This window comes from Isoptericola sp. NPDC060185, from assembly GCF_042728595.1.
Classification (GTDB): Bacteria; Actinomycetota; Actinomycetes; order Actinomycetales; family Cellulomonadaceae; genus Isoptericola.
On record NZ_JBHWYY010000010.1, the window covers coordinates 55,614 to 106,934 of the forward strand.

Sequence of the window (51,321 nt, forward strand, 5' to 3'; positions counted from 1 at the left end):
CTTCTGCGTACCTCCTCCATGGTCGGGTGCGGCGGGACGTCGCGCACGGCTCCCGCGTGCTCGCGAGGAAGTTCACCCGCCGTCCCGGTCCGCGGACCGTGACGGGGCCGGACGGGACGTCATCCCTCGTCACGCCGCGTGGTGCGGCACACTGGGCGGACGACCGCGAGAGGGGTGCACCGGTGGCGAAGCGCGCGAACGAGAACGTCCCGGCGTGGCTGCGGACGTCGGCCGGCTGGTCGTGGCGGCTCATCGCCCTCACGGCGGCCGTGGCGCTCGTGTTCTGGGCGACGGTGCAGGTGCAGCTCGTCTTCATCGCGGTGTTCCTCGGCCTCGTGTTCGCGTCGGTGCTCAACCCTGTGGCGGACTTCTACGCCAAGGTCATGCCGCGGGCGCTGGCCACGGCGCTCGCCATCCTCAGCGCGTTCCTCGTGCTGGGCGGTCTCATCACCTACGTGGTGGCGTCGGTGGCGGGGCAGTGGGAGAACCTCGCCGGCCAGTTCGACACCGGCGTGCAGCAGATCCTCACGTACGTGGAGAGCGGCCCGTTCGGTCTGTCCGTGACCGGGGACCAGATCAACGAGTGGATCGACCAGGGGCGGCAGTGGGTCGCCGACAACGCCGACTCGCTGGTCAGCCAGGCCGCGCAGAGCGCGGGCTCGGTCTTCGAGGGCTTCGCGATCTTCGCGCTGTCCATCTTCTGCACGGTCTTCTTCGTCGCGGCGGGCGGCAAGATGTGGAGCTGGTTCCTGGACCAGATCCCCCAGGAGCACCGCACGAGATGGCAGGCCGCGGCCGGGGCGGGCTGGTACAGCTTCTCGGGCTACGCGCGGGGCACGGTGATCATCGCGTTCACCGACGGCGTCCTGGCCTTCATCCTGCTGAGCATCCTCGGGGTGCCGCTGGCCGCCCCGCTGGCCGTCCTCGTGTTCATCGGCGCCTTCATCCCCCTCATCGGCGCGCCGCTGGCCATGATCATCGCGGCCGTCGTCGCGCTCGCGGCCAACGGGTTCGTCACCGCGCTCATCGTGACGATCGGCATCGCGCTCATCGGGCAGCTCGAGGGGCACGTGCTGCAGCCGCTCATCATGGGCAAGCAGGTGGCGCTGCACCCCCTCGTCATCGGCCTCGGCGTCACGGCGGGCACGGTCCTCGCGGGCATCCTCGGCGCGATCATCGCGGTGCCGCTCATGGCCGTCGCGTGGACGGTCTTCTCCACCCTGCGCGGCGACCGGCCGCACCCCGAGCTGGACGAGGGCCCGGCGCTCGGCGCCTCGCCGCTCGCGGTGGCACCGGTCGTGCACCCGCCCGACGGGGCGCCGGGCGACCGCGACGGCGACGGGGCGGCCGAGGAGACTCCGGACAAATAGTGTGAGGCCGCCCGGGCCGCGTGGCAGCATGCGCGGATGGAACCGTTCGTCCTCGCCTCCGACCGTGTCCGCCTCTCCGTCCCGACGGCCGCGGACGTCGACCGCATCGCCGCGATCTGCGCGGACCCCGACATCGCCCGGTGGACCACGGTGCCGTCCCCGTACACGCGGTCGGACGCCGAGGGCTTCGTCCACCAGTTCGTCGCGGACGGGTGGGCGCAGGAGAAGGACTTCACCTGGGCGGTCCGCGAGCCCGGCGACGTCGACGGGCCGGTCCTGGCCATGGTCGGGATGTCGCGGGAGGGAGCGCCGGGCGTGCAGCCGGCCGGCGAGCTGGGCTTCTGGTGCGCGCCGGACGCGCGCGGCCGCGGGCTGATGACGGCGGCGTCCCGCCTCGTCGTCGACTGGGCGGTCGACCCCGAGGGCCTCGGCCTCGGCGTCGTGCGCTGGCGTGCCAACGTCGGCAACTGGGCCTCGCGCCGCGTGGCCTGGAAGCTCGGGTTCCGGTACGAGGGACTGCTGCGCCGTTTCGGCGCGCAGCGCGGCGTGCTCCAGGACTCGTGGGTCGCGTCGTACGTGCCGGGGGACCCGCGCGAGCCGAACGAGCCGTGGCCCGCCGAGGCGCCGGCGGCCGCCTGAGCGGCCGCCCTGGGCGCCACCGGCCCGGTCTCGTAGGGCCCGGGTGCCCCCCGGGGCCCCGGCGGCGATTGCGGGCCCCGCGCCGTGCGCCCGTACACTCCGTGCCGCGGTGTGACCGCGCGCACAGGGCGTGCCGGGAGCGAGGAGGCGGGCGATGGGGCTGGAACGACGGGTCGCGGTGATCGGGGCGGGGCCGTCGGGCCTGGCCGCCGCGCGGGCGCTGGACCGCGCCGGGCTCGCCTTCGACGGGTACGAGTCGCACGCCGACGTCGGCGGCCTGTGGGACATCGACAACCCGCGCTCCACCGTCTACGAGTCGGCGCACCTGATCTCCTCGCGCACCACCACGCAGTTCGACGAGCTGCCGATGGACTCGGGCGCCGACTACCCGAGCCACCGCGAGCTGCTGCGGTACTTCCGCCGCTACGCCGACGAGTTCGGTCTGCGGCGGCACTTCCGGTTCGGCACGCGGGTCGTCGCCGTCGAGCCCGTGGGAGGGGACGCGAGCGGACGCAGCGGCTGGACCGTGCGGTCGGCCGGGGCCGACGGCGACGCCGTCGAGCGCACCTACTCGCACGTGATCGTCGCCAACGGCACGCTCGCCGAGCCGAACGTGCCCGCCCTGCCCGGGACGTTCGACGGCGAGGTGCTGCACTCGAGCGCCTACAAGAGCGCGGACGTGTTCGCGGGCAAGCGGGTCCTCGTGGTCGGCGGCGGCAACTCCGGCTGCGACATCGCCGTCGACGCCGTGCACCGCGCCGCGTCGGTCGACCTGTCGGTGCGCCGCGGCTACTGGTTCGTGCCGCGCTACCTGCTGGGCCGCCCCACCGACACCCTCAACCAGGGCCGGCCGCTGCCCGCGCGGGTCAAGCAGGCCCTGGACTCGCGGCTGCTGCGGCTGCTGAACGGCGACCCGCAGCGCTTCGGCTTCCCGGCGCCGGACCACAAGATCTACGAGTCCCACCCGGTGGTGAACTCGCTGGTGCTCCAGCACGCCGGGCAGGGCGACCTGCGCGTGCGGCCCGACCTCGCGGCCTGCGAGGGCCGCACGGTGCGCTTCGCGAACGGCAGCAGCGCCGAGTACGACCTCGTGCTGCTCGCCACGGGCTACTCGCTCGACTACCCGTTCCTGGACCCGCGGCACCTGGCGTGGGACGGGCCCGGGTCGGGCACGGCGCCGCGGCTGTTCTGCAACATCGTGCCGCCGTCGGGCAACGGGCTGTTCGTCGTCGGGATGCTCGAGGCGTCCGGCATCGGCTGGCAGGGGCGCGCCGAGCAGGCCGCGCTGGTCGCCGGGTACCTCGCCGCCGAGGCCGCGGCGGACGACGGCGACGACTCGGCCCGGGAGCGGGCGGCGCGGTTCCGCCGCCGCCTCACCGAGCCGTGGCCCGACCTGACCGGCGGGTACCGCTACCTCGGGCTGGAGCGCATGAGCTACTACGTCAACAAGGACGCCTACCGCCGCACCGTGCGCCGCCTGGCGGACGAGCTGGCCCCCGCGGCCGCGCCGGCCGGGGCCGCCTCGTGAACATCGACGACGTCGCGGTCCGGTTCGCGCCCGGGTCGATGGTCGCGCTCGACCTCGTGCTCGGCCTCATCATGCTCGGCATCGCGCTCGACACGTCGCCGTCGGACTTCCGGGCCCTGCGCAGCGCGCCGCGGGCGGCCGTGCTCGCGCTGGTCGCGCAGCTCGTGGCCCTGCCGGCCGTCACCTTCGGGCTCACCCTTCTGCTCGACGTCCAGGCGTCGGTCGCGCTCGGCATGATCCTCGTCGCCTGCTGCCCGCCCGGGAACGTGTCCCAGGTGCTCACGCACCGCGCGGGCGGCAACGTCGCGCTGTCGGTGTCGCTCACCGCCGTCGGGAACGCCATCTACATCGTCGCGATGCCGCTCAACCTCGCCCTGTGGGGGTCGCTGCACCCGACGGCGCGCACCATCCTCGCCGACGTGCGTCTGGACGCCGGGCAGATGCTGCTCGAGATCCTCCTGGTCATCGGCGTGCCCTTCGCGGCCGGGATGCTCGTGCGCACGCGCTGGCCGGCGCTCGCCGCCCGGGTGCACCGCCCGGTGCGCTGGGCGAGCCTCGTGGCGCTGGTCGGGTTCATCGTCGCGGCGCTCGCGGGCAACTTCGCGGTCTTCGTCGCGTACATCGGCGTGGTCCTGCTGGCCGTCTTCCTGCACGACGCCGCGGCCCTGTGCCTGGGCTACCTCGCCGGCAGGGCAGGCCGCCTCGGGCCGCGCGAGGTCAAGGCGGTCACGTTCGAGGTCGGCATCCGCAACGCCGGCCTCGGGCTGGGGCTCGTCTTCACGTTCTTCGGCGGCCTGGGCGGCATGGCCGTCGTCGCGGGCTGGTGGGGCATCTGGGACATCGTCGCCGGGCTGGCCCTGGCGACCGTCTGGGCACGACGGAGCAAGGCCCGCGCGGACCGCGCGGCCCGGACGGAGGTGGCGGCATGAGGCGCGTCCTGGTCACGGGCGGCGCCGGGTTCCTCGGCTCGCACGCGGTGGTGGCCCTCGCGGCGCACGACGACGTGGCGCACGTCGTCGCCGGCGACCTCCGCGAGGCGACGGTGCCCGCAGGCGCCACCTGGGAGCGGCTCGACGTCACCGACCCCGCGTCCGTGCGCCGCGTGATCGACGCGCACGGCGTCGACACGGTGGTGCACCTCGCCGCGATCGTGAACCCCGGCACGCTCGACGCGGCGACGGAGCGGGCGGTCGACGTCGACGGCACCCGGAACGTGCTCGACGCGTGCGTCGCCGCGGGCGTGCGGCGCGTGGTGATCTCGTCCTCGGGCGCCGCGTACGGGTACCACGCGGACAACCCGGTGCCGCTGCGGGAGACGGACCCGGTGCGGGGCAACGAGGAGTTCACCTACTCGCGGCACAAGCGGGAGGTCGAGGAGATGCTCGCGCGGTACCGCGTCGAGCACCCGGGCCTCGGCCAGGTGGTGCTGCGCATCGGGACGATCCTCGGGCCCGGCGTGGACAACCAGATCACGGCCCTGTGGGAGGCGCGCCGCCTGCTGCGGGTGCGCGGCTCGGAGAGCCCGTTCGTCTTCGCGTGGGTCGACGACGTCACCGGCGCGGTCGTCGCCGGCGCGACGGGCGCGACCACCGGCACGTTCAACGTGTGCGGCGACGGCGTGGTGACGGTGGCCGACATCGCCGCGCGCCTCGGGCGGCGCACCCTGGACGTCCCGGCGTGGGCCCTGGCCGCCGCGCTGCGCGTCGGGCACGCCCTGCGCCTCACGGTGCACGGGCCGGAGCGCGTCGGGTTCCTGCGCTACCGCCCGGTGCTCGACAACGCCCGGCTCAAGGCCGAGCTGTACGTGCCGCGGCTGACGTCCCGCGAGGCGTTCGAGACGTGGCTGCGCGGGCGGGAGACGGCCACGCCGTGAGCCGGCCGGACGACGCCGCGCTCAGCGCAGCGACTCCAGTCATGGCAGCGCCTCCAGCTCAGCGCAGGGCCGCCAGCCAGGGGTGCCCGGGCAGGGTGCGCGCGAGGGCGTCGGCCAGCCACGCGCGGCGGCCGGCGTCGAGCGCCGGCAGCGTCGCGTCGAAGTCGCGGCGGTCCTTGGGCCGCAGGCCGCGCGCCTTGTACAGCAGCTGGATCTCCGGCTGCAGGTAGGTCACGCCGTCCGCGGCCCACAGGGCGTCCGCCATTGGCATCGTGATCGCCGGGTCGCGCTTGTACACCCAGGTCTGCGCCGTTCCAGGGCTCAGGAGGATGTCGAACTCCCAGGGCGACGTGGCGTCCCGCCGGGTCCACAGCTGTCCGCAGCCGGCCGGCAGGACGTCGTCGGCCGCGCCGTCGGGGTCGACGTCGGGGCGCACGGGGCGCAGCGTGCCGGACGACGCGGCCCAGGTGTGCAGCGTCGGGGCGAGGTGGCGGCGCAGCGCGGGCAGGTCGCGCAGCAGCACCCCGGGGTCGATGTCCTCGTGCCCCCGCTCGACGCCGGTGAAGGCCTGCAGGGCCCAGCCGCCCGCCACCCACCAGGTCCCCGGGTAGCCGGCGAAGAGGTCGGCGACGTCGCGTGGCGTACGCGGCGCCCACGGCCCGTACCAGCGGTGGAACTCGGCATCGCTCATCGGTTCGGGAGGCATCGCGCCAGCCTAGGGGTGGCTCCCGCAACGAGGTTGCGCCCCGCGCGACGGTGTGCGAGCCTCGACGCCGTCCCCGCGGCCGCCGCCGCGCGTGAGAGGGGACGGCTCCAGGACGAGAGGCACACACCGAGCGATGACGGGCACCCGGACCGCCTGACCGCGTCGACCCCGAGGCTCCCCGCCGGCCGCACGAACGGCCCGGGGGAGCGGCGTCGACGCACCCGCCGTCCGCCGTACCCCCGCACCCGCTGGAGCCCCTGAGTGCCCCTCACCACCCACCCCTCCGTCGTCCTGCACGACGTCACCTTCTCCTGGCCCGACGGGGCCACCCCGATCGCCGGCGTCTCCGGCGCGTTCTCCCGCGGCCGCACGGGCCTCGTCGGCCTGAACGGCGCAGGCAAGTCCACGCTGCTGCGGCTCGTCGCGGGCCGCCTGCGCCCGACGTCCGGCACGATCACCGTGTCCGGCGTCGCCGACTACCTGCCGCAGCGCCTCACCCTCGACACCCGCGCCACGGTCGCCGACCTGCTCGGGGTGCGCGACGTCGTCGACGCCGTGCGGACCATCACCGACGGCACCGCGCCCGAGGACGGGCTCGCCGCGCTCTTCGACGTCGTCGGCGACGGCTGGGACGTCGAGGAGCGCGCCCTGGCCGAGCTCGCCGCCGCCGGCCTGCCCTCGGGCGACGGCGTGCTCGACCGCCCGGTGGGTACCCTGTCCGGCGGCGAGGCGATGCTGGTGGCCGTCACCGGCGTGCGGCTGCGCGGCGCGGACGTCGCCCTGCTGGACGAGCCGACGAACAACCTCGACGGAGACGCCCGCGAGCGCCTGCACGAGATCGTCCGCACCTGGCGCGGCACCCTCGTGGTCGTGTCCCACGACCGCGAGCTCCTGGAGCTCGTGGACGAGACGGCCGAGCTGCGCACCGGCGCGCTGACGACCTTCGGCGGCACGTACTCGCAGTACGAGGAGCACCTCGCCGCCCAGCAGGAGGCGGCGCGCGCCGCCCTGCGCGACGCCGAGCAGACCCTGCGCCGCGAGAAGCGGGAGCGGATCAAGGCCGAGGAGCGCATCGCGCACTCCGAGCGCCGCGGCCGCACCGACGTCGTCGAGCGGCGCTACGTGAAGGCGGCGATCAACGACCGGCGCAACTCCGCCGAGAAGTCGCAGGGCGCCCGGCGCGGCCAGGCCGCCGACAAGGAGGCCGCGGCGCGCGCGGCGGTCGAGGCGGCCGAGCTCTCGGTGCGCGACGACGACCGCATCGTCGTCGACCTGCCCGATCCGGGCGTGCCCGCCGGCCGCCGGCTGGCGGTGCTGCGTGGCACGGACGGGCGCGAGGTCGTCCTCGCCGGCCCCGAGCGCGTGGCCCTGACGGGCCCCAACGGCGTCGGCAAGACGACGCTGCTGGAGCGCCTGGTCGGCGTCCGGAGCCCCGTCGACGGCGTCGGCACCGGCGCCGGGGCCGAGGCGCTCTCCGACCGGGTCGGCTACCTGCCGCAGCGCCTCGACGTCCTCGACGACGACCAGACGGTGCTCGACGCCGTGCGCGCCGGCGCACCGCACGTGGCCCCGGGGGAGCTGCGCAACCGGCTCGCGCGCTTCCTGGTCCGCGGCGACCAGACCGGCCGCCCGGTGGCGACCCTGTCCGGCGGCGAGCGGTTCCGGGTCGCCCTCGCGCGGCTCCTGCTGTCCGACCCCCCGGCCCAGCTGCTGGTCCTGGACGAGCCCACCAACAACCTCGACATCACCAGCACCGACCAGCTGGTCCAGGCGCTGTCGGCGTACCGGGGCGCGCTGGTCGTCGTGAGCCACGACCGGGCGTTCCTCGGCCGACTCGGGCTGGACACCGAGCTGGTGCTGGACGCCGACGGGACGCTGCGCGAGGAGCGCGGGCCGGGCCACGACGCGGGCTGACGGCGCGTCCTCCCGGGGTCGGCGGTGCGGTTGGATGGGGCGATGAGCCTCGACCCTGCGAACCCGTTCGCCGCACCGTCCCCCCTGCCGTACGAGCTGCCCGACTTCGCCGCGATCCGGGAGGAGCACCTCGAGCCCGCGATCCTGGCGGGCATGGCCAAGCAGCTCGCCGAGGTCGACGCGATCGTGAACGACCCGGCGCCGGCGACCGTGGCGAACACCCTGGAGGCGCTCGAGCGCTCGGGCCGGACCCTGCACCGCGCGCTGACCGTCTTCTACAACCAGGTGAGCGCGGACGCGACGCCGGGGCTCGAGGACCTGAACGAGCGGCTGTCGCCGGCGCTCGCGGCCCACCGCGACGCGATCGGCATGGACGTGCGGCTGCACGCGCGCGTGCAGGAGCTCGCCGACGCGGCCGAGGCGGGCGACGCCCGGCTCGAGGCGGACTCCGCCTGGCTGCTGCGCACGCTGCTGAAGGACTTCCGGCGCTCGGGCATCGACCTCGGAGCCGCCGAGCAGGACGAGCTGCGCCGCCTCAACGGGCGGCTCACCGAGCTCGAGGCGGTCTTCGGGCGCAAGCTGCTCGCGGGGGAGAAGGCCTCGGCGGTGCTCATCACCGACGTCGCGGACCTCGAGGGGCTGCCCGCCGACGCGATCGACGCCGCGGCGGCGTCCGCGGCGTCGCGGGGGCACGAGGGCGCCTGGCTCCTCGACCTCCAGCTGCCGACCCGGCAGGACGTCGTGGCGTCCCTCGCGCGACGGGACGTGCGGGAGCGGGTGCAGCGGGCCAGCGAGGACCGCGGCGCCCGCGGCGACGAGCACGACACGCGGGAGACGCTGCTCGAGATCGCCCGGCTGCGCGCCGAGCGCGCGCGGCTGCTCGGCTACGCGCACCACGCGGCCTACGTCGCGGAGGACGCCACCGCCCGCACCACCGAGGCGATCGGCGCGATGCTGGGGCGGCTCGCGCCGCCGGCCGTCGCGAACGCGCGCGCGGAGGAGGCGGAGCTGACCGCCCTGCTGCACCGGACCGACCCCGACGCCGCGCTGCGCGCCTCGGACTGGGCGCGACTGGCCGAGGGGGTGCGTCAGGAGCGGTACGCGCTCGACGACGCGATGCTGCGGCCCTACCTGGAGCTGGAGCGCGTCGTGCACGACGGCGTCTTCCGCGCTGCGGAGCTCTTGTTCGGCCTGACCTTCGTCGAGCGGAAGGACCTGGTCGGCTACCACCCGGACGTGCGCGTCTTCGAGGTCTTCGACTCGGGCGAGCACGGGGAACCCGGCGAGCCCGGCGCGGGGCTCGGCCTGTTCCTCGCCGACTGGTACACGCGCCCCTCGAAGCGCGGCGGTGCCTGGATGAACAACCTCGTCGACCAGAACCACCTGATCGGGCAGCGCCCCGTGGTGGTCAACAACCTCAACATCGTCAAGCCGCCGGCTGGCGAGCCGACGCTCCTGCTCTGGGACCAGGTGATCACCCTGTTCCACGAGTTCGGTCACGCGTTGCACGGGCTTCTGTCCGACGTGCGCTACCCGTCGCAGTCGGGAACCGAGGTGCCGCGGGACTTCGTGGAGTACCCGTCGCAGGTCAACGAGATGTGGGCGTGGGAGCCCGAGGTGCTGCGTTCCTACGCCGTCCACCACGCCACCGGCGAGCCGCTGCCGGCCGCCTGGGTCGAGACCATGCTCGCGTCGCGGCAGTGGGGAGAGGGCTTCGCCACGACCGAGTACCTCGCCGCCGCGCTCCTCGACCAGGCGTGGCACCTGCTGGCCCCGGAGGACGTCCCGACCTCCGTCGACGAGGTGGCGGGCTTCGAGGCGAAGGCGCTCGCGGACGCGGGCGTCGCCCTGGCCGCCGTCCCGCCGCGGTACCGCACCACCTACTTCAACCACGTGTTCGGGGGCGGGTACGCGGCCGGCTACTACTCGTACATCTGGTCGGAGGTGCTCGACGCCGACACCGTCGAGTGGTACCGCGAGAACGGCGGGCTGACCCGGGAGAACGGCGAGGCCTTCCGTCGCCGGCTCCTCGCGCGCGGCGGGTCCCAGGACCCGCTGACGTCGTTCCGTGAGCTGCGCGGCCGCGACCCGCGGACCGAGCCGCTGCTGGCGCGCCGGGGCCTGGACGGCTGACCCCGCGCGCCGGCCTTCCGGTGCTGCCCCTCCACTGCTGCCCGTCCCCGCCCGCGCCTCCCTGCCGGGGCGCGGGGCTGGGTACGGTGTGCCCGTGACCACCGACGCCCTGAGCCTCCAGCCCGTGCCCGCCGCCGAGGACGAGGTGGTGGGGATCTGCCAGGACCTGCTGCGCATCGACACCTCCAACTACGGCAACGGCGAGGGCCCGGGGGAGCGGCGTGCCGCCGAGCACGTCGCGGCACTGCTCACCGAGGTGGGCCTCGACGTCGACGTGTTCGAGGCCGCCCCGGGCCGCACGTCGGTCGTGACGCGGCTCGAGGGCGCCGACCCCGCGCGGCCGGCGCTGGTGCTGCACGGGCACACCGACGTCGTGCCCGCGGCGGCCGAGGACTGGACGGTCGACCCGTTCGGCGGCGAGGAGATCGACGGCCTGCTGTGGGGCCGCGGCGCCGTGGACATGAAGGACATGGACGCGATGATCCTGTCGGTCGTCCGCCAGATGGTCCGCGAGGGCCGCCGTCCGGCGCGTGACGTCGTCGTCGCCTTCTTCGCCGACGAGGAGGCGGGCGGCGTGCAGGGCGCGCAGTGGGCGGTACGGCACCGGCCCGAGCTGTTCGAGGGCGCCACCGAGGCGATCAGCGAGGTGGGCGGCTTCTCGGTGGAGGTCGGCGGGCGGCGGGCGTACCTGCTGCAGACGGCGGAGAAGGGGCTCGCGTGGCTGCGGCTCGTCGCCGACGGGCGCGCGGGCCACGGCTCCCAGGTGAACACCGAGAACGCGGTCACCGAGCTCGCGGCGGCCGTCGCGCGGATCGGGCAGCACCGCTGGCCGTACACGCTGACCCCCACGGTGGAGCGCCTGCTGCGCGGCGTCGCCGACCTCACGGGCCTGCGGTACGACGGCGAGGACCCGGCCGCGATCGACGCGCTGGTGGCTGCGCTGGGCCCGGCGGCCCGGTTCGTCGGCGCCACCGTGCGCCACACGTCCAACCCGACCCAGCTCGAGTCCGGCTACAAGGCGAACGTCATCCCGGGGCGGGCCGAGGCGACGGTGGACGTCCGCCTGCTGCCCGGTCACGAGGAGGAGGGCATGGCGACGCTGCGCGAGCTGGCCGGCCCCGGCGTCCGGGTGGAGCCGATCCACACCGACACCGCCCTCGAGGTGCCGTTCGCCGGCGACCTCGTGGAAGCGATGGTCGCGTCCCTGCTCGCCGAGGACCCGGGCGCCGCCGTGCTGCCCTACACACTCTCGGGCGGCACGGACAACAAGTCCCTCTCGCGCCTCGGCATCACCGGCTACGGGTTCGCGCCGCTGCGCCTGCCCGCCGACCTCGACTTCTCCGGCATGTTCCACGGGGTCGACGAGCGGGTGCCCACCGAGTCGCTGCGCTTCGGCACCCGCGTCCTGGACCGCCTGCTGCGGGACTGCTGAGCCGCCGTCGCGTCGAGGTCAGCCACCGAGCCGCGCCAGCAGCTGCCGCGTGCGCGCCACGTACCCGCCGCCGAAGAGCACGGCGTGCACGGCGAGCGGGTAGAGCTGGTGCAGGGCCACGCGGTCCTGCCAGCCGGGCGCGAGGGGGCTCGCCGCGTCGTACCCGGCGACGACCTCGCCCAGGTGCGGTGCCCCGAAGAGGGCGAGCATCGCCAGGTCGGCCTCGCGGTGCCCGCCGTGCGCCGCGGGGTCGACGAGCACGGCCTCGGCGGCGCCCGCCGGGCCGGGCGCCCACAGCACGTTCCCCGACCACAGGTCGCCGTGCAGCCGCGCCGGCTCCTCGCGCGCCGCCGGGCCGGCGAGGACGCCGAGGCGCCCGCACACCCGCTCGACGGCGGCGGCGTCGTCGGCGTCGAGCACGCCGCGCTCGCGGCCCTGCGCCACGACCGGCCGCAGGCGGGCGTGGGCGTAGAACGCCGGCCAGTCGCCCCACGCGCCGGCCGCCAGCGGGAGCGGGTCGTCGAGGGGCCCGAACCATCCCGTGTCGGCCCCCGGCGGCAGCACCCCGAACCCGTCCGCGCCGGCGCGGTGCAGCACCGCGAGGCGGCGCCCGAGGTCGCGCGCCGCGTCGGGGGTCGGGTCGGCGGCCCGGACCCGCTCCAGGTCGAGGTGCTCCGGGCCGACGCCGAGCACGCGCGCGACGCGCGGTCCGCCGGGTACGGCGAGCCAGCGCAGCCCGGCCGCCTCGGTGGCGAAGAACCCGGGCGGCGCGCCCGGGCGCGACTTGCGGAACGTGGCGACCATGCGGGCTCCCTCGGCGGGTGCGCGGCCTGCTGGGGTGGCCGGGTGGGGTGGCCGGGTCAGTACGTCGGCGTCACCTTGATGATCTTGCGGCGCAGCCACACGCGCCGCTCGCCGCCGATGTAGAGGCGGGTGCGCGCCAGCTCCCACCGGCCGTACTCGGCCTCGTCGGTGAGCATCTTGCGCGCGTCCGGGACGCTGGTGTCCCGGTCGATCGTCAGCACGCGGAACTCGTACTGTCCGTGCTTGCGCCAGGCGGACGTCGCGTCGCGGCGTCCGCCTGCCTGCGTGGTCGACGAGGTCGAAGCCATCCGTCGTCCTCCCGAAGTGCTCGCGGGTGGTTTTCGTCTGCCCATTGTGCCCCTCGGGGCGCTACCGTCAGAGCATGACCGCAGACCCGCGTGCCGCGCTGGACCGCTTCGTCGCCGCGCTGGAGGCGCACTACCACGCGGTGTCGACCCGCAGGGGTGACGACGACCCGGCGGTCGACGACGCCTACGAGGTGCTGGCCGACGCGTTCGAGGTCTACGAGGACGCGCTCGCGCAGGTGTACTCGGAGGTGACGCCGTTCTTCCTCGACGAGGGTGACGACGAGGACGGCGACGACGAGGACGATGACGACGACGAGGACGACCTGGACGCCGACCTCGACGCCGACCTCGAGGGGCCGGGGCTGACCGTGTCGACCGCCGGCGGTTCCGCCGGGACGGAGCCTCCCGGGCAGGCCTACCAGCGTTCGGGGTAGCCGATCTCGGGTGCGGAGACGTCGTCGAGAGCGGCGTGCACCTCGCCCGGCAGGTCGAGGTCGAGGGCCGACAGGGACGCCCGGAGCTGGGCGGGCGTGCGCGCCCCGACGATCGCGCTCGCGACGGTGTCGCGGGCGAGCAGCCACGCCAGGGCCACCTCGAGGGGCGCCCGGCCCAGGCCGTCGGCGGCGGTGGCCACGGCCTCTACGACGGACGACGCGGCCGCCTCGAGGTACGGGTCGACGAACGCCGCCAGGTGCGCGGACGCCGCGCGGGAGTCCGCCGGGATGGCGCGCCGGTACTTGCCGGTGAGCACGCCGCGCCCCAGCGGCGACCAGGCCAGCAGCCCCAGTCCGAGGGCGTCGGCGGCCGGCGCCACGTCCCGCTCCGCCCCGCGCTGCAGCAGCGAGTACTCGAGCTCCAGGGCGCTCAGGCCGGTGCCGTCCGCCTCCAGGAGGGTCGCGGCGCGGGCGGCCGCCCACCCGGGGTGGTTCGCGAGGCCGACGTAGCGGGCCCGCCCTGAGGACACCGCCAGCCGCAGCGCGGACACCGTCTCGGCGAGCGGGGTCGCCGGGTCGGGGCAGGCGACGAGGAACAGGTCGACGTGGTCGGTGCCGAGCCGCTCCAGGGACGCGTCCAGGTCCGCGAGGAGGCCCGCGCGGGAGGCGTCGACCCGGGCGCCCGACCGGCCGGCACGCACGCCGCCTTTGGTGCACAGCACCAGCTCGTCGCGCGCGACCTTGCCGTCGAGCAGCGAGCCGATGAGGCGCTCCGCGTCGCCGTCGCCGTACGTCGCGGCCGTGTCGACGAGGCTTCCCCCGGCGTCGACGAAGTCGCGGAGCTGTTCCGCCGCGTCCAGGTCGTCGGTGTCCCGGCCCCAGGTCATCGTCCCCAGGCCGAGCTCGGACACGCGCAGACCCGTACGGCCCACCTGACGACGCTCCATGGCGGGTCACGCTACCGGGAAACCCCGCTGGTCCGGGTAGTGTGACCGCCCGTGAATGCCTGGGAAGCGATCCTGCTCGGCCTGGTCCAGGGCCTGACCGAGTTCCTGCCGATCTCCTCGAGCGCGCACCTGCGCATCGTCGGCGAGCTGCTCGGCGGCGACGACCCGGGCGCGGCGTTCACCGCCATCACCCAGATCGGCACCGAGGCCGCGGTGCTGCTCTACTACCGCCGCACCATCCGGGACATCTGCGTGGCCTGGTGGACGTCCCTCGTGGGGCGGCACGGCAGCGACTGGCGCTCCCGGATGGGGGCCCACGACGACCAGGCGCGGATGGCCTGGTACATCGCGCTGGGCTCGATCCCGATCGGCGTGCTCGGCCTGCTCTTCCAGGACGTGATCGAGACCTCCCTGCGCAACCTCTGGATCACGGTCACGACGCTGGTCGTCTTCGGCGTGCTGCTCGGCTGGGCCGACAAGATCGGCCGCCGCACGCGCCGGCTCGACGAGCTGACCCCGAAGCGGGCGATCGGCTTCGGCTTCGCCCAGGCGCTCGCCCTCATCCCGGGCGTGTCGCGCTCGGGCGGCACGATCACCGCCGGGCTGCTGATGGGCTTCACCCGCAAGGCCGCCGCGGACTACTCGTTCCTGCTGGCCGTGCCCGCGGTGCTGCTGTCCGGCTTCTACCAGCTCGGCAAGTCGGTCGGGGAGACCCCCGCCCCTGGTGCGCCGGGGGCGGGCGCGACGCTCATCGCCACGCTGGTCGCGTTCGTCGTCGGGTACATCGTCATCATCGGCTTCCTCAAGCTCATCACCACGCACTCGTTCATGCCGTTCGTCTGGTACCGCATCGGGCTGGCCGCCGTGGTGGTCGTGCTGCTGCTGACCGGGGTGCTCACGCCCATGGGCAGCGGCGCGGTCATCTGACGGGTGCCCCGACGCACCGCGTGACCTGACCGGGTGCGACGCCCGGGTAGCCTGGGCGCGTGCGTTCCTGGCCCGCCCCCCAGATCCCTGAGCTCCCCGACCCGGCCGACGGCCGCCGCACCCCCGTCCGGGTGCACGACAGCACCACGGGCAGGCTCGTGGACCCGGCGCCGGGCGACACCGCCCGCTACTACGTGTGCGGCATCACGCCCTACGACGCGACGCACCTCGGGCACGCGAACACCTACCTGGCGTTCGACCTGCTGCACCGTGCGTGGCTCGACGCCGGGAAGTCGGTGACCTTTGTCTCGAACGTCACGGACGTCGACGACCCGCTGCTGGAGCGCGCCACCGCCACCGGCGTGTACTGGCGGGACCTGGCCGCCGACCAGGTGGCGCTCTTCCGCGAGGACATGACGGCGCTCGGCATGGTGCCGCCCGCGACGTGGACCGGCGCGGTCGAGTCGGTGCCCGCGGTGGTCGAGGCGGTGGAGCGGCTGCTGGCCGACGGCGCGGCCTACCGCGTGCCGAACGAGCCGGGAGCCGGTGGCGACGACCCGGGCCTCGGCGACGTGTACGCGGACCTGTCCGCCGACCCGGACTTCGGCGCGGTCGCCCGCCTCGACCCGGACGCGATGACGGCCCTGTTCTCCGAGCGCGGCGGCGACCCGCGTCGCGAGGGCAAGAAGGACCCGCTCGACCCGCTGCTGTGGCGGCGCGAGCGCCCGGGCGAGCCCGCCTGGGACGGCGCGTCCCTGGGCACCGGGCGGCCCGGCTGGCACATCGAGTGCGCGGTCATCGCCCGCGACGGCCTCGGCCTGCCGTTCGACCTGCAGGGCGGGGGAGCGGACCTGCTCTTCCCGCACCACGAGATGTCGACGTCCCACGACCGCCTGCTGGGCGCCGGCGGGGCCCGCGTGCACGTGCACGCCGGCCTCGTCGCGTACGAGGGCGAGAAGATGAGCAAGTCGCGCGGCAACCTCGTGTTCGTCTCCGCGCTGCGCCGTGCCGGCGTCGACCCGATGGCGATCCGGCTGGCCCTGCTCGGCCACCACTACCGGACCGAGTGGGAGTGGACGGACGCGGACCTCGCCGCCGGCGTCGCCCGCCTCGAGCGCTGGCGCGCGGCGGTGTCCGGCAACGGGGCCCCCGACGCGACGGCGACCCTCGCCGCGCTGCGGGCCGCGCTCGCCGAGGACCTCGACGGGCCGGCGGCGCTCGCCGCCGTCGACGCGTGGGCCGACCTCGCGCTCGCCCCCGGGCGGGACACGTCCGCCGACCTCGAGGGCGCGCCGGGCGTGCTGGCCCGCGCGGTCAACGCGCTGCTCGGCGTCCGACTCTGAGGCGGCCCGGACGAGGTAGCGAGCTCGGGCCCACGGGAAGGCGTCAGCCCTTGTCGCCGCCGCGGTCGCCCCGGTCGCCCTTGTCGCCGCCGACGTCGCGGCGGCGCAGGTAGCGCTCGAACTCGCGGGCGATGGCCTCGCCGGTCGCCTCCGGCAGGTCGGCGGTGTCCTTCGCCTCCTCGAGCTGCTGCACGTACTCGGCGATCTCGGCGTCGTCCGACGCGAGCTCGTCGACGCCGTGCTGCCACGCCTCGGCGTCCTCGGGCAGGTCGCCCAGGGGGACGGTCGCGGCGATGAGCTCCTCCACCCGCGTGAGGATGGCCAGCGTGGCCTTGGGCGACGGCGGGTTCGCGACGTAGTGCGGCACGGCGGCCCACAGGGACACGGCCTGGAAGCCGCGCCGGTCGGCCTCGTGCTGCAGGACGCCCACGATGCCCGTCGGGCCCTCGTACGTGCTCGGCTCGACGTCGAGCACCGCCTGCAGGCCGTCGCTCTCCGTGGTCGCCGTCATCGGGATGGGGCGCGTGTGCGGGACGTCGGCCAGCAGGGCGCCCAGCGTCACGACCGTGCGCACGCCCAGCTCCGCGGCGAGGTCCAGCAGCTCCGCGCAGTACGACCGCCACCGGAACGAGGGCTCGATGCCGTGCACCAGCACCACGGTGCGGTCGGGCAGCTCAGCGACCGAGACGGTGGTGGTGGGCCAGGTGATGGTCCGCTCGCCGTCCGGCCCGGTCTCCATGACCGGCCGGTTCACCTGGAAGTCGTGGTAGTCCTCCGGGTCGAGCTCGCGCACCTGGCGCGCGTCCCAGACCTCGGCCAGGTGCCCGAGCGCCGCCGTGGCGGCGTTCCCGGCGTCGTTCCACCCCTCGAACGCGGCGATCATCACGGTCTGCCGTGCGGCGTGGCGCCCGGTGGGCTCCGGCTCGGTCGTCATTCGTCCAGCGTATACAGCACGCCCACGGCGCGGGGCCGCGTCGGCGGCCGGGTCGCGTGGCCGGTCTCACCGGGCACGCGCGCCCGGCCCGCCGCCCGCGGTCCGTACGATGGACGGGTGCCCGAGACCCTCGCCCCCGCCCCCCAGACCCCCGAGCTGACTCTCCCCGCGGCCGTCCTGTGGGACATGGACGGGACCCTGGTGGATACCGAGCCGTACTGGATCGAGGCCGAGCACGAGCTCGTGGCCGAGCACGGCGGCACCTGGAGCCACGAGCAGGCGATGCAGATGGTCGGGAACGCGTTGACGGTCTCCGCGCAGATCCTGCGCGACCAGGGCGGCGTCGACCTTCCCGTCGATGCCATCGTCCGCCGGCTCCTGGGGCGGGTCGTCGAGCAGGTGCGCGTGCGGGTGCCGTGGCAGCCGGGCGCCCTCGAGCTGCTCTCGGGCCTCGCCGAGGCCGGCGTGCCCTGCGCGCTCGTGACGATGAGCTACGCGGAGCTGGCCGAGGAGGTCGTCTCCCGCGGGCCCGCGGGCGCGTTCGTCACCCTCGTCACGGGCGACCAGGTGGAGCGCGGCAAGCCGGACCCCGAGCCCTACCTGGTCGCCGCCGAGCGGCTGGGCGTCGACCCGGCCGCGTGCGTCGCCATCGAGGACTCGCCGACGGGGATCGCCTCGGCGCGCGCAGCCGGCGTCGCGACCCTCGGCGTCGAGGCCGTGGTGCCCGTGCCGCACCTGGACGGGCTCAGCCGGGCGTCGTCCCTGGAGGCCGTCGACGTCGCGACCCTCGCGCGCATCGGCGCCGGCGAGGTCGTCGACCTCAGCCGCTGACGGGCTCGACCTCGGGCTCGACCCCGAGGCGGGCGCGCAGCGCGCCCGCCGGAATGACCGGCGGGGTGCCGCCGAACTCGGGGCACACCTCCTGGTGCGCGCACCAGCCGCACAGCCGGCTGCGGCGGGGCCGCCAGTCGCCCGTGCGCGCGGCGTCCTGGATCGCCGACCACAGGGCGCGCACCTTGGTCTCCGTGGCCTCGAGGTCCGGCTCGTCGGGCTGCGCGCGCAGCACCTGCCCGTCGCCGAGGTAGAGCAGCTGCAGCATGCGCGGCAGCACGCCGCGCTCGCGCCAGAGCACCAGCCCGTAGAACCGCATCTGGAACAGCGCGGAGGCCTCGAAGCCGGGCCCGGGCGCGCGGCCCGTCTTGTAGTCGACCACCCGCAGCGCCCCGCCGGGGGCGACGTCGAGGCGGTCCACGATCCCGCGCAGCAGCGGCCCGTCGTCGAGCGCGGTCTCGACGCGCAGCTCGCGCGCCTCGGGCTCCAGCCGGTTCGGGTCCTCGAGGGTGAAGTAGGTGCCCACCAGCCGGCGGGCCCGGGCGATCCACTGCTCGGGCGTGGTCCCGGCGGCGTCCCCGTCGGCGTCGAACAGGGTGGCGTACCGCGGCTCCGCCTCGACGAGCCGCTCCCACTCCGCGGGCAGCAGCGCCTCGGCCGCCTCGGGCGTGCGCTCGCCGAGCGGCGCGTCGTACAGGCGCTCGAGCACCGCGTGCACGAGCGTTCCGCGGGCGGCCGCCGACGACGGCGGCTCGGGCAGCCGGTCGACCACGCGCAGCCGGAACAGCAGCGGGCAGCGCATGAAGTCGCCCGCGCGCGACGGCGACAGCGACGGTGTCGGGGTCGACGTCGGCGACGGTGCCTCGGCCGCCGTCGACGCGTCGGGCACGTCGGGAGCGGCGGTCGTCGTCATGCGCGCCACCCTACGGTCGGCCGGTGACAGGGAGGTGCCGACGACCGGGCGGCGGCCGACGCCGGATAACCTGACCGGGTGACCTCTCGCTCCCGGGGATGGGTGGTCGGCCGCATCGCGGGCGCGCCGGTCCTCGTCACCCCCTCGTGGTTCCTCGGCGCCGTCGTCCTCACCCTGGTGTTCGCGCCCTCGGTCCGGACGTGGTTCGCGCCGCACATGCCGACGACGGGCGTCCTCGTCGTCGCGTTCTCGTTCGTGCTGCTGCTGTTCGGGTCCGTCTTCCTGCACGAGGTGGCGCACGCGCTGGTCGCCCGCCGGCGCGGGCACCAGGTCACGGAGCTCGCCCTGACCCTCTGGGGCGGGCACACGGCCTACACCGGGTCAGGGGCCCGCCCGCTCGACGGTGCGCTGGTGGCGGTCGTCGGCCCGCTGACGAACCTCGTCCTGGCGGGGGCGTTCTGGGTCGCGTTCCAGCTGCAGCCCACCGCCGGGACGGTGCCGGCCGCGCTGCTGCTCGCCGGGGCGTTCTCGAACGCGTTCGTCGGGTTCTTCAACCTGCTGCCCGGCCTGCCGCTGGACGGCGGCCAGATCCTCGAGTCGATCGTGTGGGGCGCGACCGGGTCCCGGTCGCGGGGCACGCTCGCGGCGGGCTGGGTCGGCCGCGCGGTCGCCGTCGGCGTGCTCGTCTGGGCGCTCCTGTGGCCCCTGCTCGAGGGCCGGCAGCCGTCATGGGTGCTGGTCGTGTGGGCGGCGCTCATCGGGGCGTTCCTGTGGTCGGGCGCGGGCGAGGCGATCAAGGGCGCGCAGGCGCGCGCCCGGGTCGCGACGCTGTCCGCGCGCGGGCTCGCGGTGCCCGCCGTCGCGGTGCCCGTCGCCACCACGGTGGCGGGCGTCTCCGCGGCCGCGGCGCGGCACCCCGGCGCCGTCGTCGCGGTCGTCGGCCCCGCCGGCGAGCCGGTCGGCTGGGTGGACCCGGCCGCCGTCGCGAACGTCCCCGCGGCCCGCGCGGACGCTACCCCGGTGGAGGCCGTCGTCGTGCCGTTCCCGCCCGGCTCCGCGGTCACGCCGGACCTCGAGGGCGACGCCCTGCTCGACCGCCTGGCGCACGGCTCCTCGGGGGCGCGCGTCGTGCCCGTCGTCGAGGCCGGCCGCGTCACCGGCGTGCTCGACGTCGCACGCGTCGCCGCCGCGCTGCGCCGGTAGACTCGCCCGTCGTGACCTCCGCCGACGCCGCGCCCGAGAACAACCCCACCGCCGCCCCGGCGCCCACGCCGGGTGCCACCGGCGCCGAGCTGCGCCGCGGCCCGCTGCGCGAGGGGGACCGGGTCCAGCTGACCGATCCCAAGGGGCGCCTGCACACCATCACGCTCCAGCCCGGCGGCACGTTCCACACGCACAAGGGCTTCTTCCGCCACGAGGACCTCATCGGCCGGCCCGAGGGGTGGGTCGTGACGAACACGGCCGGCATCGAGTACCTGGCGCTGCGGCCGCTGCTGAGCGACTACGTCCTGTCGATGCCGCGCGGCGCCGCCGTCGTCTACCCGAAGGACGCCGGCCAGATCGTGCAGATGGCCGACATCTTCCCTGGCGCGCGCATCGTCGAGGCGGGCGTCGGCTCGGGCGCGCTGACGATGTCCCTGCTGCGCGCCGTCGGCGACGCCGGCGAGCTGCACTCCATCGAGCGGCGCGAGGACTTCGCCGCCATCGCGCGCGGCAACGTCGAGTCGTTCTTCGGCGGCGAGCACCCGGCGTGGCGCCTGTCGGTCGGCGACCTCGCCGACGTCCTGCCCACCGTCGCCGAGCCCGGCAGCGTCGACCGCGTCGTGCTCGACATGCTCGCGCCGTGGGAGAACGTCGACCCGGTCGCCCGCGCCCTCGTGCCCGGCGGCGTGCTGATCTGCTACGTCGCGACCGCCACTCAGCTCTCGCGGACCGCCGAGGACCTGCGCGCCGACGGCCGGTTCGCCGAGCCGCAGGCGTGGGAGTCGATGGTGCGCGGCTGGCACCTGGAAGGCCTCGCGGTACGCCCGCAGCACCGGATGATCGGCCACACCGGCTTCCTGATCACGGCCCGGCGGCTCGCGGACGGCGTCGCCCCGCCGGAGCGCACCCGTCGCCCGGCCAAGGGCTCCTACCCGGCGCCCGACGCCGAGTGGTCCGAGGAGGAGCTGGGCGAGCGCGCCGTCTCGGACAAGAAGATCCGCCGCGTGCGCCGCGACCTCGGGGTCGCCCCCGACGCGGAGGTCTGACCGGGCCGGACCTCGTGGCGGGGTCCGTTGGCGGGGTCACGGCCCGGTCACCGTCCGGTCTCGGTCGGGCGACGTCGCGACCGCTCCGTGAAATGAACCCCCGGACGTCCGCGTTGATGTCTAGGGTGCTGTACTCCGGGGGCGCCTCCCGCCCGGGCAGGTGACCACCCGGGACGCACGAGAGGGGATGCGATGACCGACAACCCTGTCCGCCCGGACTCGTCGGGGCTGCCGACCGGACCGAGCCACGACGCCCAGCTCGCCCTCCTCGCCGCGAAGAACGAGCGGCTCGCCGAGGCGCTCCGCGCCGCGCGCGACCAGATCGTCGAGCTCAAGGGCCAGATCGACGAGCTCGCGAAGCCGCCGGGGACGTACGCCACCTTCCTCGCAGCGCACGACGACGGCTCGGTGGACATCTCGTCCGCGGGCCGCAAGATGCACGTCCAGGCGAGCCCGGGGCTCGACGTCGAGGCGCTGCGCCCCGGCCAGGAGGTCAAGCTCAACGAGGCCATGACGGTGGTCGAGGCCGGCGGCTACGAGCGCACCGGCGAGCTGGTCACCGTCAAGGAGGTCCTCGACGCCGAGCGGGTGCTGGTGGTGGGCCGTGCCGACGAGGAGCGCGTCGTGCGCCTCGCCGGGTCGGTCGCCGACGCCACGCTGCGCGTCGGCGACGCCCTGACCGTCGACGTGCGCAGCGGGTTCGTCTACGAGGTGGTGCCCAAGTCCGAGGTCGAGGAGCTTGTCCTCGAGGAGGTCCCGGACATCGCCTACGAGGACATCGGCGGCCTCGGCCCGCAGATCGAGCAGATCCGCGACGCCGTCGAGCTGCCGTTCAGCCACCCCGACCTGTTCCGCGAGCACGGGCTGCGCCCGCCCAAGGGCGTGCTGCTGTACGGCCCGCCCGGGTGCGGCAAGACGCTCATCGCCAAGGCGGTGGCGAGCTCGCTCGCGGGCATGGTCGCGTCCGCGCGCGGCGGGGACCCGGAGGCGAAGAGCTACTTCCTCAACGTCAAGGGCCCGGAGCTGCTCAACAAGTACGTCGGCGAGACCGAGCGGCACATCCGCCTCATCTTCGCCCGGGCCCGCGAGAAGGCGACCCAGGGCGCCCCGGTCGTCGTGTTCTTCGACGAGATGGAGTCCCTGTTCCGCACCCGCGGCACCGGCCTCTCCTCGGACGTCGAGACGACGATCGTGCCGCAGCTGCTCGCCGAGATCGACGGCGTCGAGCGCCTCGACAACGTCATCGTCATCGGCGCGTCCAACCGCGAGGACATGATCGACCCCGCGATCCTGCGGCCCGGCCGCCTGGACGTGAAGATCAAGATCGAGCGGCCCGACGCCGAGGGCGCCACCGAGATCTTCGGCAAGTACCTCACCCCGGCGCTGCCCATCCACCCCGACGACCTCGCCGAGCACGGCGGCAGCCAGACCGAGGCCATCGCCGCCATGATCCGCAGCGTCGTCGAGCGCATGTACTCCGAGGACGAGGAGAACCAGTTCCTCGAGGTGACGTACGCGTCCGGGGACAAGGAGACCCTGTACTTCAAGGACTTCAACTCGGGCGCGATGATCCAGAACGTCGTGGACCGGGCCAAGAAGTCCGCGATCAAGGACTTCCTGTCGACCGGCCAGCGGGGCATCCGGGTGGAGCACCTGCTGTCGGCGTGCGTCGACGAGTTCAAGGAGAACGAGGACCTGCCGAACACCACCAACCCCGACGACTGGGCGCGGATCAGCGGCAAGAAGGGCGAGCGCATCGTCTTCATCCGCACGATCGTCCAGAAGAAGGGCGGCGACGGCGCCCCGCGCACCATCGACACGGTGACCAGCACGGGGCAGTACCTGTAGCCCGCGCCCACCCGAGATCGAGGCACCCGCCCCGGGGCCGACCCGCCGTGGTCGACGTCGAGACGGGTGCCTCGATCTCGTCCGGGACACCTAGGGTGGTGGCGTGAGCGTTCGTCGCGTGATGGGGATCGAGACCGAGTACGGCGTGCTGGCACCGGGGCGGCCGATGGCCAACCCGATGCTGATGAGCTCGCAGGTGGTCATGACGTACCGCGCCCTCGTGGCCAGCGCGGGAGCGCGGCCCCCGGCGCGCTGGGACTACGACGACGAGGACCCCCTGCAGGACGCGCGCGGGTTCCACCTGCAGCGCGCGTCCGCGCACCCGTCGCTCCTCACCGACGACCCGTCCCGGCCCGCGCCGTCCGGCCCGGTGGGCGGCGGGGGCGCCCCGGCGTCCGCCCAGGTGGCGTCCGCGGCGGGCACCCCCGGGGCGTCGGCGCGGGGGCGCGCGCGGCAGCAGCCCGAGGAGGTCGAGCGGCCGACCGTCGAGGACTACGACGACCCGAGCGCCGCGAACTGCATCCTCACCAACGGCGCGCGGCTCTACGTGGACCACGCGCACCCGGAGTACTCCTCCCCGGAGGTCACCGGGCCGCGCGACGGCGTGCTGTGGGACGTGGCGGGGGAGCGGGTCATGCTCGCGTCGGTGCGCTCGCTCACCCAGGTGCCGGGCGGCGAGGTCGTGCTCTACAAGAACAACGTGGACGGCAAGGGCGCCAGCTACGGCACGCACGAGAACTTCCTGGTGGACCGGGCGCTGCCGTTCGGCACGCTCGTCGAGCTGCTCACGCCGTTCCTCGTGACGCGTCAGGTGTTCGCCGGATCCGGGCGGGTGGGGCTCGGCCCGACCGGCGCGGAGGCGGGGTTCCAGCTCTCGCAGCGGGCGGACTACATCGAGGCCGAGGTGGGGCTGGAGACCACCCTGCGCCGGCCGATCGTGAACACCCGCGACGAGCCCCACGCCGACCGCACCCGCTGGCGCCGCCTGCACCTCATCATCGGCGACGCCAACCTGTTCGAGGTGGCGACGTTCCTCAAGCTCGGCACCACGTCCCTCGTGCTGTGGGTGCTGGAGCACCTCGACGAGCTCGCGGCGGCGGGCGTGCCGGCGCGGGCGCAGCTCGCCGCCCTGCGCCTCGCCGACCCGGTGGCGGACGTGCAGCGGGTCTCGCGCGACCTGAGCCTGGCGCACACGCTCGAGCTCGCCGACGGCCGGCGGCTCACGGCGCTGCAGGTCCAGGAGGCGTACGCCGACGTCGTGGCGCGATCGGTCGCGGCCCTCGGGGCCGGTGCCGGCGTCGCCGGGGGAGGGGCCGACGCCGAGACGGCGGACGTGCTGGACCGCTGGCGGTCGGTGCTCACGAGGCTCGCGACCGACCCGGCCACGTGCGCCCGCGAGGTGGAGTGGGTGGCCAAGCGCCGGCTCCTGGAGCGGATGCGCTCGCGCGACGGCATCGGCTGGGACCACCCGCGGCTGCACGCCCTCGACCTGCAGTGGACCGACGTCCGTCCCGAGCGCGGCATCTACCACCGGCTCGTCGCGTCGGGCGCCGTCGAGCGCCTGGTCGACGAGGAGCGGGTGGCCGACGCCGTGCACCACGCGCCGGCCGACACGCGCGCGTGGTTCCGCGGCGAGGTGATGGCGCGCTACGCCGACCAGGTGTCGGCCGCGAGCTGGGACTCCGTGATCTTCGACGTCCCCGGCGCGGCCGCGCTGCAGCGGGTGCCGATGCTCGACCCGGCGCGCGGCACGCGGGCGCACATCGGCGCACTGCTCGATGCCAGCCCCGACGCGGCCGCCCTGCTGAAGGGCCTGCGCGGCGAGGGCTGAGCGCGGGCCGTCCGCCCGCTCGGCTCCGGCGGGTCGCCGGGTGACCGCGGGCTGACCGGCGACGATGCTCCTGGTGGAACCCGTGGAGGTCCCGTGGGCCGCCGCGCGGGCGAACTCGTTCCGCCCTGGGCGCAACCCGCGTGGACGTCGCCGCGCAGTGTCGCTCGCAGCGCATAGGCTGGCGTCGCGAGACTCTCCCGGAGCTCCTTGTCGGGAGCTCCGCAGCAGCGAAGGAGGCGGACCATGGCCGGTCAGGAACGGATCAACCCGCAGCACGAGGACCGCACGCCCGACGACGACGCGGACGTCCCCGCGCCGGTGGCCCCCGCGGCGACCGAGCGGGACGCCGAGGTGGACGCCCTCCTCGAGGAGATCGACGAGGTCCTGGAGACGAACGCCGAGTCGTTCGTCCGCGGCTTCGTCCAGAAGGGCGGTCAGTGATCGCCCATGACCACCGCTGACACCTCGGGACGGCTGCCGGACGCGTTCCTGCGGCCCGGCTCGTCCTCGTTCGTGGACTTCCTCGCCGGGCACGCGCCCGACCTGCTGCCCGGGCGGCGTCCCGGCGCCGGCGGCGGGCCTGCCGACGGCCTCGCGCCGCACGCGACGACGATCGTCGCGCTCACCTTCGGCACCGACGACGGCGGCCGCGGCGTGATCATGGCGGGCGACCGGCGCGCCACGGCGGGCAACCTCATCGCCAGCCGGGAGATGGAGAAGGTCTTCGCGGCCGACGCCTACTCGGTGGTCGGCATCGCCGGCTCCGCGGGCGTGGCGATCGAGCTCGTGCGGCTCTTCCAGCTCGAGCTGGAGCACTACGAGAAGATCGAGGGCTCGCTGCTGTCCCTCGACGGCAAGGCCAACCGCCTGTCGACGATGATCCGCGGCAACCTGCCCCTGGCCCTGCAGGGCCTCGCGGTGGTGCCGCTGTTCGCGGGCTACGACCTCGACCGCGGGTACGGGCGGCTGTTCAGCTACGACGTCACCGGCGGCCGGTACGAGGAGCACGACCACCACACGGTGGGGTCGGGCTCGGTCTTCGCGCGCGGCGCGCTGAAGAAGCTGTGGCGCCCCGGGCTCGACGCCGACGCGGCGGTCGGGGTCGCGGTGGAGGCGCTCTACGACGCGGCCGACGACGACAGCGCGACCGGCGGCCCGGACCCGGTGCGGCAGATCTGGCCGGTCGTGACGGTGGTGACCGCCGACGGCGTGCGCCGGGTCGGCGACGACGAGCTGGCGGCGACGGTGGAGCGGATCGTCGGCGAGCGGGGGGCGGCGCACCGCGCGGCCCACGGCGACCGTCCCGCGGGCGGCGGCGGCCGGCCCGGGGCGCACGGAGGTGCACGCGCATGAACATGCCGTTCTACGTCTCGCCCGAGCAGCTGATGAAGGACCGGGCCGACTTCGCCCGCAAGGGGATCGCCCGAGGCCGGTCCGTCGTCGTGCTCGCGTACTCCGGCGGCATCGCGTTCGCCACGGAGAACCCGTCGCGCGCGCTGCACAAGATCTCCGAGATCTACGACCGCATCGCGTTCGCCGCGGTCGGCAAGTACAACGAGTTCGAGAACCTGCGCGTCGCGGGCGTGCGCTACGCGGACCTGCGCGGGTACTCCTACGACCGCACCGACGTCACCGCGCGCGGCCTCGCGAACGCGTACGCGCAGACGCTCGGCACGGTGTTCACCACGGAGTCCAAGCCGCTCGAGGTCGAGCTGGTCGTCGCCGAGGTGGGTGCCACTCCCGCCGCCGACCAGATCTACCGGCTCTCCTACGACGGATCCGTCGCGGACGAGCACGGGCACGTCGTCATGGGCGGGCAGGCCGAGCAGCTCAACGCCCGCGTGGGCGAGGCCTGGCACGACGGGATGGCGCTGCCCGAGGTCCTCGCTCTCGCCGTGCGGACCCTCGGCGCGGTCGGGACGGACGGCTCCGTCTCCGCGCCGGGCGAGGAGCGGGAGATCGCGCCCGCCGGCCTCGAGGTGGCGGTGCTGGAGCGCGAGGGCCGGCGGCGGGCGTTCCGGCGGCTGCAGGGCACGGCGCTGGCCGGGCTGCTCGAGCAGCAGGGTGACTGAGACCCGCTCCTGAGACGGGCGAGCGGGTCGGACAGCAGGGTCGAGCGAGGGGAGACGTCGTGGACCGCAGGATCTTCGGTCTGGAGACCGAGTACGGGGTGACGTGCGCGGCGGACGACGGGCGCGGCCTGTCCGCGGACGAGGTGGCGCGCTACCTGTTCCGCAAGGTCGTGGCGTGGGGGAGGTCGTCGAACGTCTTCCTGCGCAACGGCTCCCGCCTCTACCTCGACGTCGGGTCGCACCCCGAGTACGCGACGGCCGAGTGCGACGACGTGCACCAGCTCGTCGCCTACGACCGGGGTGGTGAGCGCATCCTCGAGGGCCTCGTCGCCGACGCGCAGGAGCGGCTGGAGCACGAGGGCCTGTCCGGCAAGGTGCACCTGTTCAAGAACAACACCGACTCGGCCGGGAACTCCTACGGCTGCCACGAGAACTACCTCGTGCGCCGCCAGGGCGACTTCTCCCGCCTGTCCGAGGTGCTGGTGCCGTTCCTCATCACCCGGCAGGTGCTCACCGGCGCCGGGAAGGTGCTGGCCACGCCGCGCGGCGCCGTCTACTGCCTCTCCCAGCGTGCCGACCACATCTGGGAGGCGGTCTCCAGCGCCACCACGCGCTCTCGCCCGATCATCAACACGCGCGACGAGCCGCACGCCGACGCGGAGATGTACCGGCGCCTGCACGTCATCGTCGGCGACTCCTCGATGGCCGAGCCCACGACCATGCTCAAGGTCGGCGCGACCGACCTCGTGCTGCGCCTCGTCGAGGCCGGCGTCCCCATGCGGGACCTGTCCCTCGAGAACCCGATCCGCGCCATCCGCGAGATCAGCCACGACCGCACCGGCCTGCACCCCGTGCAGCTCGCCAACGGCCGCACCGCCACCGCCGTCGACATCCAGTGGGAGTACTTCCACCGCGTGCGCGAGCACGTCGACAGCCACGCCGGCGCCACGCCTGTCGTCAAGCAGGTTCTCGACCTGTGGGAGCGCGGGCTGCGCGCCCTCGAGTCCGGCGACCTGTCCCTCGTCGACCGCGAGCTCGACTGGGTGATCAAGCTCAAGCTGATCGAGCGCTACCAGGCCAAGCACGACCTGGCGCTGGACGACCCGCGCATCGCGCGCCTCGACCTGGCGTACCACGACATCTCCCGCACCGAAGGGCTCTACAACCTGCTCGCCGCCCGCGGCATGGTGGAGCGCGTGGTCACCGACCTCGAGGTCTTCGAGTCGACCGCCGTGCCGCCGCCCACCACGCGGGCCAAGCTGCGGGGCGACTTCGTCCGCGCCGCGCAGGAGGCGCGCCGGGACTACACCGTGGACTGGGTGCACCTGAAGCTGAACGACCAGGCGCAGCGCACCGTGCTGTGCAAGGACCCGTTCCGCTCCGTCGACGAGAGGGTCGACCGGCTCATCGAGTCGATGTAACCGTCGTCCTGCCGGGCGTCGGCCGGGTCCGTCGTGGCGCGCGGTCGGTAGGTCGGACGAGGGCGGAGGAGGGCGGCGAGGGCCGTGGACCGTCGCTCCGGGGGACTGTCGGTCGTGGCAGACTGTCGCGGTGCTCCGCCGACTGACGCTCCTGCTGGCTCTGCTGCTCGGCGGCACCCTCGTCCTCGGCGGGTGCAGCTCGTCGCTGCTGGACGGGCTGGGCGACGTGCCGTCGTCGGGGCCGTCGGCGTCGCCCGTGCAGGTGTCGGGCGCGGTGGGCGAGCCGCCCGCGCTGGAGTACGGGCAGCCCTACGACGTGGTGCGCCCCGGCGCGCGGACGGTGTGGCCGGGGTCGGGCGACGCGGTGGTCGACGGCGAGCCGGTGCTCCTGAACATGTACGCCGAGGACGGTCGCGACGGCACCGTCATCTCCAGCACGTACATCGACGCCCCGGCCTGGTACACGATGTCGCCGGAGTCGCTCGGCTCCAACCTCTACGACACGTTGCGGGGCCAGAAGGTCGGTGCGCGCATGCTGCTCGTCGAGGAGGACGACGGCGTCCCGGTGATCCTCGTGGTCGACGTGCTGCCGACCCGTGCGTCCGGCGCCGAGGTTCCCGTCGGCGACGGGCTGCCGACCGTCGCGCGCGGTGCGGGCGGCGCGCCGGAGGTCTCCGTGCCGAAGAAGGCGAAGCCGCCGGAGGATCTGCAGGTGCAGCCGCTGCTGCGCGGCACGGGCCCGCAGGTCCAGGTCGGCCAGGTGGTCACGATGCGGTTCACCGCCGTGCGGTGGAGCGACGGGAAGCAGTTCGACACGACGTGGACGCCCGGCACCCGGCCGCAGTCCGCGACGGTCGGCATCGGGCAGCTGGTCGACGGCCTCGACCAGGGGCTCGTGGAGCAGACGGTGGGGTCCCAGGTGCTGCTCGTGGTGCCCCCGGACCTCGGCTACGGTGGCACCAGCAGCGACCTCGCCGGCGAGACCCTGGTCTACGTCGTGGACATCCTGGACGCGCACTTCCAGGTGACCGAGGACGAGTCCACCGGCAAGGGGCAGGGCGACGACGGCGGCGAGCCCGGGTCGGACCCCGGCACGAAGTCCGGCGACCAGCCCGCCGGCAACGACAGCAAGGAAGGGTGAGTCCCGCATGTCCGTGGCCGTCCGCGTGATCCCGTGCCTCGACGTCGACGACGGACGGGTCGTCAAGGGCGTGAACTTCACCAACCTGCGCGACGCGGGCGACCCCGTGGAGCTCGCGGCGCGCTACGACCGCGAGGGCGCGGACGAGGTGACGTTCCTCGACGTGTCCGCGTCGTCGGGCGACCGCGCGACGATGGTCGACGTGGTGCGCCGCACCGCCGACCAGGTCTTCGTCCCCCTCACGGTGGGCGGCGGCGTGCGGCAGGTCGAGGACGTCGACCGCCTGCTGCGTGCCGGCGCGGACAAGGTGGGCGTGAACACCGCTGCCATCGCCCGCCCCGAGCTGGTCGCGGAGATCGCCGCGCGCTTCGGGCGCCAGGTCCTGACGCTGTCCGTGGACGCGCGCCGGGTCACCGGCGAGACGGTCACGCCGTCGGGTTTCGAGGTCACGACGCACGGCGGGCGCCGCGGCACCGGCATCGACGCCGTCGAGTGGGCGGCGCGGGTCGCGCACCTGGGCGCCGGCGAGATCCTGCTGAACTCCATGGACGCGGACGGCACCACCGCGGGGTTCGACCTCGAGATGCTCGCCGCCGTGCGCGAGCGGGTGGATGTGCCCCTGGTGGCGTCGGGCGGCGCGGGGGAGCCGGAGCACTTCGTCGCCGCGGCCCGCGCGGGCGCGGATGCCGTGCTCGCCGCGAGCGTCTTCCACTTCGGTGCGCTGACGGTCGGCCAGGTCAAGGACGCGATGGCCGCCGCGGGCATCGAGGTCCGTCGATGAGCGCCCGCGCGACGGCTCGACCGTGAGCGGCAGTCCCACCCCGGAGGGCGGGGCCACCGGCGCGGGTCGCGCCGCGGGGCTCACGCTCTCCGGGTCCCGGCTGCGCCGCTCGGCGACCCTCGTCTGGCGGGGGATGCGCTCCGAGCCGCGCCTGTACGTGCTCGCCGTGGGCGCGTCCGCCCTCTTCGGCGCGGCGACGGTGGCGGTCAGCCGCGCGGTCGGCTGGGCCACCGACGCCGTCGTCGTGCCCGCCATCGCGGGGGACGAGGCCGCGCAGGGCCGCATCTGGATGGCCGGGCTCGTGCTCGCCGCCGTCGCGCTGACCCTCGCCCTCGGCGTGGCCGGCCGGCGCATCTGGGCGGGCTACGGGTTCGCGGCGATCCAGGCGCACCACCGGCGCGGGCTGTCCGGCCAGTACCTGCGGCTGCCCGTGTCCTGGCACCGGTCGCACCCCGCGGGCCGGCTGCTGTCCGCGGCGAGCGCGGACGTCGAGGCCGCCACCGGCGTGTTCAACCCCCTGCCGTTCGCCCTCGGCGTCGTCGTCATGATCGCCGTCGCCACGGGGATGCTCCTGGCGGTCGACGTGTGGCTCGCCGTCGCGGCCCTCCTGGTGGTCCCGGCCGCGATCGCGGCGAACGTCGTGTTCCAGCGGCACATGACGCCGGCCGTGACGCGCGCGCAGCAGCTGCGCGCCGAGGTGGCCGACGTCGCGCACGAGTCGTTCGAGGGCGCGCTCCTGGTCAAGTCGCTCGGCACCGCCGACCGCGAGGAGGCCCGCTTCGCGGAGCGCACGGACGCGCTGCGGGCCGCCAACGTGCGGGTGGGCACGGTGCGCGCGGTGTTCGACCCGGTCATCGAGCTCCTGCCGTCCCTCGGCACGCTCGTGGTGCTCGGGGTCGGCACGTGGCGGGCGTCCGTCGGGGCCGTCGACGCGGGAGACGTCGTCACCGCCGCCTACCTGCTGACTGTCATGGCCGTGCCGGTGCGCGCGTTCGGGTGGGTGCTGGGCGAGCTGCCCCGGGCCCTCGTCGGCTACGACCGGATCGCCGGCGTGCTCGACGCCCCGGTCACCCTCGTCGCGGGCGACCGGGTTCTGCCCCGGCCGGCCGGCGGCCTCGCGGTCCGGCTCGACGGCGTGGGCGTGGACGTCTCCGCCGCCGGGACCACCGCCACGCTCCTCGACGGCGTGGACCTCGACATCGCGCCCGGCGCCACCGTCGCGGTGGTGGGCAGCACCGGCGCGGGCAAGACGACGCTGGTCTCGCTGCTGGCCCGCCTCAGCGACCCCACGCGCGGCCGGGTCCTGCTCGACGGCGCCGACGTGCGCGACCTCGCCGCGGGCGAGATCCCCGCGCAGGTGGCCCTCGTGACGCAGCAGACGTTCGTCTTCGAGGACACCGTGCGCGCGAACGTCACCCTCGCCGACCCCGGGGACGCCGGGGCGCCCGATGACGCCGAGGTGTGGGACGCGCTGCGCACCGCCCGCGTGGACGACGTCGTGCGCGCCCTGCCCGGCGGCCTCGACGCGCCCCTCGGGGAGCGCGGCGCCAACCTGTCCGGCGGTCAGCGGCAGCGGCTCGCCATCGCTCGGGCCCTCGTGCGCCGGCCGCGGCTGCTCGTGCTGGACGACGCCACGTCGGCCGTCGACCCGCGCGTCGAGTCCGAGATCCTCGGCTCGCTGTCGGCCGCGCGCGCCGGCGACGGGGCGCGCGCCACGACCGTCGTCATGGTTGCCTACCGGATGTCGTCGGTCGCGCTGGCGGACGTCGTGGTGCACCTGGAGGGCGGGCGCGTCGTCGACGTCGGCCCGCACGCCGCGCTGCTCGCCCGCGACCCCGGCTACCGCGCCCTGGCCACCGCCTACGAGCGGGAGACCGCGCGCCGGGCCCGGGAGGTCGCCGACGAGCGGGCCGCCGGCGAGGACGTGGACGGCACCGACCCGACCGAGGAGGGGGTCGCGTGAGCGAGTCGCGCATCGCCACCGCCAGCGAGCTCGGGGTGTTCGCCACCCTGCGCCGCGGCGTGCAGATCTCGCCGCAGATCGTCGACGGGCTGTGGGTCACGCTGGCGCTCGCGGTGCTCGCCGCCGCGGGGCGCGTCGTCGTGCCGGTCGCGGTCCAGCGCACCATCGACGACGGCATCCTCGCCGCGGGCGGCCCGGACGCCGGGCGCGTCGCGCTGCTCACGGGCCTGGCCGCGGGCGCTGTCGTGATCGCCGGTCTGTGCACCGCGGTGGTGAACGTGCGGCTGTTCCGCCGCACGGAGGCGGGTCTGGCCGCGCTGCGCGTGCAGGCGTTCCGGCACGTGCATGACCTGTCCGCGCTGGCGCAGGGGACCGAGCGGCGCGGGGCGCTCGTGTCGCGCGTGACGTCCGACGTCGACACGATCTCCCTGTTCGTCCAGTGGGGCGGCATCCAGCTCCTCGTCTCCACGCTGCAGGTGCTGGTCGCCACGGCACTCATGGCCGTGTACTCCTGGCAGCTCACCCTCGTGGTGTGGGCGTGCTTCGTGCCGTTGTTCCTCGTGCTGCGGCGCGCGCAGGGGTCCGTCAACCGGGCGTACGCGGCGGTGCGCCAGGCCGTCGGGGCGATGCTCGGCGCGATCTCGGAGGCCGTCGTCGGGGCCGAGACGGTGCGCGCCTACGGCGTCGCCCGGCGCACGGGCCGGCGCGTGGACGCGGCCATCGAGGAGACCCGTGCGACGCAGGCGCGCGCGCAGCTCCTGGTGTCGTCGGTGTTCTCGAGCGGCGTGCTGGTCGCCAACCTGGTGCTCGCCGTGGTGGTCGTGGTCGGCACCCTCCTCGGGGTGGGCGGCGGACTCACGGCGGGCCAGGTGGTGGCGTTCCTGTTCCTGGTGCAGCTGTTCACCGGGCCCGTGCAGCAGGCCACCGAGATCCTCAACGAGCTGCAGAACGCGGTGGCCGGGTGGCGGCGCGTGCTCGCCGTGCTGGAGACGCCGGTCGACGTGGCCGAGGCCGACGACGCCGTGGCCAGCCCGCGCGGGCCCGCCGCCGTGACGCTGCGGGGCGTGCGCTTCGCCTACCCGGACGGGCCGGACGTGCTGCACGGGGTGGACCTCGAGCTCCCCGCGCGCCGCAAGGTGGCCGTGGTCGGCAAGACCGGGTCGGGGAAGACGACGGTCGCCAAGCTCGTCACCCGGCTCATGGACCCCACCGAGGGCCAGGTGCTGCTCGACGGCGTGGACCTGCGCCGCCTCACCCTCGGATCCCTGCGCGAGCGCGTCGTCCTGGTGCCGCAGGAGGGCTTCCTCTTCGACGGGACCGTCGCCGAGAACGTGGCCTACGGGCTGCGGGACGACGACGGCGCGATCCCCGGCGGGACGGGTGCGCCCGACGACGCCGTGGCCGCCCGGGTCGCCGAGGCGGTCGACGCCCTCGGTCTCACGGACTGGGTGGCCGGGCTGCCCCAGGGCCTGGCGACCCCGGTCGGGCAGCGGGGCGAGTCGCTCAGTGCGGGGGAGCGACAGCTCGTCGCCATCGCGCGGGCCTACCTCGCCGCGCCCGACCTGCTGGTGCTGGACGAGGCCACCTCCGCGGTCGACCCGGCCGCCGAGGTGCGCATCGCCCGGGCCCTGGACTCGCTCACCTCGGGCCGCTCCACGCTGACGATCGCGCACCGACTCTCGACCGCCGAGGCGAGCGACCTCGTCGTCGTGGTCGACGACGGCCGCGTGGTCGAGGTGGGCGGGCACACCGAGCTCGCCGCGGCCGGCGGTGTCTATGCCCGGATGCACGCGAGCTGGGTGGCGCAGACGCGCTGACGGCAGGACGGACGGCCTCGTCCGTGTTGTCAGAACGACGGGTCGGTCGTCGTCTGCGTCGTCGTCCGGCCAGTCGGTGCTGTCGTGTCGGCGGCCTTCGTCCGCCCGGTCGACGCCTCGGGCACGGTCTGGAGGGCGAGGTGCGCGGCCTCGGTGGCCCAGGCGTCGAGGTGGTCGAGGGTATGGATCGGCGGATCCGGGCTCGGTGAGGTAGGTGCGGCCGCGGGGTGAGGTCCAGGCCAGGACGCCGGTGCCGGGCCGGCCGCCCGGCCGGTCGTGGAGGTGTTCGACGGTCCAGCGGGACTCGTGCTTGAGCGTGTGGTGGCGGCGGCACAGTGCGGTGAGGTTGGTGGCGTCGGTGGTGCCGCCGTGCTCCCAGGCGGTGGTGTGGTCGAGGTCGCAGCGTCGTGTGGGGATGCGGCAGCCGGGGAACCGGCAGGTGAGGTCGCGTTGGGTGAGGAAGGCGCGTAGGTCGGCGGGCACGACGTAGGAGCGTCGGTCCACGGTGAGCATCGCGCCGGTGACGGGGTCGGTCAGGACACGTCGCAGCGTCGGGGCGCGCGCGACGAGGTGGCGGGCGGTCTCCGCGTCGACCGGTGTCATGCCGTCCAGCAGGCCCGGACTCTCGCCGGTGCCGGTGAGGGTGGTGATCGGGACGGTCACGTGCACCACGGGCCGGACGTTCCGGGCGAGGGTGGCGAGCGGGTCCGGCAGGTCGGGTGGCGCGGTCCCGGGCACGGTTCCCGGCGTGGCGTCCGATGCTGTGCCCGATGTCGTTCCCGGCGGCGTGCCCGGTGGACTTGTTGGGCGGGTCGCCAGGCCCGGCGGCCCCGTGACGTCCGTGGCCTGGTTGTCCGCGCCGTGCTCGTTCGTCGCGTGGCCGTCGGTCACGTGGTGGTCGTCGAGGAGGAGAGCGGCCAGGGTCGCGGCGCGCAGCTGCCCGACACCCCTGGGGTCACCGTCCGCCTTGGCGCGGGCGGCGGTGCGGTGCAGGCGGTCGTAGACGGCGCGCGCGACGGGCGTCGGCAGGTGCGCGGTGAGCCAGGACATGCCGTCCTTGCCGTCGTCGACCCATACGTCCGCCGTCAGGGCGGCGGCGTGGCGGACCTCGGCGGGCACCGGGTGCAGCCGGTCCCGCGCGGCGCGGACGAGCGCGCCGAACCGTGCCGCCGTCATCCCGGGTGCCCGGTCCAGGACCGCGCGCTCGATCCGCACGGCGACGCTCGGGGGAAGGTCCGCGACCGCGTCGGCGAGCTTGGCCGCATGCTGGTAGGTGATCGTCCCCGCACACAACGCCTCCAGGGTGGCGGTCGCCTTCGAGGCCAGGACGTCCGCGTCCGCGAGCCAGCCGGCCGCGACGTGCTCGCTGACCCCGAGCGCGCACGCGACCTCCGCGACCAGCGCACGGTGCGCGACCGAGCCGCGACGCTCCGGAGAAGCCGACGACACCCGCTCCACGCCCAGGTCCAGCATCGCCGACTCGTGCGTCGTGGCGAGGACCTCGGCCAGCGCGACCGTGCGCCGACCCGCCGCCGCGTTCACCGCCGCCTGCTCGTCCGCCGCCCGGTCCAGCGCAGCATCAAGCCGCGAAGCGGCGGTACTGGGCGGTGTGGCCATACGAGTACCCAACCACCCGCCACCGACACTTCTTCGAACAGGCGTTCGATAATCAGCTCGACGACGAGCGTCGGCCGCTCGGGCGTGAAGGGGCGGGCGCGACGGTGGGACGTCGCCCCTCGGGGCGGCCGGGGCGTGGGAGGATGCACGGGTGGCCGACGTGACCGACACCCCCGCGCCCGACGCAGCTCTCGACCCCGCGATCGCGGCGCGTCTCAAGCGTGACGAGCACGGGCTCGTCGCGGCGATCGTGCAGCAGCACGACTCGGGCGAGGTGCTGATGCTCGGCTGGATGGACGACGAGGCCGTCCGCCGCACCCTCACCGAGGGTCGCGTCACGTTCTGGAGCCGGTCGCGGCAGGAGTACTGGCGCAAGGGCGACACGTCCGGGCACGCCCAGCTCGTGCGCTCCGTGGCGCTGGACTGCGACGGCGACGCCCTGCTCGTCCGCGTGCACCAGATCGGCGCCGCATGCCACACCGGCGCCCGCACCTGCTTCGAGGCGGGCGGCGACCTGGGGGCCGTCGTCGGCCCCGACGCGCCGGCCGCCTGACCCCGGCCCCGCCGAGCACCGACCAGCACCACCAGCCCCGACGATCCCCAGGAGAGAACCGGTGACCACTCCCGCCGTCGTGCCGCCCCCCGCCGTCCCGCGTCCCGCCCCCGTGGCCGGGCCCTCGGCGCAGGACCTGGCGTGGGGCACGACGTGGCCGGGTCTCGACACGTTCCGCGACCTGGCCGCCGACCGCCGCGTCATCCCCGTGGTGCGCCGCGTGCTGGCGGACGACGTCACCCCGGTCGGCGTGTACCGCACCCTCGCGCAGGACCGGCCGGGCACGTTCGTGCTCGAGTCCGCGGAGTCCGCGGGCGGCTGGTCGCAGTGGTCGTTCGTCGGCGTGGACTCGCGCGCCACGCTCACGTCCGACGGCGGGCGCGCCGTGTGGCACGGGGACGTGCCCGCCGGTATCCCGACCGAGGGCGACGTCGTCGACGTGCTCGGCGCCGCGCTCGAGGCCCTGCGCACGCCCCCGGTCGAGGGGCTGCCGCCGCTGACGGGCGGGCTGACCGGCGCGCTCGGCTGGGACGTCGTGCGGCACTGGGAGCCGACCCTGCCGGCGACCGCCCCGGACGAGCTCGGCGTGCCGGAGGTCGCGCTGAGCCTCGCGACCGACCTCGTCGCGATCGACCACCACTCCGGCACGGCCTGGCTCATCGCCAACGCGATCAACGGGGACGGCACCGACGAGCGTGTCGACGAGGCGCACGCCGACGCCGTCGCCCGTCTCGACGCGATGCAGGCGCGCCTCGCCGCGCCGGCCCCCGCCGTCCCCACCGTGCTGCGGGGGCCGGACGAAGTGACCGAGCCGGCGCTGGAGTTCCGCTCCACCCGCGACGAGTTCGAGGCCGCCGTGCGCGCCGGCCAGGAGGCGATCCGCGACGGGGAGGTGTTCCAGGTGGTGCTGTCCCAGCGGCTCGGCCTCGACTGCCCGGCCGCGCCGCTGGACGTGTACCGGGCCCTGCGCACCATCAACCCGAGCCCGTACATGTACTACTTCCGCCTCACCGGCCCCGACGGGCGGGAGTTCTCCGTCGTCGGCTCCAGCCCGGAGACGCTGGTGAAGGTGACCGACGGCCACGTCACGACGTACCCGATCGCGGGCTCGCGCCCGCGCGGGGCCACCGTCGAGGAGGACGTCGCCCTGGGCGAGGAGCTGCTCGCCGACCCCAAGGAGCGCGCCGAGCACCTCATGCTGGTCGACCTCTCGCGCAACGACCTCGTCAAGGTGTGCGAGCCGACGTCGGTCGAGGTGGTCGAGTTCATGGCCACCCGCCGCTTCAGCCACATCATGCACCTGTGCTCCACCGTGGTCGGCCGGCTGCGGGCGGGTGCGACCGCTCTCGACACGCTGCGCGCCACCTTCCCGGCCGGCACCCTCTCGGGGGCGCCGAAGCCGCGGGCGATCGCCCTCATCGACGAGCTCGAGCCGGCGTCGCGCGGGATCTACGGCGGCACGGTCGGCTACTTCGACTTCGGCGGCAACATGGACATGGCGATCGCGATCCGCACGGCCTGCATCCGCGACGGACGTGCGTGGGTGCAGGCCGGCGGCGGCATCGTCGCCGACTCCGTGCCCGCGCTCGAGTACGAGGAGTCGCGCAACAAGGCGGCCGCGGCGGTGCGCGCGGTGCAGCTGGCCGCGCGGTTCCGGGCGCTCTGAGCGTGGGGACGGACGGGGCGCCGGGCGCGAACGGCGCCCAGGGCGTCGACAGGCAGGACGGACGGGCAGGACGGATGGACGAGGCAGCAGGAGCCACGCAGGACGGCGACGCCGGGCGGACGCCGGACCAGGTGCCGGAGCAGGGGCACAACCAGGGTCCGGGCCGGGGGCCGCTGCGCGCGCGTTCGCGCGCGGTGTGGTCGGTGGTCGCGGTCGGCGGGCTCACGCTCGCGACGGCGTCGCCCACGTGGGTGAGCACGACGGTGTCGACGGCGCTCGCGCCGACGGTGGACGTCGCGGTCCAGGGCACGACGGCCGCGCCCGCGGTCGCCGCCGCGGCGCTCGTCGTGGTCGCCGGCGGCGTCGCGCTGGCCATCGCGGGGCGGGTGGCGCGCTGGGTCGCGCTGGTGGTGGTGGCCCTCGCCGGCGCGCTGGCGACGGCGTCGGCGCTGGCCGTGCTGCTCGACCCGGTGCCGGCGGCGACCTCCGGGGCCTCGGAGACCGCCGGGGTGACCGACCTCACCTCACCGGTCGCGGTGGCGGTGTGGCCATGGCTCACGGTGGCGCTGGGCGCCCTCGCCGTGGTCGTCGCGGTGCTCGCCGCGGTGGGCTCGCCGGCCTGGGGCGCGACCTCCGGGCGCCACGAGCGTGCCTCCGCCGACCCGTCGTCGGACGGCGCGGACGCCGGGGCCCGGCCGGACGTCGCCGACCGAGCGCCGGGGGGCGGCGCCGACGACGCCGCACAGCATGACCCGCACGACGCCTGGGACGCGCTCACCCGGGGTACGGACCCGTCCGCGGACCGCTAGGCTGGACCGCGCACCACGTCACGAAAGGGCATCACATTCCAATGACCGACAACCGCAACGCCGAGGTCGCCTACCTGCCCCCGGCCGTCCCGCCCACGAACCACGGCCACACGACCGCCGCGTGGACGGCGATGATCGGCATCATGCTGGGCGTGGCCGTAGGAGCCGTCGGGATGCTTCCCGACGTCCCGGACGCGGTGGTCTGGGTGGGTGCCGTGATCGTCGCCGGCTCGCTCGTGCTCGGCGCCGTGCTGCGCGGCATGGGCTTCGGCCAGCCGAAGCCGGGCGTGACGCCCCGCAACGCGACGTCCGGCCACTGAGCCCCGCGACCTGACACCACGACGGCGCGTCCCTCCCCGCGGGAGGGGCGCGCCGTCGTCGTCTCCGGGCCGCCGCGGGCGTCTCACGCTCGGAGACGTGTCAGGGGTGTCCCGCGGACGGGCCTACGATGGCTGGCAGGGCGTCGGTGCGGCGTCACGGGCACGGGGGAGGCAGACCATGACGGTCCTGGAGGACATCGTCGCGGGGGTCCGCGAGGACCTCGCGGTGCGCCAGGCGCGCACGTCGCTCGACGAGCTCAAGGAGCGTGCGGCACGCGTGCCCGGCGCGCTCGAGTGCTGCGGGCGCCTGCTCTCGGAGGATCGCGTCGCCGTGATCGCCGAGGTGAAGCGCTCCAGCCCCAGCAAGGGCGACCTGGCACCGATCTCCGACCCGGCGGCCCTGGCCGAGGAGTACGCCCGCGGCGGCGCGAGCGCGATTTCCGTGCTCACCGAGCAGCGGCGGTTCGGCGGCAGCCTCGCGGACCTGGACGCCGTGCGCGCCCGGGTGGACGTGCCGGTGCTGCGCAAGGACTTCGTCGTCACGCCGTACCAGGTCTGGGAGGCGCGCGCGCACGGTGCGGACCTGGTGCTGCTCATCGTCGCAGCCCTCGAGCAGACCGTCCTCACGTCGCTCATCGAGCGGGTGCACTCGCTCGGCATGACGGCCCTGGTCGAGGCCCACACGGCCGACGAGGTGCGCCGCGCGCTGGACGCCGGCGCCCGCATCGTCGGCGTGAACGCCCGCAACCTGAAGACGCTCGAGGTGGACCGCACGACCTTCGCGCGGCTCGCCCCCCTCATCCCGGACGACGTCGTGCGCGTCGCCGAGTCCGGCGTGCGCGGCCCGCACGACGTGCTCGACTACGCCCGGTCCGGCGCGCACGCGGTGCTCGTCGGGGAGGCGCTCGTGACCGACGGCGCTCCGCGCCGCTCCGTCGCCGACCTGGTCGCGGCCGGGCAGCATCCGGCCCTGTGGTCGGTCCGCCCGGCGGCCCAGCCGTAACGTCCGACCGGACGGCCCCGCGGCGGGCCGGGCCGGTGGCAGCAGGACGCCGCACCGCCGAGGGCCGGACGACCGGTACCCTCGGACGACCCTTCATGCAGACCCGCAGGCCGGACCCGCCGAGCGGCGACGACGAGAGACGGAGGACCCGTGCCCGACCAGCCCGTACGGGACGCGCTGACCGAGAGCCTGGCGCACCAGGTGCTCGGGCGGCTGGCGGACGTCGAGGGCCCGTACTTCGGGCAGTTCGGCGGCCGCTTCGTGCCCGAGGCCCTGATCGCCGCGCTCGACGAGCTCGAGACGGAGTACCGCAAGGCGCTGGGCGACCCGGCGTTCACCGACGAGCTGGCGCGGCTGCACCGCGAGTACACCGGCCGCCCGTCGCCGCTGACGGAGGTGCCGCGCTTCGCCGCGCACGCCGGCGGACAGCGGGTCTTCCTCAAGCGCGAGGACCTCAACCACACCGGCTCGCACAAGATCAACAACGTGCTCGGCCAGGCCCTGCTGGTGAAGCGGATGGGCAAGACCCGCGTCATCGCGGAGACCGGCGCCGGCCAGCACGGCGTCGCGACCGCCACGGCCGCCGCCCTGCTCGACCTCGAGTGCGTCGTCTACATGGGCGAGGAGGACACGCGGCGCCAGGCGCTGAACGTGGCCCGGATGCGCCTGCTCGGGGCCGAGGTCATCCCGGTCACGATCGGGTCGCGCACGCTCAAGGACGCCATCAACGAGGCGCTGCGCGACTGGGTCGCCAACGTCGAGTCCACGCACTACCTGCTCGGCACGGTGACTGGGCCGCACCCGTTCCCGGAGATGGTGCGCGAGTTCCACCGCATCATCGGCGAGGAGGCGCGCGCGCAGATCCTCGAGCGCACGGGGCGCCTGCCCGACGTCGTCGCGGCCTGCGTGGGCGGGGGCTCCAACGCCCTGGGCATCTTCAACGCGTTCCTCGACGACGAGGGCGTCGCCCTCTACGGCTTCGAGGCCGGCGGCGAGGGCGTCGAGTCCGGCCGGCACGCGGCGCGGTTCTCCGGCGGCGCGCCGGGCGTGCTGCACGGCGCGCGCTCCTACCTGTTGCAGGACGACGACGGCCAGACGCTGCCGAGCCACTCGGTCTCGGCCGGCCTGGACTACCCGAGCGTCGGCCCGGCGCACTCCTGGCTGCACGACCTGGGCCGCGCCACCTACGAGCCCGTGACCGACGACGAGGCGATGGAGGCCTTCCGCCTCCTGTGCCGCACCGAGGGGATCATCCCCGCGATCGAGTCCGCGCACGCCCTCGCCGGCGCCCTGCGCGTCGGGAAGGCGGCCGCCGAGGCCGGTCGCACGGACGAGATCGTGCTGGTGAACCTGTCGGGCCGCGGCGACAAGGACGTGGCCACCGCGGCGCGCTGGTTCGGGCTGCTCGACGAGCAGGCCGACGCCGACGCCCCGCAGCCGCCGGAGGGGGACCAGTGAGCACCAGCACCGACGCCTCGCCGACCACCGTGTCGCCCGCGGGCTCGCCCACGGCCGCCCTCCTGGGCAGCCTGCGCGCCGAGGGGCGTTCGGCACTGGTGGGCTACCTGCCCGTCGGGTTCCCGGACGTGGACCGCTCGATCGAGGCCGTCCTCGCGATGGTCGAGGCCGGGGTCGACGTCGTGGAGATCGGTGTCCCGTACACCGACCCCGTGATGGACGGCCCCGTGATCCAGCGGGCCGCGGAGGCGGCGCTGGCGGGCGGCGCCCGCGTGCGCGACGTCCTCCGCGTCGTGCAGGCCGTCGCGGAGAGCGCGGGCGGGCGCGTGCCCGCCCTCGTGATGACCTACTGGAACCCGGTGCTGCGCTACGGGGTGGACGCGTTCGCGCGTGACCTCGCGGGCGCCGGCGGCGCCGGGCTCATCACGCCCGACCTGATCCCCGACGAGGGCGCGGCCTGGCTCGAGGCCTCGGAGGCCCACGGCCTCGACCGGGTCTTCCTCGTCGCCCCGAGCTCGACCCCCGAGCGGCTGGCGCTCACGGCCCGCGCCTCGCGCGGTTTCGTGTACGCGGCGTCGACGATGGGCGTGACTGGCGCCCGGGCCCAGGTGGGCCCGCGCGCGGAGCAGCTCGTCGCGGACACCCGCGCGGCCGGCGCCGAGAACGTCTGCGTCGGCCTCGGCGTCTCGACGGGGGACCAGGCCGCTGAGGTCGGCCGCTACGCCGACGGCGTCATCGTCGGCTCCGCCCTCGTCCGCCCCCTGCTCGCCGACCGGCCCTGGGCCCAGCGCCTCGACGACCTGCGCGCCGTCGTCACCGAGCTCGCCGACGGCGTGCGCCGCTCGCGCCGGGAACCCGGGCCCACGACCGCCGAGGAGCGTCCGTGACCCCCACGATCCTCGCGTCGGCCTCGATGGTGGCCGTGCAGGCCGCCATCCCGAGCCCGTCGCAGCACACCTGGTACCTGGGCCCGCTGCCGATCCGCGCGTACGCGATCGCGATCCTCGCGGGCATCGCCGTCGCGATCTGGATCACGACGAAGCGCTGGGTCGCCCGCGGCGGCGTCGCGGACGACGTGCTCGACATCGCCTTCTGGGCGGTGCCGTTCGGCATCGTCGGCGGCCGGCTGTACCACGTCATCAGCACGCCCGACCCCTACTGGGGCCCGGGCGGCGACCCCGTCCGTGCCCTGTACGTCTGGGAGGGCGGCCTGGGGATCTGGGGCGCCGTCGCGCTCGGCGGCGTCGGCGCGTACATCGGCTGCCGCCGCAAGGGCGTGCGGCTGAGCAGTTACGCCGACGCCCTGGCGCCGGGCCTGCTCGTCGCGCAGGCGATCGGACGCCTCGGCAACTGGTTCAACCAGGAGCTCTTCGGCGCGCCGACCACGCTCCCGTGGGGCCTGCGCATCGACCCGCAGTACCTCCCGATCGACCCGGCCACGGGGGCGGCGTACGCCGAGGGCACGCTCTTCCACCCGACGTTCCTGTACGAGATGGTCTGGAACCTCGCCGCGGCGGCGTTCCTGGTCTGGCTCGACCGTCGGTACAGGCTCGGTCATGGGCGGGTATTCTGGGCCTACGTCGCGCTCTATACTCTCGGCAGGGTGTGGATCGAGATGCTCCGCATCGACACCGCCGAGCACGTGCTCGGGCTGCGTCTGAACGTGTGGACGTCGATCATCGTGGGCCTCGGTGCCCTGGTCGCGTTCTACCTCATCGGCAGGCGCTACCCGGAGCGTGAGGACGGCGTCGAGCTGCCGGGCCGCACGCGTCGCGTGCGGGCGGGGGAGCAGGACACCAAGGACGCCGCGGCCGAGGCCGGGGCGGACGGCCAGCAGGACACCGAGCTTGACACCACGAGCACCGCGCACGCCGGTGCCGCCGCAGGCGGCCCCGGCCGGGACGACGGCCGAGACAACGGCACCGGACCGCACCGTGCGGACGCGGACGCCACCGGGCCCGACCAGGGGCCGGCAGACCGCGCCTGAGGCGTCTCCCACCCCGGGGCACCACCCGGGGAGGGGCGCCTGATGTTTCCGACGGGCCGACGATGTCCCGACCACCTTTGAGCATGACGCGCCCGCGTGCGGGCGTGCAGGAGGACGGTGTTGATGACCACGCCGCAGCATCGGGTCGCGCGGCCCTCGGCCCAGGGCCTCTACGATCCGTCGGCCGAGCACGACGCGTGCGGTGTCGCCTTCGTCGCGACCCTTCGCGGGACGCCCGGGCGCGACATCGTGGACGCGGGCCTGACCGCCCTGCTGAACCTCGACCACCGCGGGGCGGTGGGCGCCGAGGAGAACAGCGGTGACGGGGCCGGGATCCTCACGCAGATCCCGGACGCCTTCGTCCGCGACGTCGTCGCGGCGGAGCTCCCGCCCGCCGGCCACTACGCGATCGGCATGGCGTTCCTGCCGCAGGACGTGGCCGAGGCCGACGCGGTCGCGCGCCGGTTCGAGGCCATCGCCGCGGAGGAGAAGCTCGACGTCCTCGCCTGGCGCGACGTCCCCGTCACGGCCGACCTGGTCGGCCCGACGGCGCGTGCGTCCATGCCGCTGTTCCGCCAGGTCGTCGTCGCCGACCCGGCCCGCGAGCTGTCGGACCTCGAGCTCGACCGGCGCACGTACCGGCTGCGCAAGCGCGCGCAGCACGAGCTGGACTTGTTCCTCGCGTCGCTCTCGAGCCGCACGCTGACGTACAAGGGCATGCTCACGACGGCCCAGCTGGAGCCGTTCTTCCCCGACCTGAGCGACCCGCGCTACGCGTCGGAGATCGCCCTGGTGCACTCGCGCTTCTCGACGAACACGTTCCCGTCGTGGCCGCTGGCGCAGCCGTTCCGCCTCGTGGCGCACAACGGCGAGATCAACACGGTGCGCGGCAACCGCAACTGGATGGCGGCTCGCGAGAGCACCATGGCCAGCGAGGCCCTGGGCGACCTCGCGCCGCTGCTGCCGGTGTGCACCGAGGGGTCGAGCGACTCGGCGAGCTTCGACGAGGTGCTCGAGCTGCTGCACCTGTCGGGCCGCTCGCTGCCGCACGCCGTGCTGATGATGATCCCCGAGGCGTGGGAGAACCACGCCGAGATGGACCCGGCACGGCGCGCGTTCTACCAGTACCACGCGAACCTCATGGAGCCGTGGGACGGCCCCGCCTGCCTCACCTTCACGGACGGCACCCTCATCGGCGCGGTCCTCGACCGCAACGGGCTGCGCCCGGGCCGCTACTGGGTCACCGAGGACGGCCTGGTCGTGCTCGCGTCGGAGGCCGGGGTCCTCGACCTCGACCCGGCGACCATCGTCCGCAAGGGCCGCCTGGAGCCGGGCCGCATGTTCCTGGTCGACACGGCCCAGGGGCGGATCGTGGAGGACGACGAGCTCAAGTCGCAGCTCGCCAGCCAGCGCCCGTACGCCGAGTGGGTGGCGGACAACACGATCACCCTCGACTCGCTGCCGGAGCGCGAGCACGTCGCGCACTCGCCGGCGTCGGTCCAGCGCCGTCAGCGCGCCTTCGGGTACACCACCGAAGAGCTCAAGATCATCCTGACGCCGATGGCGGACACGGGCGCGGAGCCGCTCGGGGCCATGGGCTCGGACACGCCGATCGCCGTGCTCTCGAGCCGGCCGCGGCTCCTGTTCGACTACTTCACCCAGATGTTCGCCCAGGTGACGAACCCGCCGCTGGACTCGATCCGCGAGCAGCTCGTCACCGCGATCGACAGCACCATCGGGCCGGAGCCCAACCTCCTGGAGGAGGTCGCGCAGCACGCCCGCAAGCTCGACCTGCCCTTCCCGGTGCTGGACAACGACGAGCTCGCCAAGATCGTGCGCATCGACCGGGACCCGCGCCTGGAGGGCGAGTTCCGGGCCGGCATCGTGCGCGGGCTGTACGAGGTGTCCGGCGGCGGCCGCGCCCTGCAGGCCCGGCTCGAGGAGATCTTCGCGCAGGTCGACGCGGACCTCGAGGACGGCGTGACGCACATCGTGCTGTCCGACCGCGACTCGGACTCGGAGCTCGCCCCGATCCCGTCGCTGCTGCTGACCAGCGCCGTGCACCACCACCTGCTGCGCCGCGGCACCCGCACCCGGATCTCGCTCGTCGTCGAGGCGGGCGACGTGCGCGAGGTGCACCACGTCGCGCTCCTCATCGGCTACGGCGCCGCCGCGGTCAACCCGTACCTCGCGATGGAGACGGTCGAGGACCTCGCGCTGCGCGGCTACCTCCAGGTCACGCCCGAGAAGGCCGTCGCGAACCTCATCACGGCGCTCGGCAAGGGCGTGCTCAAGGTGATGAGCAAGATGGGCATCTCGACGATCATGTCGTACCGCGGTGCGCAGATCTTCGAGGCCGTCGGGCTCTCGCACGAGCTGGTGGCGGACTACTTCACCGGCACGACGAGCCGCCTCGCGGGCGTCGGCCTGGACGTCATCGCGGCCGAGGTCGCGGCCCGGCACGCCGAGTCGTACCCGGCGTCGGGCAACCACAAGCCGCACCAGCGGCTGACCAGCGGCGGCGAGTACCAGTGGCGCCGCGACGGCGAGGAGCACCTCTTCGACCCGGAGACGGTCTTCCGCCTGCAGCACGCCACGCGCACGGGCCGGATGGACATCTTCCGCCAGTACACGCGACGCGTGGACGAGCAGGCCCGGCGCCTCATGACGCTGCGCGGGCTGCTGCGGTTCACGCCCGACCGCGAGCCGGTGCCGATCGACGAGGTGGAGCCGGTCAGCGAGATCGTCAAGCGGTTCAACACCGGCGCGATGTCCTACGGGTCCATCTCGGCCGAGGCGCACGAGACGCTCGCGATCGCGATGAACCGCCTCGGCGGCCGGTCGAACACCGGCGAGGGCGGCGAGGACCCGGAGCGCCTGTACGACCCGGAGCGCCGCTCGCGGGTCAAGCAGATCGCCTCGGGGCGCTTCGGCGTCACGAGCGAGTACCTGACCCAGGCGGACGACATCCAGATCAAGCTCGCGCAGGGCGCCAAGCCCGGCGAGGGCGGCCAGCTGCCCGGGCCCAAGGTCTACCCGTGGGTCGCGCGGACCCGGCACTCGACGCCGGGCGTCGGCCTCATCTCGCCGCCGCCGCACCACGACATCTACTCGATCGAGGACCTGGCGCAGCTCATCCACGACGCCAAGAACGCGAACCCGAGCGCGCGCGTCCACGTCAAGCTCGTCAGCGAGTTCGGCGTCGGCACGGTGGCCACGGGCGTGTCCAAGGCGCACGCGGACGTCGTGCTGATCTCGGGCCACGACGGCGGCACGGGCGCGAGCCCGCTGACGTCGCTCAAGCACGCCGGCACGCCGTGGGAGATCGGCCTGGCCGAGACCCAGCAGACCCTGGTGCTCAACAACCTGCGCGACCGCATCGTCGTGCAGGTCGACGGCCAGATGAAGACCGGTCGCGACGTCGTCGTGGCCGCGCTGCTGGGCGCCGAGGAGTTCGGCTTCGCGACGGCGCCGATGGTGGTCTCGGGCTGCGTCATGATGCGGGTCTGCCACCTGGACACCTGTCCCGTGGGCGTCGCGACGCAGAATCCCGAGCTGCGCCAGCGGTTCACGGGCAAGCCCGAGTTCGTCGTGAACTTCTTCGAGTTCATCGCGCAGGAGGTGCGCGAGCACCTGGCGTCGCTCGGCTTCCGCTCGATCGAGGAGGCCGTCGGACACGTCGAGGCCCTCGACACCCGCAAGGCGGTGGACCACTGGAAGGCGGAAGGGCTGGACCTGGGCCCCGTGCTCGCCGCCCCGTCGGCCGCCGAGGGTGCCCCGCTGCACCAGGCGGTGACCCAGGACCACGGGCTGGCCAAGGCGCTCGACAACCAGCTCGTCGAGAAGGCGCGCCCCGCGCTCGAGGACGCGCTGCCGGTGAAGATCGAGCTGCCGGTGCGCAACGTCAACCGCACCGTCGGCACGATGCTCGGCCACGAGGTGACCAAGCGCTACCGCGGCGAGGGGCTGCCGGACGACACGATCGACGTGACCCTCACGGGCTCCGCCGGCCAGTCGCTGGGCGCGTTCCTGCCCCGCGGCGTCACGCTGCGCCTGTTCGGCGACGCCAACGACTACGTCGGCAAGGGGCTGTCGGGCGGCCGGATCGTCGTGCGCCCCGACCGCTCGGCGGTGCTCGACGGCGCCGCGAACGTCGTGGCGGGCAACGTCATCGGCTACGGCGCGACGTCCGGCGAGATCCTGCTGCGGGGCCGGGTCGGCGAGCGCTTCGGCGTCCGCAACTCCGGTGCCACCCTGGTGGTGGAGGGCGTGGGCGACCACGGCTGCGAGTACATGACCGGCGGCACCGTGCTGGTGCTCGGCCCGACGGGCCGGAACTTCGGTGCGGGGATGTCGGGCGGCGTGGCGTACGTGCTCAACCTGCGCGACGTCGCGATGAACACCCAGGCCGTGTCCGGCGGCGAGCTCGAGGTGGGCCCGCTCGACGACGCGGACTGGGAACGCGTGCGCGGCCTGCTGGAGCGGCACCTGGAGGAGACGGGGTCGCCGGTGGCGGCCGAGCTCCTCGAGGAGGACGGCTCCCGGGCGCGCTTCTCGCGGGTGCTGCCCGCGGGCTGGGCCCGCGTGCGGGCCGCACTGGCCGACGCCGAGGCCGCCGGGAAGACGCTGGGCGAGGGCGACGACTTCGACCCCGCGATGTGGGAGCAGATCATGGAGGTGGCGCGTGGCTGACCCCCGCGGATTCCTGAAGGTGCGGGAGCGCGAGCTCCCGCCGAACCGCCCGGTCGAGGTGCGGCTGCGTGACTGGAAGGACACGCACGCCCACCGCGAGGAGGGCCAGCCGTTCCTCAAGGAGCAGGCGGGCCGCTGCATGGACTGCGGCGTCCCGTTCTGCCACCAGGGCTGCCCGCTGGGCAACCTGATCCCCGAGTGGAACGACCTGGTGTGGCGCGGCCAGTGGGAGGACGCGATCGAGCGCCTCCACGCGACCAACAACTTCCCGGAGTTCACCGGCCGCGTCTGCCCGGCGCCGTGCGAGACGAGCTGCGTGCTCGGCATCAACCAGCCCGCGGTGACGATCAAGAACGTCGAGGTCTCGATCATCGACGAGGCGTTCGCTCGCGGCCTGGTCACGCCTCAGGTGCCGCAGCGGCTCACGGGCTCGACCGTGGCCGTCGTGGGCTCCGGCCCCGCGGGCCTGGCGGCGGCCCAGCAGCTGACCCGGGCGGGCCACACGGTCGTCGTGTACGAGCGGGACGACGCCATCGGCGGCCTGCTGCGCTACGGCATCCCCGACTTCAAGCTGGAGAAGCTCCACATCGATCGCCGCCTGGAGCAGATGGAGGCCGAGGGCACCCGGTTCCGCCCGGGCGTCGCCATCGGCCGCGACATCAGCTGGGACGCGCTGCGCCGCCGGTTCGACGCGGTCGTGGTGGCCACGGGCGCGACCGTGCCCCGCGACATCGCGCTGCCGGGCCGCGACCTCGCGGGCATCCACTTCGCGATGGACTTCCTGACGCCGGCGAACAAGGCCGCGGCGGGGAACCCGGTCGAGGGTGCCCCGTCGGCCGCGGGCAAGCACGTCGTGATCATCGGCGGCGGCGACACCGGGTCGGACTGCCTCGGCACCTCCCTGCGCCAGGGCGCGGCGAGCGTGACGACGCTGGCGATCGGCAAGAAGCCGCCGCTGGAGCGCCCGGCGAGCCAGCCGTGGCCCACCGACCCGATCCTCTTCGAGGTCTCCACGTCTCACGAGGAGGGCGGGGAGCGGAGCTACCTGGCCTCGACGGTAGAGTTCGTGGGCGGCGAGGACGGCACCGTCCGGGCCCTGCGGGTCGCCGAGACGGAGTACCTGCCGGACGGTCGCCGGGCGCCCCGCGCGGGCACCGAGCGGGAGATCCCGGCCGACCTGGTCCTGGTCGCGATGGGCTTCACCGGTCCGGAGACGGACGAGCTGGTGACCCAGACCGGGGTCGAGCTGACCACCCGCGGGCTGGTCCGGCGCGGCGACGACTACGCCACGAACCTGCCCGGCGTGTACACGACGGGCGACGCGGGGCGCGGTCAGTCCCTGATCGTCTGGGCGATCGCGGAGGGCCGCGCGACGGCGGCCGCGGTCGACGCCTACCTGCAGGGCAGCAGCGAGCTGCCCGCGCCGGTGGGCCCGCGGACCGTCGCGCTGCGAGGATAAGAAGTAGAACGAAGAAGAAGTACCCGGGTGCCGTACCGACGCCCGGGCGTCGCCCCGGCTCGCGCCGGGGCGGATCGACGACGAGGCTGGAGACATGCGCAGAGCGAAGATCGTGTGCACCATCGGACCCGCGACGGCGTCCCCGACCAAGCTCCGTGAGCTGGTCGACGCGGGCATGGACGTGGCCCGGATCAACCGGAGCCACGGGGAGCAGGCGGAGCACGAGGCCGTCTACCACGGTGTACGGAAGGCGGCGAAGGAGTCCGGCCGCAACGTCGCAGTCCTCGTCGACCTCCAGGGCCCGAAGATCCGGCTCGGCCGGTTCGCGGGCGACCAGAAGCACTTCCTGAACGAGGGCGACACCTTCACGATCACCACGGAGGACGTGGAGGGCACGAAGGAGCTCGTCTCGACGACCCACAAGGGCCTGGCGCAGGACGCCCGCGTCGGCGACCCGCTCCTCATCGACGACGGCAAGGTTCGCGTGCGCGTCACCGCCGTCGAGGGCCCGCGCGTCGTGACGACCGTCGAGGTCGCCGGCCCGGTCTCGAACAACAAGGGCATCAACCTTCCCGGCGTCGCGGTCTCCGTGCCGGCGCTGTCGGAGAAGGACACCGACGACCTGCGCTGGGCGCTGCGCATGGGCGCGGACATCATCGCCCTGTCGTTCGTGCGGTCCGCGAAGGACTACGACGACGTCGCGGCGATCATGGCGGAGGAGGGCCGCACGGTCCCCGTCGTCGCCAAGATCGAGAAGCCGCAGGCGGTGGAGAACCTGGAGGAGGTCGTCGCGGCCTTCGACGGCTTCATGGTGGCGCGCGGCGACCTCGCCGTGGAGATGCCGCTGGAGCAGGTCCCGCTGGTGCAGAAGCGCATCGTCGAGCTGGCCCGCCGCAACGCGAAGCCGGTCATCGTCGCCACGCAGGTGCTCGAGTCCATGACCACGAGCCCGACGCCGACGCGCGCCGAGGCCTCCGACTGCGCCAACGCGGTGCTCGACGGCGCCGACGCGGTCATGCTCTCGGGCGAGACCAGCGTGGGCGACTACCCGATCATCACGGTCCAGACGATGGCCCGGATCATCGAGGCGACCGAGGAGATGGGTCGCGAGCGCATCGCGCCGCTGGGTTCCTCCCCGCACACGCGCGGCGGCGTCATCACCCGCGCGGCCGCCGAGATCGGCGAGACGCTCGGCGTGAAGTACCTGGTGACGTTCACCCAGTCGGGCGACTCGGCCAAGCGCATGTCGCGCCTGCGCTCGGGCATCCCGCTGCTCGCCTTCACCCCGGAGGAGAGCGTGCGCAGCGTGCTCGCGCTCACCTGGGGCACCACCACGTACCAGGTGCCGAAGGTCGACAGCGTCGACGCCATGGTCGGCCAGGTGGACTCGACGCTGCGCGCGAACGGGCTCGCCGAGCCGGGCGACCGCGTCGTGATCGTCTCGGGCGCCCCGGTGGGCGTGCCGGGCACGACGAACTCGATCCTCGTGCACAAGGTCGGCAGCCACGGCGACCTGTCCGCGATGGCGGAGTGACCTGGCACTGACCTGACGCGGAACGCTCCGCGACGACGCCGGGGGCGTGCGGTGGGCTGAGCCC

The 51,321-nt window shown here is 74.7% G+C and carries 41 protein-coding genes and 1 pseudogene; 35 read left to right on the forward strand and 7 right to left on the reverse strand.

Going from position 1 to position 51,321, the window contains the following annotated elements; all coding sequences use genetic code 11:
• Window positions 1-182 precede the first annotated feature (182 nt).
• From ACFWDO_RS06110 to ACFWDO_RS06130, 5 genes are all read left to right on the forward strand, one after another.
• Window positions 183-1,370: an AI-2E family transporter gene (locus ACFWDO_RS06110; RefSeq protein ID WP_380316984.1), complete on the forward strand. Its 1,188-nt coding sequence runs from the start codon at window positions 183-185 to the stop codon at window positions 1,368-1,370.
• Between the two features lie 36 nt (window positions 1,371-1,406).
• Window positions 1,407-2,009 carry a GNAT family N-acetyltransferase gene (locus ACFWDO_RS06115; RefSeq protein ID WP_380316981.1) on the forward strand — a complete coding sequence of 201 codons (603 nt, stop codon included), beginning with the start codon at window positions 1,407-1,409 and terminating at the stop codon, window positions 2,007-2,009.
• Window positions 2,010-2,163: 154 nt separating this feature from the next.
• Window positions 2,164-3,537 carry a flavin-containing monooxygenase gene (locus ACFWDO_RS06120; protein ID WP_380316978.1) on the forward strand — a complete coding sequence of 458 codons (1,374 nt, stop codon included), beginning with the start codon at window positions 2,164-2,166 and terminating at the stop codon, window positions 3,535-3,537.
• Window positions 3,534-4,466 (forward strand): bile acid:sodium symporter family protein, encoded by a 933-nt coding sequence (locus tag ACFWDO_RS06125; RefSeq protein WP_380316975.1) that lies wholly within the window; start codon window positions 3,534-3,536, stop codon window positions 4,464-4,466. The genes ACFWDO_RS06120 and ACFWDO_RS06125 overlap by 4 nt, the downstream gene beginning before the upstream one ends.
• Complete coding sequence (locus ACFWDO_RS06130; protein WP_380316972.1) at window positions 4,463-5,410, forward strand: NAD-dependent epimerase/dehydratase family protein; 948 nt, start codon at window positions 4,463-4,465, stop codon at window positions 5,408-5,410. Before ACFWDO_RS06125 ends, ACFWDO_RS06130 begins: the two co-directional genes overlap by 4 nt.
• 58 nt (window positions 5,411-5,468) lie before the next feature.
• Here ACFWDO_RS06130 and ACFWDO_RS06135 read toward each other — a convergent pair whose 3' ends face one another.
• On the reverse strand, window positions 5,469-6,116 hold the full coding sequence (locus tag ACFWDO_RS06135) for a hypothetical protein (protein WP_380316969.1): 648 nt from the start codon (window positions 6,114-6,116) through the stop codon (window positions 5,469-5,471).
• Window positions 6,117-6,377: 261 nt separating this feature from the next.
• Here ACFWDO_RS06135 and ACFWDO_RS06140 point away from each other — a divergent pair, with 261 nt between their 5' ends.
• The 3 genes from ACFWDO_RS06140 (at window position 6,378) to ACFWDO_RS06150 (ending at window position 11,595) form a co-directional block, all read left to right on the forward strand.
• Window positions 6,378-8,030, forward strand: coding sequence for an ABC-F family ATP-binding cassette domain-containing protein (locus tag ACFWDO_RS06140; RefSeq protein WP_380316966.1), 1,653 nt, complete (start codon window positions 6,378-6,380; stop codon window positions 8,028-8,030).
• A 42-nt stretch (window positions 8,031-8,072) separates the two neighbouring features.
• Window positions 8,073-10,163: a M3 family metallopeptidase gene (locus ACFWDO_RS06145; protein ID WP_380316963.1), complete on the forward strand. Its 2,091-nt coding sequence runs from the start codon at window positions 8,073-8,075 to the stop codon at window positions 10,161-10,163.
• Window positions 10,164-10,257: 94 nt separating this feature from the next.
• Entirely contained in the window at window positions 10,258-11,595 is a 1,338-nt protein-coding gene (locus ACFWDO_RS06150) for a M20/M25/M40 family metallo-hydrolase (RefSeq protein WP_380316960.1), read from the forward strand.
• A gap of 18 nt (window positions 11,596-11,613) precedes the next feature.
• Here the strand turns inward: ACFWDO_RS06150 and ACFWDO_RS06155 are convergent, their stop codons facing one another.
• Both ACFWDO_RS06155 and ACFWDO_RS06160 read right to left on the reverse strand, forming a co-directional pair.
• Window positions 11,614-12,399: a fructosamine kinase family protein gene (locus tag ACFWDO_RS06155; RefSeq protein WP_380316957.1), complete on the reverse strand. Its 786-nt coding sequence runs from the start codon at window positions 12,397-12,399 to the stop codon at window positions 11,614-11,616.
• A gap of 56 nt (window positions 12,400-12,455) precedes the next feature.
• A complete protein-coding gene (locus ACFWDO_RS06160) occupies window positions 12,456-12,707 on the reverse strand; it encodes a DUF5703 family protein (protein WP_380316954.1) in 252 nt (83 codons plus the stop codon).
• Between the two features lie 74 nt (window positions 12,708-12,781).
• On the opposite strand from ACFWDO_RS06160, the gene ACFWDO_RS06165 reads away from it, so the two are divergent.
• Complete coding sequence (locus ACFWDO_RS06165) at window positions 12,782-13,141, forward strand: primosomal protein (protein ID WP_380316951.1); 360 nt, start codon at window positions 12,782-12,784, stop codon at window positions 13,139-13,141.
• Here ACFWDO_RS06165 and ACFWDO_RS06170 read toward each other — a convergent pair.
• On the reverse strand, window positions 13,123-14,088 hold the full coding sequence (locus ACFWDO_RS06170) for an aldo/keto reductase (protein WP_380316948.1): 966 nt from the start codon (window positions 14,086-14,088) through the stop codon (window positions 13,123-13,125). The genes ACFWDO_RS06165 and ACFWDO_RS06170 overlap by 19 nt on opposite strands.
• Before the next feature lie 51 nt (window positions 14,089-14,139).
• On the opposite strand from ACFWDO_RS06170, the gene ACFWDO_RS06175 reads away from it, so the two are divergent.
• The gene (locus ACFWDO_RS06175; protein ID WP_380316945.1) at window positions 14,140-15,015 is read left to right on the forward strand and encodes an undecaprenyl-diphosphate phosphatase; all 876 of its coding nucleotides are present in this window, start codon (window positions 14,140-14,142) and stop codon (window positions 15,013-15,015) included.
• 59 nt (window positions 15,016-15,074) lie between these two features.
• Window positions 15,075-16,358, forward strand: coding sequence for a cysteine--1-D-myo-inosityl 2-amino-2-deoxy-alpha-D-glucopyranoside ligase (gene mshC / locus ACFWDO_RS06180; RefSeq protein WP_380316942.1), 1,284 nt, complete (start codon window positions 15,075-15,077; stop codon window positions 16,356-16,358).
• 43 nt (window positions 16,359-16,401) lie between these two features.
• Here the strand turns inward: mshC and ACFWDO_RS06185 are convergent, their stop codons facing one another.
• Window positions 16,402-17,292, reverse strand: a complete 891-nt coding sequence (locus ACFWDO_RS06185) for a PAC2 family protein (RefSeq protein WP_380316939.1) — start codon at window positions 17,290-17,292, stop codon at window positions 16,402-16,404.
• Window positions 17,293-17,409: 117 nt separating this feature from the next.
• On the opposite strand from ACFWDO_RS06185, the gene ACFWDO_RS06190 reads away from it, so the two are divergent.
• Window positions 17,410-18,123 carry an HAD family hydrolase gene (locus tag ACFWDO_RS06190; RefSeq protein WP_380316936.1) on the forward strand — a complete coding sequence of 238 codons (714 nt, stop codon included), beginning with the start codon at window positions 17,410-17,412 and terminating at the stop codon, window positions 18,121-18,123.
• On the opposite strand, the gene ACFWDO_RS06195 is transcribed toward ACFWDO_RS06190, so the two are convergent.
• Complete coding sequence (locus ACFWDO_RS06195) at window positions 18,113-19,036, reverse strand: RecB family exonuclease (RefSeq protein ID WP_380316933.1); 924 nt, start codon at window positions 19,034-19,036, stop codon at window positions 18,113-18,115. The genes ACFWDO_RS06190 and ACFWDO_RS06195 overlap by 11 nt on opposite strands.
• A gap of 78 nt (window positions 19,037-19,114) precedes the next feature.
• Between ACFWDO_RS06195 and ACFWDO_RS06200 the strand changes: the two genes are divergently transcribed.
• The 12 genes from ACFWDO_RS06200 (at window position 19,115) to ACFWDO_RS06255 (ending at window position 34,159) form a co-directional block, all read left to right on the forward strand.
• Window positions 19,115-20,239, forward strand: coding sequence for a site-2 protease family protein (locus tag ACFWDO_RS06200; protein WP_380316930.1), 1,125 nt, complete (start codon window positions 19,115-19,117; stop codon window positions 20,237-20,239).
• Between the two features lie 11 nt (window positions 20,240-20,250).
• Window positions 20,251-21,285 carry a tRNA (adenine-N1)-methyltransferase gene (locus tag ACFWDO_RS06205; RefSeq protein WP_380316928.1) on the forward strand — a complete coding sequence of 345 codons (1,035 nt, stop codon included), beginning with the start codon at window positions 20,251-20,253 and terminating at the stop codon, window positions 21,283-21,285.
• Between the two features lie 192 nt (window positions 21,286-21,477).
• Window positions 21,478-23,133, forward strand: a complete 1,656-nt coding sequence (gene arc, locus ACFWDO_RS06210) for a proteasome ATPase (RefSeq protein WP_380316925.1) — start codon at window positions 21,478-21,480, stop codon at window positions 23,131-23,133.
• 121 nt (window positions 23,134-23,254) lie between these two features.
• A complete protein-coding gene (gene dop / locus ACFWDO_RS06215; RefSeq protein ID WP_380317009.1) occupies window positions 23,255-24,964 on the forward strand; it encodes a depupylase/deamidase Dop in 1,710 nt (569 codons plus the stop codon).
• A gap of 243 nt (window positions 24,965-25,207) precedes the next feature.
• The gene (locus tag ACFWDO_RS06220; RefSeq protein ID WP_380316922.1) at window positions 25,208-25,405 is read left to right on the forward strand and encodes a ubiquitin-like protein Pup; all 198 of its coding nucleotides are present in this window, start codon (window positions 25,208-25,210) and stop codon (window positions 25,403-25,405) included.
• A 6-nt stretch (window positions 25,406-25,411) separates the two neighbouring features.
• Entirely contained in the window at window positions 25,412-26,317 is a 906-nt protein-coding gene (prcB, locus tag ACFWDO_RS06225) for a proteasome subunit beta (protein WP_380316919.1), read from the forward strand.
• Entirely contained in the window at window positions 26,314-27,036 is a 723-nt protein-coding gene (gene prcA, locus ACFWDO_RS06230) for a proteasome subunit alpha (protein WP_380316916.1), read from the forward strand. Before prcB ends, prcA begins: the two co-directional genes overlap by 4 nt.
• Window positions 27,037-27,095: 59 nt before the next feature.
• Window positions 27,096-28,457: a Pup--protein ligase gene (gene pafA, locus ACFWDO_RS06235; RefSeq protein ID WP_380316913.1), complete on the forward strand. Its 1,362-nt coding sequence runs from the start codon at window positions 27,096-27,098 to the stop codon at window positions 28,455-28,457.
• A gap of 130 nt (window positions 28,458-28,587) precedes the next feature.
• Window positions 28,588-29,598, forward strand: a complete 1,011-nt coding sequence (locus ACFWDO_RS06240; protein ID WP_380316910.1) for an FKBP-type peptidyl-prolyl cis-trans isomerase — start codon at window positions 28,588-28,590, stop codon at window positions 29,596-29,598.
• A gap of 7 nt (window positions 29,599-29,605) precedes the next feature.
• The gene (gene hisF, locus ACFWDO_RS06245) at window positions 29,606-30,379 is read left to right on the forward strand and encodes an imidazole glycerol phosphate synthase subunit HisF (RefSeq protein ID WP_380316907.1); all 774 of its coding nucleotides are present in this window, start codon (window positions 29,606-29,608) and stop codon (window positions 30,377-30,379) included.
• A gap of 133 nt (window positions 30,380-30,512) precedes the next feature.
• Window positions 30,513-32,342: an ABC transporter ATP-binding protein gene (locus ACFWDO_RS06250; RefSeq protein WP_380317002.1), complete on the forward strand. Its 1,830-nt coding sequence runs from the start codon at window positions 30,513-30,515 to the stop codon at window positions 32,340-32,342.
• Window positions 32,339-34,159, forward strand: coding sequence for an ABC transporter ATP-binding protein (locus ACFWDO_RS06255; protein WP_380316904.1), 1,821 nt, complete (start codon window positions 32,339-32,341; stop codon window positions 34,157-34,159). The genes ACFWDO_RS06250 and ACFWDO_RS06255 overlap by 4 nt, the downstream gene beginning before the upstream one ends.
• A gap of 315 nt (window positions 34,160-34,474) precedes the next feature.
• Here ACFWDO_RS06255 and ACFWDO_RS06260 read toward each other — a convergent pair.
• Window positions 34,475-35,776, reverse strand: a pseudogene (locus ACFWDO_RS06260) (DUF222 domain-containing protein); the annotation flags it as partial.
• Between the two features lie 151 nt (window positions 35,777-35,927).
• Between ACFWDO_RS06260 and hisI the strand changes: the two are divergent.
• The 11 genes from hisI to pyk all read left to right on the forward strand — a co-directional run bounded on the left by hisI (window position 35,928) and on the right by pyk (window position 51,257).
• A complete protein-coding gene (gene hisI, locus ACFWDO_RS06265) occupies window positions 35,928-36,329 on the forward strand; it encodes a phosphoribosyl-AMP cyclohydrolase (protein WP_380316901.1) in 402 nt (133 codons plus the stop codon).
• Between the two features lie 112 nt (window positions 36,330-36,441).
• Entirely contained in the window at window positions 36,442-37,995 is a 1,554-nt protein-coding gene (locus ACFWDO_RS06270; RefSeq protein ID WP_380316999.1) for an anthranilate synthase component I, read from the forward strand.
• A gap of 74 nt (window positions 37,996-38,069) precedes the next feature.
• Complete coding sequence (locus tag ACFWDO_RS06275) at window positions 38,070-38,804, forward strand: Trp biosynthesis-associated membrane protein (RefSeq protein WP_380316898.1); 735 nt, start codon at window positions 38,070-38,072, stop codon at window positions 38,802-38,804.
• 41 nt (window positions 38,805-38,845) lie between these two features.
• Window positions 38,846-39,124, forward strand: a complete 279-nt coding sequence (locus tag ACFWDO_RS06280; RefSeq protein ID WP_380316895.1) for an HGxxPAAW family protein — start codon at window positions 38,846-38,848, stop codon at window positions 39,122-39,124.
• Window positions 39,125-39,302: 178 nt separating this feature from the next.
• Window positions 39,303-40,127: an indole-3-glycerol phosphate synthase TrpC gene (trpC, locus tag ACFWDO_RS06285; protein ID WP_380324291.1), complete on the forward strand. Its 825-nt coding sequence runs from the start codon at window positions 39,303-39,305 to the stop codon at window positions 40,125-40,127.
• A 150-nt stretch (window positions 40,128-40,277) separates the two neighbouring features.
• On the forward strand, window positions 40,278-41,585 hold the full coding sequence (gene trpB / locus ACFWDO_RS06290; RefSeq protein ID WP_380324288.1) for a tryptophan synthase subunit beta: 1,308 nt from the start codon (window positions 40,278-40,280) through the stop codon (window positions 41,583-41,585).
• Window positions 41,582-42,472 carry a tryptophan synthase subunit alpha gene (gene trpA / locus ACFWDO_RS06295; protein ID WP_380324285.1) on the forward strand — a complete coding sequence of 297 codons (891 nt, stop codon included), beginning with the start codon at window positions 41,582-41,584 and terminating at the stop codon, window positions 42,470-42,472. Before trpB ends, trpA begins: the two co-directional genes overlap by 4 nt.
• 26 nt (window positions 42,473-42,498) lie before the next feature.
• The gene (lgt, locus tag ACFWDO_RS06300; RefSeq protein WP_380324294.1) at window positions 42,499-43,572 is read left to right on the forward strand and encodes a prolipoprotein diacylglyceryl transferase; all 1,074 of its coding nucleotides are present in this window, start codon (window positions 42,499-42,501) and stop codon (window positions 43,570-43,572) included.
• A 123-nt stretch (window positions 43,573-43,695) separates the two neighbouring features.
• Entirely contained in the window at window positions 43,696-48,264 is a 4,569-nt protein-coding gene (gltB, locus tag ACFWDO_RS06305) for a glutamate synthase large subunit (RefSeq protein ID WP_380324282.1), read from the forward strand.
• Window positions 48,257-49,723, forward strand: a complete 1,467-nt coding sequence (locus ACFWDO_RS06310; RefSeq protein ID WP_380324279.1) for a glutamate synthase subunit beta — start codon at window positions 48,257-48,259, stop codon at window positions 49,721-49,723. Before gltB ends, ACFWDO_RS06310 begins: the two co-directional genes overlap by 8 nt.
• Window positions 49,724-49,817: 94 nt before the next feature.
• Window positions 49,818-51,257, forward strand: a complete 1,440-nt coding sequence (gene pyk, locus ACFWDO_RS06315; protein WP_380324276.1) for a pyruvate kinase — start codon at window positions 49,818-49,820, stop codon at window positions 51,255-51,257.
• The last annotated feature ends 64 nt before the right edge of the window (window positions 51,258-51,321 follow it).

Bases quoted from the DNA above. Each gene is read 5' to 3' on its own strand.
- ACFWDO_RS06115 (WP_380316981.1), top strand. From the start codon at position 1,407: ATGGAACCGTTCGTCCTCGCCTCCGACCGTGTCCGCCTCTCCGTCCCG.
- ACFWDO_RS06120 (WP_380316978.1), top strand. From the start codon at position 2,164: ATGGGGCTGGAACGACGGGTCGCGGTGATCGGGGCGGGGCCGTCGGGC.
- ACFWDO_RS06130 (WP_380316972.1), top strand. From the start codon at position 4,463: ATGAGGCGCGTCCTGGTCACGGGCGGCGCCGGGTTCCTCGGCTCGCAC.
- ACFWDO_RS06135 (WP_380316969.1), bottom strand. From the start codon at position 6,116: ATGCCTCCCGAACCGATGAGCGATGCCGAGTTCCACCGCTGGTACGGG.
- ACFWDO_RS06145 (WP_380316963.1), top strand. From the start codon at position 8,073: ATGAGCCTCGACCCTGCGAACCCGTTCGCCGCACCGTCCCCCCTGCCG.
- ACFWDO_RS06155 (WP_380316957.1), bottom strand. From the start codon at position 12,399: ATGGTCGCCACGTTCCGCAAGTCGCGCCCGGGCGCGCCGCCCGGGTTC.
- ACFWDO_RS06160 (WP_380316954.1), bottom strand. From the start codon at position 12,707: ATGGCTTCGACCTCGTCGACCACGCAGGCAGGCGGACGCCGCGACGCG.
- ACFWDO_RS06165 (WP_380316951.1), top strand. From the start codon at position 12,782: ATGACCGCAGACCCGCGTGCCGCGCTGGACCGCTTCGTCGCCGCGCTG.
- ACFWDO_RS06170 (WP_380316948.1), bottom strand. From the start codon at position 14,088: ATGGAGCGTCGTCAGGTGGGCCGTACGGGTCTGCGCGTGTCCGAGCTC.
- ACFWDO_RS06185 (WP_380316939.1), bottom strand. From the start codon at position 17,292: ATGACGACCGAGCCGGAGCCCACCGGGCGCCACGCCGCACGGCAGACC.
- ACFWDO_RS06195 (WP_380316933.1), bottom strand. From the start codon at position 19,036: ATGACGACGACCGCCGCTCCCGACGTGCCCGACGCGTCGACGGCGGCC.
- arc (WP_380316925.1), top strand. From the start codon at position 21,478: ATGACCGACAACCCTGTCCGCCCGGACTCGTCGGGGCTGCCGACCGGA.
- dop (WP_380317009.1), top strand. From the start codon at position 23,255: ATGGGGATCGAGACCGAGTACGGCGTGCTGGCACCGGGGCGGCCGATG.
- ACFWDO_RS06220 (WP_380316922.1), top strand. From the start codon at position 25,208: ATGGCCGGTCAGGAACGGATCAACCCGCAGCACGAGGACCGCACGCCC.
- prcB (WP_380316919.1), top strand. From the start codon at position 25,412: ATGACCACCGCTGACACCTCGGGACGGCTGCCGGACGCGTTCCTGCGG.
- prcA (WP_380316916.1), top strand. From the start codon at position 26,314: ATGAACATGCCGTTCTACGTCTCGCCCGAGCAGCTGATGAAGGACCGG.
- hisF (WP_380316907.1), top strand. From the start codon at position 29,606: ATGTCCGTGGCCGTCCGCGTGATCCCGTGCCTCGACGTCGACGACGGA.
- ACFWDO_RS06250 (WP_380317002.1), top strand. From the start codon at position 30,513: ATGCGCTCCGAGCCGCGCCTGTACGTGCTCGCCGTGGGCGCGTCCGCC.
- ACFWDO_RS06275 (WP_380316898.1), top strand. From the start codon at position 38,070: ATGGACGAGGCAGCAGGAGCCACGCAGGACGGCGACGCCGGGCGGACG.
- ACFWDO_RS06280 (WP_380316895.1), top strand. From the start codon at position 38,846: ATGACCGACAACCGCAACGCCGAGGTCGCCTACCTGCCCCCGGCCGTC.
- trpC (WP_380324291.1), top strand. From the start codon at position 39,303: ATGACGGTCCTGGAGGACATCGTCGCGGGGGTCCGCGAGGACCTCGCG.
- lgt (WP_380324294.1), top strand. From the start codon at position 42,499: ATGGTGGCCGTGCAGGCCGCCATCCCGAGCCCGTCGCAGCACACCTGG.
- gltB (WP_380324282.1), top strand. From the start codon at position 43,696: ATGACCACGCCGCAGCATCGGGTCGCGCGGCCCTCGGCCCAGGGCCTC.
- pyk (WP_380324276.1), top strand. From the start codon at position 49,818: ATGCGCAGAGCGAAGATCGTGTGCACCATCGGACCCGCGACGGCGTCC.